This is a genomic window from Flavobacterium sp. 1355 (assembly GCF_017833415.1).
Lineage (GTDB): Bacteria > Bacteroidota > Bacteroidia > Flavobacteriales > Flavobacteriaceae > Flavobacterium.
Genome location: NZ_JAFICC010000024.1, coordinates 1 through 45568 on the forward strand (window position 1 = coordinate 1; position 45568 = coordinate 45568).

The window sequence follows — 45568 nt, forward strand, 5'->3', positions numbered from 1 at the left end:
TGCTAAAGTAAAAGCATTTAGAAGTCAATTTAGAGGAGTGCGTAAAGTAGATTTCTTCTTATTCAGATTATCTAATCTTTTTGCTTAATCCCCAAGCTTTGCACCTGATCCAAGCTTTGCACCTGATCCTTTTTAAATTCCAAATTCCAATCTTAGCGACAAATGTCAAAATTTTTTTAAAATTGGAATTTGGGATTTAGAATTAGTTTTAAAACAAAAAATCCTCAAACAATGTTTGAGGATTTTGAAGAGCGAAAGACGAGGCTCGAACTCGCGACAACCAGCTTGGAAGGCTGGAGCTCTACCAACTGAGCTACTTTCGCATTAACAGGGTGCAAATATAAACAATTAATTCTTTTTTAAAAACAAAAATCAAAAATTATTTAATTTTGACAAAAAAACCGAAACAATTAAATTCCGGTTTTTAGAGCGAAAGACGAGGCTCGAACTCGCGACAACCAGCTTGGAAGGCTGGAGCTCTACCAACTGAGCTACTTTCGCATTACTGGTGCAAATATAAAAAATAAGTTAAGTTCAAAACAAGCTTTTTTTCAAAAAAAATTTAATTAAAACAATATTTTTATATAACGCATTTAAAACTAAAAAGTTATATATTTATTTTTTTTCACATATTATGAATATCATTAAAGAAATACCCTCAAAAGAAACTTATATTGTCCGCCAGCCTGTTCTTAGAAAAGGAAAACCTATCGAAAGTTGCATTTTTGAAGGAGATGATCTAAAAGACACTTACCATTTTGGATTGTACAACTCAGGGGAATTAATAGGAATAATTTCATTATTTACAAAAATCAATTCTATATTTGCTGAAAAAAATCAGGCACAAATTCGCGGAATGGCGGTTTTGGAATCTCATCAAAAAAAAGGGTTTGGAGAGGCTTTGGTAAAACACTGCGAAAATTTCTGCATCGAAAAAGATATTAAACTAATATGGTTTAATGCCAGAACCGCAGCGGTTGGCTTTTACAAAAAACTCAATTACCAAACTGTTGGCAAACCTTTTGATATAAAAGATGTAGGCGAACATTATTTAATGTATAAAGAAATATAAAATGAAGAAACTTTACTTTTTATTAATAATAAGTATTTTAATCAGTTGCAAAAAAGAATCTCCAAAAGCTCCGGTAAAAACATTTAAAACCCCTGCAATTATACTTACAGATGAAAGAAAAGTACAAATTGACACTGCTACACTAAATGCTTTTAAAAGCGAAACTCTTAAGCAGTTTTATCAATCTTCTGAAAATAAAACGGTTTGGGGAAATCTTAAGAAAAGAACTTTTGTTTTGTCTTTATTAAAAAAATCAGACGAACTGGGCTTAAATCCGGATGATTATAAATCTTCGACGCTGGAAAAATTCGAAAAAAGAATTAGCAATTTAAAAGATTCTGAATTAGCTACTTACGACATTTTATTAACTTACAATTTCGAGTTATACTTAACTCATTTGTATAAAGGAAAACTGGATCCCAAAAAATTATATACGAATTGGGATTTGGAAGAGAAAACATTTGATGTAAACAATGTTCTTGTAAAAGCTTTTAATACCGACAAATTAGACAGTATTGCTGAACATTGCCAGTCAAAAGCTGAGCCCTACAAGCAATTATTAGAAGCTCTTAAAATTATCAATACTTTTCCTGATGATGCAGATATCGGGAAGATCCCATCTCCTGATAAAGTAAAAATAACTTTAAATGACACGAGCAGCTCTTTAATCAATATTAAAAAAAGACTTTTGTTCTGGAAGGATATGTCCGGAAAAAGCGATAGCCTCACAAAAAAATACGATCAAAAAACATTTGACGCCGTTAAAAGATTTCAGGAAAGACATGGCCTGGCTGCAGATGGAGTCATCGGAGCAGGAACAATAAGCGCTTTAAACTTTTCTAAACAAAAAAGAAAAGAACAAATTATTGCAAATCTGGAACGCTGGAGATGGTATAATAATGAACTCTCAGAAAGTTATTTTATTATCAATATTCCGGATTACAGCTTACATGTTGTTGAAAATCAAGATACAACTTTGGTGCGAAATGTAGTGGTAGGAACAAGCAAAAGAAGAACTCCTATTATCACCTCAAAGCTACGGTCTGTGGTATTTAACCCAACCTGGACGGTTCCTCCTACTATATTAAAGGAAGATGTTGTTCCGGCAATGAAACGCAATAGAAATTATCTGGCCAAGAAAAACATAACTATTTATGATTCTGCAGGAAAAGTTGTAGACCCAAAGGCATGGAACGAAAACAACCCCGGTAAATATCGTTATGTACAAAGTCCCGGTTACAATAATTCATTGGGATTAATGAAAATTATGTTTCCAAATCATCACAGTGTTTACCTGCATGATACCAATCACAGAAATTATTTTGGAAGAAATAACCGTTCCCTAAGTTCAGGATGTGTTCGAATAGAAAACCCATTAGAAGTTGCTGAGCATATTCTGGATGATTATGAGAACTACTCCAAAGATAAAATTGACACGATCATCGCTTCCAAAAAGACGACTTATATAAAAATCACCAAAAAGTATGCTTTGTATCAATGGTACTGGACAGCATGGAGCAAAAAAAATCAGCTCATTTTCAGAGCTGATATTTATAATCTTGATTCAGATTTGTATGCTAAACTAAGAGAATAGCTTTTGTTCCATCGTAAAGCTTCTTGACGGATGATAGATATACAAACACGATTTATTTTTAATCGTCTGAATTATTTCATTTGTTAATTCAACAGGAAGAGCTGGACAACCCTGGCTTCTTCCTAATCTTTTATGATTTCTGATAAAAGACTCAGACACATAATCTGCACCATGAACCACAACTCCTCTTTCGCGGGCATTGTCGTTAACTCCTCTTTCTAAACCATCTAAACGCAATGAAGCACCGTGTTTTCCCTGATAAATTTCGCCGGTAGCATAGAATCCTAGGCTGCTTTTGAAAGATGAATTTGAGTTTGAAAATGCTGATGCAAATTCTTCTCCCGTATTTCTTCCGTGTGCTACAAGAGACTGGAACAAGATAGTATTAGATGACAAATCAATTACCCAAAGACGTTTGGTATTGGATGACAAACTAAAATCAATTAAAGTCAAAATATCTTTTTGAACAGCACCTCTTTCTTTCAAAAGGTAAAAACCTTTTAAGGCTTCAGAAAAGATTTTAATTTCAGGTAATGCAAAATTGTTTGGTTTTAATGCATGATATGCATTTTCAATTTTAACGTCAATTGCAACTTTTTCTACTTTAGCAAAACTTTTTGTAGTTACAGTTTTTAATTCGATTGTGTTTTTTGAATCTTTACCAAAAGATAATAGCAAAAACACCACAAGTGGATAAATTTTGTAAATCATTGAATTCCTTTAGGTTAATAATAAATTTGGGCTTGACAAAAGTATAAAAAAAACATGGCTGACAAAATAAATCCTTGTAAATCAGTGCATTTTTGTTTAAACTTTAACAATTTGGAAGGAAAAAATTAGGATAAATTCATAATTTAACTAATTTTACTAAATATTTACTTACAAAAAATACAATCGATATGGAATGCTTATAACATAATATGGGAATAATATAAATCTGATATCTGAAATTTTATTATATTAAGCTGTAACAATTGAAAAAAAACGGTGTCTATTACACTGATATTACTTTTCGGAGAAAAGTATGTTTTTTAAAAATATGAAGAAAATAATTTTTTTTACTCTTTTATTATCCTCTTTGTGGACTCATGCCCAAAAGAAAACCTTGCAGGCTCAACCAATTTCTCAAAATATTTCTGTCGATGGAAAACTGGATGAACAGGCATGGGATACTGCAGCCATAGCTTCTGATTTTCTGATGTTTGAACCTGATAACGGAAAACCGATTCCGGAAGCCAGAAAAACAGAAATTAAGGTTTTATATAACAATGACGCTATTTACATTGGCGCTATGATGTATGATGATGAACCTACTAAAATTTTAAAAGAGATTTCTCAACGTGACAATTTTGGAACTGCCGATATTTTTGGTGTCTTTATAAATGGTTTTAATGACGGTCAGCAAAATTTTGAGTTTTTTGTCTCGGCTGCTGATGTGCAGGGTGATTGTATAATGACAGATGCAATTGGCGAAGATTATTCATGGGATGCTATATGGCTGAGCAAAGCGTCCTTAACTGATAAAGGATGGATTGTAGAAATGAAAATCCCGTATGCAGCATTACGTTTCTCTGAGGAAAATAAACAAACCTGGGGAATTAATTTTTTTAGGGAAATAAAACGCGAACGAAAAAAATATACCTGGAGTTTAATTGACACAAAAATCGGAACCTTTACACAACAAAATGGAGATTTGACAGGGATTGAAAACATTAAGCCCCCTACCCGATTGTTTTTTATGCCGTATGCTTCTTATTATTTAAATGCTGCCGACGGTCAAAAAACGTATGGCACTATGAAGGGCGGAATGGATATTAAATATGGCATTAATGATGCTTTTACACTTGATGCTATTTTGATTCCTGATTTTGGTCAGGCTAAATATGATGATCAGATTTTGAATCTTGGCCCTTTTGAACAGCAGTTTAATGAGAACAGGGCTTTTTTTACAGAGGGAACAGATTTGTTTAACAAAGGTAATATGTTTTATTCCCGAAGAATTGGCGGTACTCCTTCTGTTGAGCCTGATTTGAATGATAATGAAGAAATGATCGAAAGCCCGCAGAGTGTAAATCTTATAAATGCACTAAAAGTTTCGGGAAGAACAAAAAAAGGACTTGGTGTAGGGATTTTAAATGCTGTTACAGAAAAAACTTTTGGAACGATAAAAGACACTATAACAGGCGAAACGAGACGCGAAATTGTTGAACCTCTAACAAATTATAATGTTTTGGTTTTGGATCAGCGTTTTCGCAAAAATTCGTCAGTATCTTTTATAAATACAAATGTTACCCGAAACGGCCATTACAGGGATTCGAATGTTGCAGGTTTGGCATGGGATTTAAACACAAAAGCAAATACTTATAATTTATACGGAAATGCAAAGTTTAGTACTATTAATGATACCGAGGATAAAAGAGGTTTTTATTCTACTATTACTTTTGCAGAAACAAGCGGAAATTATCGTTACAGTGTAGGTTCAGATTTTGTAACCAAAGATTTTGATCCTAATGACCTTGGGATCAATTTCTATAAAAACTATTACAACTTTTACGGAAATGTCAATTACAGGATTCTAAACCCGACTAAACTTTTTAATACTTTCCGAATTAATTATAATATGTATAGTGAACACAATAAGGATTCAGGAAAAGTTCAGGAAGCTAATTTAAATGCAAATTTGAATCTTACTACTGTAAAAAATAATTATTACGGTATGGGTATTACTATTTTTCCGGTAGAAATGTATGATTATTATGAACCAAGAACAGATAATAGATATGTAATCATTCCAAGAAAATTTGATTTCTGGGGGAGCATATCTACCAATTACAATTACAAATTTGCTTTAGACCTAAACCCTACATTATCAGTAACTGATGAGACCGGAAGAGCCGCATATGGGGTTGATATCGGACCGAGGTATCGTTTTAATGACAAACTTTTACTGACTTACACTTTTAGTTTTCTTAGAAAAAATAATAACAAGGGCTATATTGATAGTTATGACAATGATGATAATGAAAATACTCCGGAAACAATTGTCTTTGCTAATCGAAATGTCATAACATATGCTAATACTCTTGCCGGAAAATATGCTATTAACAGTGCTATGACTCTTAATCTGTCTGTTCGCCAATACTGGTCTTCTGCAGAGAACAAAAACATACTGGAACTTGAACCAGACGGAAGCCTGCTGCCTTATACGGAGTATACTGAAAACAAAAACTCAAGTTTTTATTCCTGGAACGCAGATTTGTCCTATTCCTGGTGGTTTGCTCCCGGAAGCCAGCTTTCTGCTTTGTACAGAAATAATGCTTCTAATTTTGAACGTATTATCGACAAGGATTTTAAAAATAATGTAACCGGGCTGCTTACAAATGATGCCTTAAAACACATTTTTTCAATTAGCGTTAAATATTTTATAGATTATAATGCTGTCAGAAATAAGGCCAGAAAAAGAGCTTAGCGTGAATTAATTTTAAAAAATAAAGACTTAAATAATTAAATTATTATTTTTCAATACCGTTCAGTTTATTAAATATAAATGTAACATCGCTTACTTGCACATTTTATAAATGCTTTATCTTTGTAGAAAACAAAAAAATAATGAACAAGAAAGTAATCCTTATGATTTTAGACGGTTGGGGAAAATCTCCTGACCCTAAAGTATCTGCAATAGACAATGCAAATGTTCCTTTTATAAACAGTCTTTATCAAAAATATCCCAGTGCACAACTTAGAACTGATGGTTTAAACGTAGGTTTGCCAGAAGGCCAGATGGGAAATAGTGAAGTTGGTCACATGAACCTTGGTGCAGGTAGAATTGTATACCAGGATTTAGCCAAAATAAATTTAGCAGTAGCACACAAAACACTTGCTAAAGAACAAGTTCTTATAGACGCATTTACGTATGCAAAAGAAAACAACAAAAAGGTACACTTTTTAGGCCTGGTGTCAGATGGAGGAGTTCACTCACATACGTCACATTTACGCGGATTAATTGATGCTTCTCAGGAATATGGTTTAGAGAATGTTTTTGTTCATGCTTTTACAGACGGTCGTGATGTTGATCCTAAATCGGGAGCAAAATACATTCATGACCTTGAAGATTATATTAAAGATACTCCGGTAAAAATTGCTTCGATCATTGGACGTTATTATTCTATGGATCGTGACAGACGATGGGAAAGAGTAAAACTGGCTTATGATTTGCTTGTAAATGCAACAGGAACACCTTCTCATAATGCTGTGGCAAGTATTCTTACCAGTTATGAAAATCATATTACCGATGAATTTATCGAACCAATTGTAATGGTCGATGAAGAAGAAAAACCGTTGGCAACTATTATTGAAGGTGATGTTGTTATTTTCTTTAACTTTAGAACAGACAGAGGGCGTGAACTTACAGAAGCGCTTTCGCAACAGGATTTCCACGAGCAGAACATGCACAAGCTAAACCTGTATTATGTAACACTTACAAATTATGACGAAACGTATCAAAACGTAAAGGTTGTTTACAATAAAGATAATATTACCGAAACTCTTGGTGAAGTTTTGGAAAAAGCAGGAAAGAAACAAATTCGTATTGCTGAAACTGAAAAATACCCTCACGTAACGTTTTTCTTTTCAGGCGGAAGAGAAGTTCCTTTTGAAGGTGAATCAAGAATTTTAAGAAATTCTCCTAAAGTGGCTACTTACGATTTGCAGCCAGAAATGAGTGCTTATGAGCTAAAAGATGCTTTGATTCCTGAATTGAACAAAGGTGAAGTAGATTTCGTTTGCCTGAATTTCGCAAATGGTGACATGGTTGGCCATACGGGAATTATGAGCGCTGCAATCCTGGCTTGTGAAGCTGTTGATGCTTGTGTGAAAGGAGTTATAGAAGCTGCTCTTGCAAATGATTACACTACGATAGTAATTGCCGATCACGGAAATTGCGAAACCATGATTAATCCTGATGGAAGCCCAAATACAGCCCACACAACAAATCCGGTGCCTATTATTTTGGTTGATAAGGATTTAAAAAACATTAATGATGGTGTATTAGGAGATATTGCTCCTACTATTCTGGAACTAATGGGCGTTCAGCAGCCATCTGCAATGACTTGTCATTCATTATTATAAAAACCACTTTTTTTAAATAGAAAAAGAGACAAGTTTCAGGATTTGTCTCTTTTTTGTTTTAAACACAACCTAAATCACGGCTTTCTTGTCCTTTCGACGAAGGAGAAATGACAAAATTATATCTATCACATTATAAAATAATGGTATAATTGTTCTACACCATAAATTATAAGTCCGATTAGCCCTCCTACCAAAGTTCCGTTGATTCTTATATACTGAAGATCTTTTCCGATTTCGAGTTCTAATTTTTCAGAAACCTCTTTTCCATCCCAACTTTTTACTGTTGAAGATATTAAGTCCCCAATTACTTTTTTATTGTTTAAAAGTACAGACAGCAGGTCGTTTTTAATAAAATTATTGATTTTGTCAGCCATAATGGTGTCTTCCTTAAGACCGTTTCCAAAAAGCTGAATCAAATTCGATACGCTTTTTTTAATAGAAGATTCGTCACCTTTTTCCAGGTCATTTGTTATAGATAATTTTATTTCGTCCCAGATCCCGTTTATATAATCCTGAACTTCTTTTTTACCCACAAAATCAAGAATCATATTGTTGATTTTGATTCTCATTTCCTCAGAGTTTTTTACCTTATCAAGAAAATTAAAAATGTATTCATCTATTTTTATTCTTATTTCACTTTCAGGATTTTTGGCTTCATCCAGAAATTCCTGCAATCCGTTGAAAACCCCTTCTGAAATACTTTTATCAGCTAAACCAAAACTTAGAAAAGGCGTCGAAGCCTTTACTTTTTTACGAATCAAATCCTTATTATTACTCAATTCGCTACTCATAACTTCCAAAAGATTAGTCAGCAGCTGATCTTTTACAGTTCCTTTTTGCAAAGGTTCTAAAGCCAATGCTACCCAATTTCCAAAGTTTATTGATTCCAGTTTTTCTGCAAACTGAGCCTGGATGAATCGCTTTATGTCTTCGTCTCTTATTGTTTTTAAAATACCCGGAATGATGTTTACCGTAACCACACTGGCAATTTTATCTGCGTTTGTTTCTTCTGACAGCCAATCTGAAGCTTTGGAGGCAAAATTGAATTCTTCTAATTTGATTTCCAGTTTTTCACGGTTTAGAAATTCTTCTGAAACAAAACTTCCGAGGTTTTCACCAATTTCATTTTTTTTTGTCGGAATAATGGCGGTATGCCAGATCGGAATTCCTAACGGATGACGAAAAAGTGCCACAACAGCAAACCAATCGGCAATACCGCCAACCATCGCCGCCTCACTAAAAGCCTGCAGCATCGGAATTTTGAAATAAATAGCAATTATGAACAAAAGAACTGCAACACCCAAAAGTGACAAAGCATTTCTTTTCATTTTCCTTAAAGCCTTTACTTTGGACAAATCCTGTTCTGAAATAGTTTCCATAATAAATATGTTTTTACTACTAATTTACGTTTTTTCTGTCAATTAATAAATGTTAAGAGCATCGAGTTTTTGAGAAATCACTGAAAACTAAAAAGACTTGCTACGAATTACACTAATTTTTACTGATTTTTTTATTTCAACTTTAAAAAAAATCAATTCGGCAAATTCATTTTTTATATTAATATTCAATTAGTACTAATTCGTGAAATTCGTGACGAAAAATTTATATTAAAATTGTACTTTTGCGAACTGAAAATGGGAAAAATATGATTATCCAAAAAACGAGAGAAGAAATAGAATTAATGCGCGAAAGTGCTTTGATCGTATCCAAAACATTAGGAATGATAGCTTCTGAAATAAAAGAAGGAGTTACTACATTATATCTTGACAAATTAGCCGAAGAATTCATTCGTGATCATGGTGCAGTTCCAAGTTTTCTTGGATTGTACGATTTTCCGAATTCGCTTTGTATGAGTCCAAACGCTCAGGTAGTTCATGGTATTCCAAATAATGTTCCTCTTAAAAGCGGTGATGTTATATCGGTAGATTGTGGTGCTTTTAAAAACGGTTTTCACGGAGATCACGCTTATAGTTTTGAGATCGGAGAAGTTGCTCCGGAGGTTAAAAAACTTTTGCAGGTAACCAAAGAATCTCTGTATGCTGGAATCAGGGAGTTTAAAGCAGGAAATCGCGTTGAAGATGTTGGAAATGCGATTCAGAAATATACTGAATCTCACGGTTACGGTGTGGTTCGTGAACTGGTGGGACACGGTGTAGGACAAAAGATGCACGAAGAACCAGAAATGCCAAACTACGGAAAACGCGGACGTGGAAAACTTTTTGTTGAGGGAATGGTTGTGGCAATTGAGCCAATGATCAATATGGGAACAAGAAACATCAAACAATTGAAAGACGGCTGGACAATTTTGACCGCTGACGGAAAACCAAGTGCACATTTTGAGCATGATGTTGCTTTGGTTGACGGTAAACCAGAATTATTATCGACTTTTCAATACATCTACAAGGCTTTAGGAATTGAAAGCAATGAAGAAGATGAATTCAGACAAGTGCCGCTTGTATTATAACACGAATTTCACAAATTAACACGAATAAATATTTTGTTGAAATTTCACTAAAATGATGTATGATTGATTGAATTGAATGATGAGTGAATTATATTTAAGAGAAGAGTCCTATAAAATTATCGGAATCTGTATGGAAGTCCATAAAATCTTAGGCAAAGGACATAGTGAAAAAGTTTATGGTGATGCATTAGAATATGAGCTTCAAAAAAATGAAATCCCTTACAATCGGGAATTAAGATATAACATAGCTTACAAAGACATTGTCTTACCGAGCTATTATTTTGCAGACTTTGTTATTTACGATGAAATTATTTTAGAACTAAAAGCAATTACGGCATTGTCTACAAGTGAAATTAAACAAACATTAAATTATTTAGCTGCTTCGAAAAACAAATTAGGATTACTAATAAATTTTGGAGAAGACAGCTTGAAATACAAAAGAATAATACTTTAACCCAAATCAAGGTTCGTGAAATTTCACCACACTGTTAATCCGTGTAAATTTGTGAAATTCGTGTTCAAATCTATTTAACTGTGAAGAAACTTTTTAAACTTATTTTAAATACTATTCCAAGACCTTTATTAATTCGTTTGAGTTATGTGGCGCGTCCTATTTTAGCTCTTTCATTAAAAGGAGATAAATATACTGATCCAATCGACGGAAAAAGCTTCAGATCTTTTTTACCATACGGATACGGAAAACAACGTAATAATGTGCTTTCACCAAGTACACTTTCATTAGAGAGACATCGTTTACTTTGGCTGTATTTAAATGACCAGACTGATTTTTTTACAGCGCCAAAAAAAGTGCTTCATTTTGCTCCTGAACAAGCTTTTTATAAAAGATTCCGCAAGCAAAAAAATCTTGATTATACGACTACAGATCTTCTTTCTCCTTTGGCAGATGTAAAAGCAGATATCTGTAATTTACCATTTAAAGACAATGAATATGATGTGATTTTATGCAATCACGTTTTAGAACATATCCCGGATGATACAAAAGCAATGCAGGAATTATTTCGTGTTTTAAAACCGGGCGGAATGGCAATTCTTCAAATTCCGCAGGATTTATCCAGAGAAGTTACCTTTGCAGATGACTCGATTACAGATCAAAAAGAACGCGCTAAAATATTCGGGCAATACGACCACGTACGTGTTTATGGCCGTGATTATTTTGACAAGTTACGCAGCATTGGTTTTATTGTAATCGAAGAAGATTATACCAATAAAATTTCACCAGAACTGGTTGAAAAATATTGTTTGGCAAAAGGCGAAATTATTCCGCTTTGCTTCAAACAAGAAAACTAGATCAATTCATTTTTCATAGATATAAGTCATTTAAAAAGTTTTCAAATTGCATTATTTTGAAAACTTTTTATTTTTACAAAGCTTTCCCATTACAACCAAACCAAATCCCAAATCTTGGAACCTACAAATTCATTTCAGTTCTGTTTTGATATCAGTTTTGAAAAAAACCTGAATACCTACCTTCCAACAGCCTATATTGTTGAAGGAATCGATGAAATCAAATACTTAAACAAAAAAGCAACAAGAGATATACTTCAAAGTTTCGGAATTGTTTTTGAAAATTTAGATAACAATACAAAAAAGATACTTACAGCCTGCGAATCTTTAAAGCCTGAATTTATTTTCAAAAAATTCAGCACAAAAATCAAATCAGCAAAAACAATTGCTGACCTGCAAAAAGATTCCAAGATTGAGTTTGCGATTCGCCAGCATTTAAAAATAAATTTAAGTTCCTTTTACAGCCTAATTGTACAAGAACAATTTCCGTTATGTGTCAATATAGGGCCTGAAAAGGATTTTTACCGTTCTAAAGTCAATATTGAGCCACTCGATTTCGAACCTCAAATTCAATTTGATAAACACGCAGAAGGTGTTACTTATACCTTGTCCCTAAAAGAAAATGAAACTACTTTTTCGCCTATGGATAGTAGTATTGATATTCTTCTGGATGAACCGGGCTGGGTAATTATCAATAAAAAATTAGGCCAGCTAAAAGTGCTTAATTCTAAAAAGCTGATGCCTTTTTTAAAGAAAAAATCAATCGAAATTCCTTCAAAATTAGTTGATGATTATTTTAAGAATTTCATTCCCGAAATAGCCAAAAAAATTGACATTGAAGCAAACGGCTTTGAAATTGAGCTGCGTGATACCATTATTTCCTGTACAATTCAGCCTGTTTATGATTTCTTTAAAAACTGTTATTACCTTAACCTTTATTTTGATTATAACGGGTATTTGTTTGATGCCGGTAAAACTAAAAAAACACATTCGTTTGTTGACTTTAGCGCTGCCAATGAACCTAGAATAATTCAGTTTAAACGAAATTCTGAAGAAATTCTGTATACAGAAAAATTGCTTGAAATTGGTTTAATAAAAATTAAAAATGAATTGTTTGGACTGAATTCTGATGCAGAAAATACTGACCCTTACAGCAATATCCAGTTCATTATTGATCACAAAGAAAAACTGGAAAATTTAGGTTTTACCATTCAGAATTTAAAACTTGAAAGCAAAGAAATCATTGCAGCAAACCATACTGTATCTGCTTCAAAAGAAACACAAGGCGACTGGTTTGACATTAAAATAATTATTACCATTGGTACTTATACAATCAATTTCAGTGAAATAATTCCGAATATAAAAAATAAGGAAAGACTGTTTATGCTGCCAGACGGAAACTATTTTTTGATTCCGTTAGAATGGTTTAGTAAGTACGGTTCGCTGGCAAAATTAGCGAATACAGAAAATGGAGCCCTTCTTTTACGTAAAAGTAATTTTACTGCTTTAGATGCCATTACGGAAATTAAAAACGATGTCATTTCTCAGGCAGAATATACTGCTTCAGATTTACTAAAGGCAACTTTAAGGCCTTACCAAATCGAGGGAGTAAAATGGTTATTGGGTCATTTTAATTCGCAATTAGGCGCTTGTCTGGCTGATGATATGGGACTTGGAAAGACTTTACAGACTTTGGCTGTTTTGGTTTCAGTACAAGAACAATTAGGTTTTACAACCAAAACTACAAATTTTGATTTGTTTCAAAATGAAACAACAATAGAAAGAGAACCCCTAAAAACCCTTATAGTCCTGCCCTCATCATTGGTTTTTAACTGGTTCAATGAAGCAGGAAAATTTACGCCGCATTTTTCAAAAATGCAGTATGTTGGCAACGACAGAAAATTATTAGCCAACAGATTAGATTCAACAGATCTGATTTTTACGAGCTACAGCATTGTTCATCGTGATATTTCGATTCTGGAAAAATATAATTTCCGTTATTTAATTTTAGACGAAAGTCAATACATTAAAAATAAAAACTCTAAGATTTTTAAAGCTATAAATAAAATAAATACAGCTCATAAAATTGCGCTGAGCGGCACACCTATAGAAAACTCGCTTGACGATTTATGGTCCCAAATGCAGTTTATAAACCCGGATATTCTGGGCAGTTATGCATTTTTTACAGAGAATTTTAAAAATCCGATTGAGAAAAAACAGGATGAAGTTATTTTATCTGAATTAAAAAACCTCATCCAGCCTTATATTTTACGAAGAACCAAAGAACAGGTTTTAAAGGATTTACCAGAATTAACGGAACAGATTTATTATTGCGATATGGATCCTGAACAGGAAAAATTATATGAACAGGAAAAATCGAAAGCTCGTAATTTTTTACTTAAAACAGACGGATCAATTCCCGACAAAATCAGTATTATCAATACGCTGATGAAATTGAGACAGCTGAGTAATCATCCTAAAATGGTAGATCAGGAATCGGAAATTGATTCCGGTAAGTATATTGCAGTGACAAATTATCTGGAGAGTTTAGTAAAAGGAAAACAAAAAACAATCATTTTCAGCTCATTTGTTACCAATCTTCATTTTTACACAGATTGGTGCAAGGAAAACAAAATTGAGTTTTGTGAAATTACAGGTGAAACTCCTGCCGGCAAGAGAGAACAGCAGGTAAAAAGGTTTCAGGAAAACGAAAATCCTTTATTATTTTTCATTTCGCTAAAAGCAGGCGGAGTTGGTTTAAATATTACCAAAGCCTCTTATGTTTTATTCTTAGACCCATGGTGGAATCCTTTTGCGGAGAAACAAGGAGTTGGAAGGGCACATCGAATTGGACAGTTAAATAAAGTAAATGTTATTCGTTTTATTTCTAAAAATACAGTAGAAGAAAAAATTATCAAACTTCAGGAAAACAAAAAATTGTTATCCGATTCACTTTTAGAAGAAAGCTATATCAATGATGAAATTGAAGTGAATTTGGAATACATTTTGAGTTCTTAATTAATTATAACCCAATAAATCACTCCCTTATTGCGTTATAAAAATTGTTATATTTACAATCTTACAACATAATAAGATGCCAAAATTTTTATTTCAAAAGCTTCTTTTTTTCTTTGTCCTTACTTCAGCAGCAGCCCAGGAGGTGCAGACTGAAGTGGCTCCACCCTATAATATTAAAACAGTAACGTTTATTCAGAACGGAAACAACGTTGTCCCAATATTCGAATTGGGATCTGTATTTGAATTACAGTTTGATGATTTATTTGGCAATGAAGCTAATTATTATTTTGATGTAACCCATTGCGATTACAACTGGAAACCAACAGATATCCCGAAGACAGACTATATACGGGGTTTTGACAATCAAAGAATCACAGATTATTCTAATTCATTTAATACACTTCAGGTTTATTCGCATTACAGGCTGGCTTTTCCAAATCAATTTACAAATCAATTGAGAATTTCGGGTAATTATATCCTTAAAATCTTAAATGAAGATAAAGAAGTGGTTTTTTCAAGAAAGTTCATTTTGTATGAAGAACATTCGACTGTAGCTGCACAAGTAAAAAGAAGCAGAAACCTCAGCAATATTGATTACAAACAAAACCTTGATTTTTCTATAGTTTCGAATGATATTGTTTTTCAGACGCCATTACAAAACGTAAAAGTCCTTTTATTTCAAAATGGAGATTTTAGCACTAGTATTAAGAATATTGTTCCGCAATATACTTTAGGAAATCAGCTGGTGTATAAATATGATAAGGAAACACAGTTTTGGGGCGGAAATGAATTTTTATATTTTGAAAATAAAGATATTCGGGCAGCCAATAATAATGTAGGCAAAGTAGGTTCAAATAATGACATTTATAATTCTTACTTATATACAAATCAGGCAAGAGGCAATCAGATTTACACCTTGTATGAGGATATAAACGGTAACTTTGTTGTTAAAAATATAAACGCATCAAATAATGAAATTGAAGCAGATTATGCCTGGGTATATTTTACTCTTTCTGCTCCTGCTTTCAGATCCAATAATAAGGATATTTATATTACCGGAATGTTTAACAATTACAGCCTGACACCCGAATATAAAATGGATTACAATACCGATAAGGGAGTTTTTGAAAAAGCTGTTATGATCAAGCAGGGTTTTACAAATTTTCAATATAAAATTGCTGACAAAAAAGGAACCATTGATTATGAAAATGCTATTGACGGCAACTTTTATCAGACTGAAAATGAATACACAATTTTGGTTTATTACAAGCAAAGTTCTGATCGATATGAAAGAGTTATCGGAAAAGGAAATGCAAACTCTATTAATATAGTCAATTAAAAGATTGTTAAGGTTTTTAACCGAAGGTTTTTTTTCGTAGCTTTGCAGCTATAACGTACACATATATACTACTTTAGAATGGTTTCTCAAATTACAAGAGGCATAAAAATATCTGTTTTAACTAGTTTTGAAGGCACTTACTTCAAAAACTACAAGATTCACTTTGCTTTTAGTTATGTAATTACGATCGAAAACCACAGCAAAGATTCTGTACAGTTAACCTCACGCCACTGGGAAATTTTTGATTCTCTAAACGACCTTGAAGTTGTTGACGGAGAAGGCGTTATTGGAAAAAAACCAGTGTTAAAACCAGGAGAGAATCACACTTATAGTTCTGGCTGCTTATTATCATCTCCTTATGGCGCCATGAAAGGTCATTTTAATATGATTAATTTCACCACCACAAAAACATTCAAAGTTATTGTTCCTACTTTTAGAATGTGTGCTCCATTTGCATTAAATTAATTCTAAGTTAAAACTATAATTCTTATAGTTATCTTATTCATAAAATTACCAAATTATTAATTTATCCTTTGTACTTTTGTGCAGCGTTAGATTATTCGTAACAAATTAAATTTTCTGACCCTCAAATTTGTCTAATTCACTAATTTTAAATAACATGCTAAAAGGATTCTTTCATGTACCAAAAGCGGTAAACGAGCCAGTAAAAGGTTACGCACCGAATTCACCAGAAAAAGCAGCTGTTCAGGCGGCATATACTACAATGTGGAACTCTCAAATTGATGTTCCTTTATACATTGGTAGTGAAGAAATCAAAACTGGAAACACAAGAACAATATCAGCTCCACACGATCATAAACATATCGTAGGAACTTATCACTTAGCTGAAAAACAACATATTGAAAAAGCGATTGCAAATGCACTTGAATCAAGAAAAGCATGGGCAAACATGGCGTGGGAACAACGTGCAGCTATTTTCTTAAAAGCAGCAGAACTTATTGCTGGTCCATACAGAGCACGTATTAACGCTGCGACAATGATTGGACAATCTAAAAATATTCACCAGGCAGAAATTGATGCTTCTTGCGAATTAATTGACTTTTTACGTTACAACGTAGAATTCATGACTCAAATTTATAACGACCAGCCAAAATCTGATTCTACAGTTTGGAACCGTTTAGAATACAGACCTCTTGAAGGTTTTGTTTATGCCATTACTCCTTTTAACTTTACAGCTATTGCTGCAAATCTTCCTGCAAGTGCTGCAATGATGGGTAATGTTGTGGTTTGGAAACCAAGTGACAGCCAGGTATTTTCTGCAAAAATTATTATTGAAGTTTTCAAAGAAGCTGGTGTACCTGATGGTGTTATCAACGTTGTTTTTGGAGATGCTTTAATGATTACTGATACTGTTTTGGCAAGCCGCGATTTTGCAGGTGTACACTTTACAGGTTCAACTCATGTATTTAAAGATATCTGGGCAAAAATTGGAGCAAATATTCACCACTACAAAACATACCCAAGAATTGTTGGTGAAACCGGTGGTAAAGATTTTATCATTGCACACCCAAGCGCAAACGTAAAACAAGTGGCTACAGGTATTACCCGTGGAGCATTTGAATTTCAGGGACAAAAATGTTCTGCAGCTTCAAGAGCTTATATTCCGCAAAGTTTATGGCCAGCTGTAAAAGAACAATTAATTGCTGATGTAAAATCTATGAAAATGGGTTCTCCGGAAGATTTCGGAAACTTTATTACTGCAGTTATTCACGAAGGTTCTTTTGATAAATTGGCTAGTTATATTGACCAGGCGAAAAAAGATGCTGATGCAGAAATTATCATTGGTGGAAATTACGATAAATCTGTTGGATACTTCATTGAGCCAACGGTTATTGTAACTACAAATCCAAAATATACTACAATGGAAACCGAATTATTCGGACCGGTAATTACAATTTATGTTTACGAAGATGCAAAATGGGAAGAGACTTTAGAATTAGTTGATACTACTTCTGAATATGCTTTAACAGGAGCTGTATTTAGCCAGGATCGTTATGCTATTGAAGTAGCAACTACGAAATTGCAAAATGCTGCAGGTAACTTCTACATTAACGATAAACCAACAGGAGCTGTGGTAGGAATGCAGCCTTTTGGCGGAGCAAGAGCTTCAGGAACTAACGACAAAGCTGGTTCTGCATTAAACTTATTACGCTGGGCTTCTCCTAGAACTATTAAAGAAACATTTGTAACTCCAGAAGATTACAGATACCCTTTTTTAGGATAATATATTTTTTTTAAAACTATCACAAAAGCCGGATCTCACAATTCCGGCTTTTTCTTTAATTGTTTGTAAATGTTACTTTTATAATGAGATTAAACAAAATTGATAAAACATCTTTTTGTCTTACAGATAAGAATAGGTTTAAAAAATGTAATACTTTTCTTATATATTTGATTTTCAAATAGATACAACTCAAAAAAACCTATTCTGTCATTTTTAAAACTTTTCGTAGTATATCATTCGTTGTTCTTACTTCTAAATTTGCCTCATGAAAAATGAATAAAATTTGATCAATTAATATACTAAAAGACAAAATGAAAAATTTAAAAAGAACACCCGCAATTATTGTTGAATCTAAAAGCCTGGGACATAAAATTGATTTTAAATGGTCTGCAAAAAAAATGGACAGCCTTCTGGATCCACTGGAAGGAAATGAAGAGCTTGATAAAATATTAAATAATATTAGCCACAAAGCCTCAATTGGTCTTACAGCATCTTTACTCGAATGGGTATATTGGCGTTTTAAAGGTTATTCTGAAATAACTGATGATATTAAAAATCGTATTGAAGCACTTTGGTGCTCAGTCGAAAATCCGGAAAATACAAATCCTTTAGTTTTTGACTCTGAATTAAATGCTCCTGCGACAGGTTTTATAAATGGTCCTATATGGCTGGCGCTAATGAATGTAAGAATGATTGATACGCTTTATAAAAAAGGCTCTCCACTATTACAAAGCGAATTAGTTGGATTAGTATTAATTGCCAGACATGTTACTCCAAAGAGAAAAACTTTTGACAAATGGTTTGAAAATATTATTAAGAAGCTTCAGGAGCAATTTCCAAATCAAAATCAGGAAATTAACTATTCTGAAGAAACAGTATATGATTCCTCTTCTGAAGAAAAAATTTGTCATGAATTTTTCTTTAATCCAGATTTTCAGCATACCGAAAAATCTTCAAGTTTTGCCTTAACACAATTCATTTCAAATATCGATTATACAACTAATTCGTATTGCAATAAAATGAAAAAATTAGTAAATGCATAAATTTTAAATATAAAACTATTGACACGGATTATTTTTTAAGGGGTTAAATAAATTCATCCGTCAGAAACCACAAGTAATACTTGTGGTTTTTTATTTCAAAATCGGGATTTTTGAAAAACCCTTTCTCAAAAAAAATCCGGGTCTTAGACAGACCCGGATTTTTTATTCTTACACTTAAATCCCTGACACAAAAACTTAAGCTTTAAATTTCAAGGGTAAATGCACAACTTTCTTAGTTTCAAAAAACTCATCTTCAAAAATTGAAGACAAATCATATAAAGTTGCATTTGGAAAATCTTTTAACTCTTCTGTCAGGTCACCGCCTTTTAGATAAAGAATTCCATTTTTTAAAATATGTTTATGCTGTTTTTTTATTTTATCCTTAATCCAGGAAACAAAATCCGGCATATTGGTCACGGCACGGCTTACAATAAAATCGAAATCGCCTTTTACCAATTCAGCACGTTTTTGTTCGGCCTTTACATTTTTTAATTCTAAAGCATCTACAACGCCCTGAACTACTTTTATTTTCTTTGCAATAACATCTATCAGATAAAAACGTGTTTCTGGAAAAAGAATGGCCAACGGAATTCCTGGGAAACCTCCACCTGTTCCAACATCTAAAACTGTTGCTCCGGGTTCAAATTTCATGATTTTTGCAATTCCAAGTGAATGCAAAATATGTTTTGTATATAAGGCATCAATATCTTTTCTCGAAATGACGTTGATTTTTTCATTCCAATCATGATATAAAAAGTCTAACTTTTGAAATTGTTCTATTTGAATGTCGGTCAAATCAGGAAAATATTTCAATATCTCATCCATTGTAGTAAATTTTTAACAAAAGTACTACATTACGATTGAAATATTTAACTCAATTTTGCAAATTGAAAATTTATAATAATTACCTTTGAAAACTATTTAAATTAATTATGAATAACACCGCACCAACATTTGCAAGGCAAGATAATCTAAAGTTTTTCAGAACACTTAACTCTCGGGTAAACAATTACTTTAAGGAAAATAATTTACAGAAAACCGGAAATTGGAAACTGCATTTAAAAACCGTTATTCTTTTTGCCGTTTTTTTGACACCTTATTTTTTAATCCTTACTCTTGAAATGCCTTTTTGGGTAATGTTACTATTATCGATAGTAATGGGAATCGGAATGGCCGGAGTTGGAATGAATGTAATGCACGATGGAAACCATGGTTCTTACTCTGATAAAGGCTGGATTAACAAATTAATGGGGGGTACAATTTATGTTCTGGCAGGAAATGTTTACAACTGGCAGGTACAGCATAATGTATTACACCATACTTATACTAATATTCCCGGACATGATGAAGATCTTGATGCAGGAAGAATTATCCGTTTTACAAAACATGCAGAATGGCATAGTTTTCACCGTTTTCAACATTATTATTCGGTTTTTCTATACGGTTTGCTGACATTTAACTGGGCTATCACTACCGATTTTAAACAAATGCGTAATTATCTTAAGAGAAAATTATCTTACGGAGAACAAAAAAGCCCAAAAATCCTTTGGACAACCTTAATCATTACAAAAATCATTTATGCCGCAATCTGGATTGTTTTACCAATTGTTATTGGAATTACATGGTGGAAAGTATTGCTTGGGTTTTTTGTAATGCATTATACAACAGGTCTAATTTTAAGTATTGTATTTCAATTAGCGCATGTTGTGGATCATACTACAAATCCGGAGCCAAATGAATTAGGCGAAATGGACAATACGTGGGCCATTCACCAATTGTTTACTACAACTAATTTTGCTCCAAAAAATGCAATTGTAAATTGGTACACTGGCGGGTTAAACCATCAGATAGAACACCATATTTTCCCAAATATCAGCCACATTCATTATGGTAAAATTGCAAAAATCGTAAAAGAAACTGCAAAGGAGTGCAACTTACCTTATTATGAATACAAAACAATGCGTAGTGCTATTATTGCTCACTTTAAGCATTTGCGTGAACTTGGTATGAAACCTGAATTATCTGTTTAAACTAACAAAAAATCTATTAATAATTAACCTTCCTTAATTAGGCGCAGCAAATTAAGGACATTCAAAATTTTTATAATGAATCATATTCTTTCGGACAGAATCAACAACCTTGCGACTTCGCAAACATTAGCAATGGCCGCTTTGGCACGCGAATTAAAAGCACAAGGAAAAGACATTATCAGTTTAAGTTTAGGTGAGCCAGACTTCAATACACCAGATTTTATAAAAGAAGCCGCAAAAAAAGCAATAGACGAAAATTACAGCACATATTCTCCGGTAGACGGATACCAGGAATTAAAAGAAGCTATCTGCAGAAAATTCAAAAGAGATAACGGATTAGAGTACAAACCAACTCAGATCGTAGTATCTACAGGAGCAAAACAATCTTTATACAACATTGCACAAGTAATGTTAAATGATGGTGACGAGGTAATTTTACCAGCACCTTACTGGGTTTCTTATTTTGAAATCGTAAAACTTTCCGGCGGAGTTCCTGTTGAAGTTCCAACTTCTGTAGAAACAGATTTCAAAATTACACCAGAACAATTGGAAGCTGCTATCACACCAAAAACAAAAATGATGTGGTTCTCTTCTCCTTGTAATCCTTCTGGTTCTGTTTACAGCAGAGAAGAATTGACAGCACTTGCCAAAGTATTAGAAAAACACCCAAATATATATGTAGTTGCCGATGAAATTTATGAGCACATCAATTTCTCAGGAACTTTCTGCAGTATCGGTTCTATACCGGGAATGTTAGAAAAAACAATTACTGTAAACGGAGTTGCAAAAGCATTTGCCATGACAGGATACAGAATTGGTTATATAGGAGCGCCTGAATTCATCGCAAAAGCGTGTACAAAAATTCAGGGACAAGTAACATCAGGCGCAAATTCTGTGGCGCAACGCGCTACAATTACTGCAGTAGATGCTGATCCAAGTGTATTAAACGAAATGGTTCAGGCATTCCATGGCCGTAGAGACTTAGTTGTTGGATTATTAAAAGAAATCCCGGGAGTTAAAATCAACGTTCCTGAAGGTGCATTTTATGTATTCCCAGACGTTTCGTCTTTCTTCGGAAAAACATTAAAAGGAACTGAAATTAAAGATGCAAACGATGTTTCGATGTATCTTTTAGCAGAAGCAAATGTTGCAACTGTAACAGGAGACGCTTTCGGAAACCCGAATTGTATTCGTTTCTCTTACGCAACAAGTAACGACATATTAAAAGAAGCTTTACGCAGAATCAAAGAAGCTTTGGCTGTGTAAGATCTATATTAATTCTACAAAAAGGGTGCTTTAAAAGCACCCTTTTTTATTACCATTATTGCAATACTAAAGCAGCAATATCTCTCGTAAGCGCAGTTGGCGAATTACAATCGCAATTGCTCAATCCTATTACATAAACCTGTTCATTTGGTTCATAAACTCCCATTGATTTAAAACCGAAAATACTGCCTCCGTGCTCACGCACCAATTTTCCGTTTAAATCTTTTATATGCCAGCCATATCCATAATCAATTTTACTTCCATCGTTTAACGTATGATTTGTAAACACTTTTTCGGCAATTTTCGAACTAATTAATTTATTCGAATCAATTGCATTTTGCCACTTTAGCATATCATCTACATTAGATATAATGGAACCTGAAGCATATGGTATCGAAAAACTAATATAATTTGCATTCACAAGTCCGTCCTTGTTACGATAACCGGAAACCCTATTTTTTATTATTTTATCATGACTTGCATAGTAACTGTTGTTCATTCCGATTTTTTCGAAAATATGCTCCCGTATAAAATCTTCATAAGTCTGACCAGACACAATTTCAAGAATATATCCTAAAACAACATATCCGGAATTACAATACTTAAACTGTTCTCCGGGTTTAAAATCTATAGGCTCATTTTTAAAAAAATCAACTAATTCTTTTGGAGACAAATCCTCTCTGGCAATATTTTTTATAGCTTTCATACTCGTAAAATCTTTAATTCCAGAAGTATGTGTCAATAAATGATGTATCGTAATAACATTTCCGTTGGTTAGATAGTCCGGAATAAATTTCGTGATATCATCATTCAGCTTAATCTTGCCTTGTTCTACCAGCATTAGGATTGAAATAGCCGTGAATTGTTTGGTCATAGATCCAATTTCAAAAACAAACTCAGGCTGCATTTTAATATTCATTTCTAAATTTGCCTTTCCAACAGCTTTCCTGTAAACCACTTTTCCTTTTTTAGACACTAAAAAAACTGCTCCCGGGCCGTCTGCTTTAAATTTCTCATTTACCAGCTTATCTACTTTAGATTCTAAATTTTGACTAAAAGCAGCCGAATAGAATATTAGAAAAAATACCATGTACACTTTAAAAATTGATTTCATTTTTACTATAATTAATGATTGATTTACTTTTGACGACATCATGATCAGCTAGGTTACAAAAACAAATTACACTTAAATATTTTGGGCGTGTCCCTCCGGGTCGGGCTATTCGCTGCAAGTCCTCGCACTTCCTTCGTCAGGCTGTGGGCTTTCCGCGGCTATCCCTTACGCCAAACAGTAATAACCAATTTCGTTTTAAAAAATAAAATTATCGGCCTAATCTGCTAAATCTGCGTGAGAAGTAAATTTTCCTTTCAAAATTCCCATTCCACAATCTTATAAACACACATTGTAATTCTATAAGAATTAAGGCGTTATAAAATCCCAACTTTGTATTATACATTAATTTAAAAATTAAAGTCATGATACATACAGATGAAACCACAAAAGAAGCAGTTAAAACTTTAGAAGGATTAATTTCAATTCTTGAAGACGGAAAACTAGGATATACAAATGCTGCAGAACATGTAGAAAATTCGGCAATGAAAAGTGATTTTCTTGATTATGCGCGAGAAAGAGCCTTATTTATTGTAGAATTACAAGACGAAATCAACAAATTAGGAAAATCAACAGATACATCTGGTGGCGGACCACTTGGAGCGCTGCACAGAACCTGGATCGATATTAAATCTTCTTTTACAGGTGGAGATACAGAAGCGATTATTAATGCTTGTGTTACCGGAGAAGAAGCAGCCATCGAAAAATACAAAATGGCTTTGGAAGAAAACCATCTTGATTACAGTCAGGTTTCAGTTGTTTCAAAACAATTGAACAGTATTCAAAATACCTTATCACAAATTAAAATGAGAGTGAATTAATAGAATTTAAACTTTTTCATTTTTAGAAAAAACTACTTAGTTGCCTCAACAGCTAAGTAGTTTTTTTGTTTTTGCTAAAATGAAAATAAAATCCTACATTCGCCGCTGTCATTAAAAAAGTCAAACTTTATGAAATTAACTTTACACTGCATTTTTATCAGTATCGCTCTTATTTCCTTATTTCCAAATTTAACAAATGCGCAAACAGAAGGCAATTTTATAAAAGCCTCAATAGGTTTTGGATCAAGCACTTCAAATTACGAAGAAGAAAATCCGGAAATTATAGATGGTTTTGGTTTTTATGCAGAAGGAGAATATGTAATGGGTGTAACCAAATGGTTTAGTATAAGACCATATGCCGGAGTAATTTTAACATCATCCGATGATGATAAGTTAAAGAATCCTCAAGGTTACAAAGTTGAAACAAAAGCCTTTTTTCTGGGAGGAAAAGTTCGGCTTTGTGCTCCAATACCTTGGGTTGCTCCGTTTATAGAAGCTGGTATAGGTACATCTTTAGGCTCTTTTGAAACTTACACAGAAGTTATTAATGTAAAAAAGAATGGAGCGCAATTTCATATCCCTATAGGTCTTGGACTTGCTGTTGGACGTAAAAACAATATCGAAATTGGTATCTCTTTTTACGCACATCCATCTGCAGAACAATCTTTCGGAGGATTCACAGCGGGATATTCATTTCCTTTAGATTAAAAATATCATTATCATCATTCCATATTAAGTTAACAATTTCAAAAAAAATCACTTCAGTATTAGCAAACCCGAATTATTTATAAGAACTTTGCACACTTTTTTCCGTGAATACCACAAAAGCCTAAAGTTCTAAAAATGAAGAAGAAAATTGAAATATTAGCTCCTGCTAAAGATTTAATTGGAGGAATGGCCGCCATAAACAGTGGTGCCGATGCCGTTTATATTGGTGCACCGCAATTTGGTGCACGTTCTAATGCCAACAATTCTATTGAAGATGTTGCCGCTTTGGTACAATATGCGCATTTATTTAATGCTCAGGTTTTTGTTGTTATGAATACCATTTTGTATGATAACGAACTAGAAACGTGTCGTCAAATGATCTGGGAATTATACGAAATTGGTGTTGATGCCCTGATTATTCAGGATATGGCGATTATGGAAATGGAGCTTCCTCCGATCGTACTTCACGCCAGTACACAAGCCAATAACCGTGATGCCGACAAAATCAAATTCCTTAAAGATGCCGGAATTAAACGTGTGGTTTTAGCCCGCGAATTAAACCTGCATCAAATTAAACAAATCTACGACCATGCTGATGTTGAATTAGAATTTTTCGTTACAGGAGCTTTATGTGTTTCTTTTAGCGGAAATTGTTATATGAGTGTGGCCAACGGAGAACGCAGCGCCAATCGTGGTTCTTGTGCTCAAAACTGCCGTTTACCTTATAACTTAATCGACGGAAACGGAGAGACTTTAATCAAAAACAGTCACTTGCTTTCAATCAAAGATTTAGATATTTCAGATCAGATCCCAAATCTGATTGAAGCCGGAATTGTCTCTTTTAAAATCGAAGGACGATTGAAAGATGTTGTGTATGTAAAAAATAACGTTTCGTACTTACGTCAAAAACTGGACAGCTTTTTAGAAGGTGAAGGAAGCGACAAATACATGAAAGCTTCATCTGGAACTTGTACCTATACTTTTGATTCGTCTTTAAACAGAACTTTCAACCGCGGCTATACCGACTATTTTGTAAACGAGAGACACAGTTCGATTGGTTCCTGGGAAAGCCCAAAATCAAAAGGGCAATATATTGGTAAATTAATCAGAACTGTTGGAAACGCTTACGAAATCGAAAACGGTGAATTATTAAACAACGGTGACGGACTTTGCTTCATTAACGAAAATAACGAAGCCGACGGAATCTACGTAAACAAAGCCGAAAATGGCAAAATTTACCCTAACGTTTTAAAAGAAGTAAAAGACGGAACTTTTATTTACAGAAATAACGACGCTGCTTTTATAAAAATTGTAGAAAGAGAAGATAGTGCGGTTCGAAAAATCAGCACGACTTTATTGCTTACAGAAAATGAAAGTGGTTTTGAGTTAATCGCAACTGATGAAGACGGAAATATAAGCATCGTAAATTTAGAACACGCAAAAGAGCAGACCAAAACCGGAGAATCAATCGAAGAAAACATCAAAACACAATTGGCAAAAACAGGCTTCACACCTTATACTGCTAATGAAATCAATATTATGTTTTCTCAAAACTGGTTCCTTCCTATTTCAAAAATCAACGAAATGCGAAGAACGGTTTACGATCAGTTAACCGAAATTCGTTTGAAAAACTACAAACGCGAAGAACACCAATTGGTAAAAACGTCACACCCATATCCTGAAACCAAATTGGATTTCATGTACAATGTTTCGAACAAAATCGCTCGTAAGTTCTACGAACGTCACGGTGTTACCGAAATAGAAAAAGCATTCGAATTACAATGGGATCCGGGAAAATCTCGTGTAATGACAACCAAATATTGCATCAAATACGAATTGAAAAAATGTCCGATACACCAAAAAGATATTGTAGGTGTCAAGGTAAAGGAACCTTTGGTTTTAAAACAAGGCGAACTCGAATACAAACTAAAATTCAACTGTAAACCTTGTGAAATGGAAATTTGGGAAAAAGACGCCGAATTCGAAATTGAAGAAGATCATTTTCATTAAAAAAGTTTAACCGCAAAGTTCGCAAAGAGATTACGCAAGGTTCGCAAAGATTATTAAATCTTTGCGAACCTTTTTGCTTTTACTTCAAAATAAAGCTTTGCGTTCTACGCGTAATTCTTTGCGAACTTTGCGGTTAAAAACATTTTTCGCTACTTTTACTACTCCATTATTTACAACACTCCAAAATGAAAATACTACTCCTCGGTTCAGGCGAATTAGGCAAAGAATTTGCCATTGCCGCACAGCGAATCGGACAAACCATAATTGCTGTTGACAGTTACGAAAATGCCCCGGCAATGCAAGTTGCTCATGGTTTTGAAGTGATCAATATGCTCGATGGCGAAGCTCTAGACCGAATCGTAGCCAAACACAAACCTGATTTTATTGTTCCCGAAATAGAAGCTATTCGCACCGAACGTTTTTACGATTACGAAAAACAGGGAATCACTGTTGTTCCTTCGGCGAAAGCAGCCAATTTTACTATGAATCGTAAAGCTATTCGTGATTTAGCTTCAAAAGAATTAGGTTTAAAAACAGCTAAATATCAATATGCAACTTCGGCAGAGAAATTACAAAAAGCCGTTCAGGAAGTTGGAATTCCGTGTGTGGTAAAACCTTTAATGTCTTCTTCAGGAAAAGGGCAATCTACTATAAAAACAGAAAGCGATATCGAAAAAGCGTGGCAATATGCCGTTGCCGGTTCCCGTGGCGATGTTATCGAAGTAATTGTAGAAGCCTTTGTTGATTTCCATTCAGAAATTACGCTATTAACCATTACGCAGAATAATAACCCAACTTTATTTTGTGCGCCAATTGGCCACAGACAAGAACGTGGCGATTATCAGGAAAGCTGGCAACCGGCCTTAGTTTCAGAAAAAGATTTGTACGAAGCGCAGGACATGGCTGAAAAAATCACGGAAGCTCTTGGCGGCGCAGGACTCTTTGGTGTTGAATTTTTCTTAACCAGCGAAGGCGTTTATTTTTCTGAATTATCTCCACGCCCACACGATACCGGAATGGTAACTTTGGCAGGAACTCAAAATTTCAATGAATTCGAATTGCATTTAAGAGCGATTTTAAGCCTTCCGATTTTTGAAATTACTTTAGAAAAAGCCGGGGCAAGTGCTGTAATTTTAGCATCCGAAGATTCAACAAATCCAACATTTACAGGAATTGAAAAAGTGGCCTCCTTACCAAAAACCGATTTCAGGATTTTTGGCAAACCAACTTCAAGGCCGTATCGCCGAATGGGTGTTGTCTTAAGTCATGATGTTTTATCAACTCCAATCGAAAAAGTAATAGAACGCGCCAAAGAAACGGCAAAATTAATAACTGTAAATTCTTAAGTATGAAAAACATATTATTAGCAACATTCCTTTTTATTGGAATTGCAGTGCAGGCTCAAAACACCAAAAAATTTGATAAACCCACAATCGTTGAAGCTTCCTGCGGAGAATGCCAATTCGGAATGAAAGGTAAAAGCTGTGATTTGGCTGTTCGCATCGACGGAAAAAGCTATTTTGTTGACGGGACAACCATTCACGATCACGGAGACGCTCACTCATATAAAGGTTTTTGCAACGCTATCAGAAAAGCTTCTGTAACGGGAGAAATTGTTGGTAATAGATTTAAAGCAACTTCATTCACCTTAATAGAGGACACAAAATAATGGCTTTAATTCTTGAAAATATTGCTAAACATGTTTCTTTGACACCAGAAGAACAGGCGCTTTTTTTATCTAAGCTAGAAACGAATACTTACAAAGCCAAAACAATTTTATTAAATGCCGGCGAAGTCTGCAAACACACATACTTTGTAAACTCTGGAATTTTAAGAAGTTTCAATATCAATGATAATATTGTGGAACATGTTTTATCCTTTGCCTGCGAAGGCTGGTGGATGAGCGATATGTACAGTTACTTTTCACAAAAACCAGGACAGCTTTTTATTGAAGTTCTGGAAGAAGCCGAAGTGGTTTCTTTATCCAAAGAAGACCATGAACAGTTGTATCTTGAGATCCCAAAACTGGAACGTTTTTTTAGAATTTTAATTGAGAATTCATTAGTTGCTAATCAGCAAAGGTTAATGGACAACTTAAGCTTGCCGGCAGAAGAAAGATTTGAGAAATTCTGTGCCAAATACGGAACACTAGTCCATAAAGTTCCTCAAAAACAAATTGCTTCTTTCATTGGTGTAACGCCTGAATTTTTCAGCAAAATGAAAGCAAGGCTTTTAAAGGGTTAATAATATTTTACCATTAAGATATTAAGAAAATTAAGTAGCCTGCTGAATATGTAAATGAAGAACTTTTACAATCAATTAATTATCAACTTTTTTCAAGAAGTGAAACTATTTATAAAATCATTAAGCTTTTAAGTTCATTAAGAGCAAAGCTTAATCTTCTTACTTAAGACAAAAACTTAATTCTCTTAATATCTTAATGGTAAAAAAATAAAAACCAGTCCAAAATGAACTGGTTTTTATTTTGAATTAAAATTGCTCAACCTCCGTAGAATGTTTCATTGCTGTTATTGTTGATTTTCCAATCATTACGGTATTTTGAACCGCATCAAAGTAAGAAGTTCCCACAAAAGCCTGATGTTTTACCGCTCTGAATCCGTTTTTCTGTAAAGCAAATTCACGTTCCTGCAGTTCAGAATACCCCGCCATTCCGCGTTCTTTATATGCTTTAGACAATTCGAACATACTCGTATTCAAAGCATGGAAACCCGCCAAAGTAATGAACTGGAATTTATACCCCATAGCCGCTAAATCTTCTCTAAAGGTTTCCATTTCGGCAACAGAAAGTTTAGCTGCCCAATTGAATGATGGTGAACAATTGTATGCCAGCATTTTATCCGGAAATTCTTTTTTCATCGCCGTTGCAAACTTTCTTGCATAATCTAAATCCGGATTACTGGTTTCCATCCAAATTAAATCTGCATACGGTGCGTAACTCAAACCTCTTGCAATTCCCTGATCGATTCCGTTTTTTACGTAAAAGAAACCTTCTGCAGTTTTTTCGCCGGTTAAAAATTTTCTGTCTCTTGGGTCGGCATCGCTGGTTAATAAATTGGCAGCATCGGCATCTGTCCTGGCAACTATTAAAGTTGAAACTCCCATAACATCCGCAGCCAAACGAGCGGCAATCAATTTATTAATTGCCTCTTGTGTTGGAACCAAAACCTTCCCTCCTAAATGTCCGCATTTTTTGGCAGAACTTAACTGATCTTCAAAATGAACTCCTGATGCTCCGGCTTCAATCATTGACTTCATTAGTTCAAAAGCATTTAGATTTCCTCCAAAACCCGCTTCGGCATCAGCCACAATAGGTACCAAATAATCTTTTTTATCTTCAACTTCATTTACGGTTTGAATTTGATCTGCGCGTAATAAAGCATTATTTATTTTTTTAACTACCATTGGCACACTATTTACCGGATAAAGCGATTGATCAGGATACATTTCACCTGCCAGATTTGCATCGGCCGCAACTTGCCAGCCACTCAAATAAATCGCTTCTAAACCAGCATCGACTTCCTGAATCGCCTGATTTCCTGTCAATGCGCCCAAACCGGCAACATAATCCTGACTTTTTAACTTTCTCCATAATTTTTGCGCTCCCATTTTGGCAATAGAATGCTCAATTTGATACGAACCCTGAAGCGTCACTACTTCACTTGCTGTATAAGGACGCTCAACACCTTTCCATCTCGGGTTAGTAATCCAATCGTTAATCAATTCCTGAATTCTGTCTTCTGTTGTTTTCATAAATAATATAGTTAAGTTGGTTAGTAAGTAAAGTTTGCAGTCGCAGTTTTAAGTTTGATCTGCGAATATTTTTTGTTTTCATTTTATCTGCCTGATCTGCAAAATCTGCGAGAAAAATTTTTAGCTCGCAGATTACGCAGATTGAGCAGATTTTATTTAGAATTATATTCTATGCGTCAAAAAAGATCATAGGTATTTATAGCAAGGAATAGTCAAAAAGTCAACAAAGTCAGTATTAACTACCAATCTTTCCAATACTTTTTCTGCTAAAGGGAATTGATGTTTTTCGTAGTTCTCCTCCCCTAATTCCGATTTTATTTTTTGGTATTCGTCTAAAGCCAGTTCATGATAATAAGCCAAATCTAATTTTCGTCCATTATCTAAAACCACTTTATTCTGAAGCCATTGCCACAATTGCGATCTTGAAATTTCGGCCGTTGCAGCATCTTCCATCAAATTATGCAACGCCGCAGCGCCCTGTCCGTTAAGCCATGAAGCGAGATACAAAACACCTACATTTATATTCTTGCGAACACCGTTTTCTGTAATGATTCCGATTGGTGGTTCAATCAGATCTTCTTCAGTGATTTTTCGGTGTTCTCTTTTAATATGAATTTGATTGGGAGTTGGCATTCCTTTATCAAAAACTTCTTTTGCCAGTAAAACCAAATCCGGATGCGCTACCCAGGTTCCGTCATGGCCGTTTCGAACTTCGCGCTCTTTATCGGTTTTTACTTTCGCAAAAGCGATTGTATTCGCTTCTTCATTATTTTTAATCGGAATTTGTGCTGCCATTCCGCCAATCGCATGAATCCCTCTTTTATGGCATCTCTGAATTACCAAATTTGAATAGGCATTCATAAAAGGCGAAGTCATGTTTACCTGATCCCGATCGGGAACAATAAATTTTGGATTCTTTCTAAACTTTTTGATATAAGAAAAAATGTAATCCCAACGACCGCAATTCAATCCAACAATATGTTCTTTCAATTCGTAGATAATTTCATCAAGCTGAAAACTTGCTGTTATCGTTTCAATTAAAACCGTCACTTTTATCGTTCCGCGTTCTAATTTCAAATAATCTTCGGTAAAATCAATTACATTATTCCACCAACGCGCTTCCAGATAATGTTCTAATTTCGGAATATAGAAATACGGCCCGGAATTGTTTTTTAATAATTGTTTGTGATTATGAAAAACATACAATCCAAAATCTACCAAAGAACCAGACACTTCTTTTCCGTCAATTAAAAGATTTTTTTCAGGTAAATGCAATCCTCTTGGACGAACAATTAATGTTGCAGTCCTTTCATTCAATTGATACGATTTGTTTTTAGCCAAATCTGTATATGAAATTGTTTTGTTAACAGCGTCAATCAAATTCATTTGTCCTTCCATCAAGTTTTTCCAGGTTGGAGACGTACTGTCTTCGAAATCGGCCATAAACGTTTTGGCTCCCGAATTCAATGCGTTGATAATCATTTTTCTATCAACTGGTCCGGTAATCTCCACTCTCCTATCTAATAGGTCCTTTGGGATTTCTCCAGCGGTCCAATTACTTTCTCTGACGGTTTTGGTTCCTGAAGGAAAAGATGGCATGACGCCCTGATCAAAAGTTACTTGCTTTTCGTCGCGTTGCAACAGCAGTAATTTTCGCTGTGATTCGAATTTTCGATGCAAATCAGTTACAAAAGCAATTGCTTCTTCTGTCCAAATGTTTGGATAAGAAAGGTTCTTTTCGGCTAAAAATTCCATTGCCGTCTCGGTAATCTCTAATTGGTTTTTCATAGCTGTGGATTTATTTTCATTAGAATAATTTTCTCGTTATATCAACTTATATCTATTTTCAGGATAATTACAATCATAACATTTTGATTTATAATAATTTCTACACCACAATATTAGAAAAAAGTTTTTTACAAAACAAGCGAACGTTCGCTAAATATTAAAAATAATTTTTTGGCGAGTATTTTTTAAATAGCTATATTTGAATTATGGATATTGAAAAAGACTACATAAAGCTGATATTTGGGCTAAAACTGAAGCAGGTTCGAACTCAAAAAAATCTTTCCCTTTTTGGTTTAGCCAAATTGACTAATCTCTCAAAATCGTATTTAAACGAAATTGAAAAGGGAAAAAAATATCCAAAAACAGATAAAATCTTACTGCTTTGCAAACATTTGGATGTTTCTTACGACCAAATGATTTCCTTAAAACTCGATAATAACCTCGCTCCGATTGGCGAAATATTAAAATCCGGAATTTTGAAAGAGATTCCGCTTGACCTTTTTGGCATTCAGGAAGCCGATTTAATCGATATTATTGCCAATGCTCCTGCGAAAGTCAATGCCTTTATCAGTACGATTATTGAAATTGCACAGCATTATAACCTAAGCCGTGAAAGTTTCTTTCTGGCCGCATTGCGATCGTATCAGGAAGCTCACAGTAATTATTTTGAAGATCTGGAAGATAAAGTAATTGAGTTTTCGAAGTCCTTTCAGATTAATCTGGATTCTAAAATCGGCATTGAAGAATTAGAAGCCATTTTAAAAGAAGAATACGAATACACAATAAAGGAAATCGCTTTTACCGATCAGGAAGCTTTGGGCGATTTGCGTTCGATTTATGTTCCGAAAAGCAAAACGTTATTGCTTTCAACAGAGCTCGATGCGCCTCAGAGAGCTTTTATTTTAGCTAAAGAAATAGCTTATAATTACTTGAAAATATCAGATCGTCTATTGACTTTCAGCTGGATCAAATTTGAAAATTTCGACCAGGTTTTGCATAATTTTTACGCTTCTTATTTTGCCGGTGCATTATTATTGCCGAGACAATTGGTTCTGGGCAAAATCAATGATTTTTTAAACAATGAAAAACCAAATCCGGAAGAATTTGTTGCCTTAATAGAAAGCTTTGAAGTTTCGCCGGAATCTTTTTATCAGAGATTAACCAATTTATTGCCCAAAGATTTTCATCTGAAAAACTTATTCTTTTTAAGAATGTCCCATAAATTTGGTTCTGATGTTTATCAGATCAAAAAAGAATTACATATTACCAATCAGCAGGAACCGCACGCTAACGAAACCAACGAGCATTATTGCAGAAGATGGGTTTCGGTAAAAACCATAGACGAGGCCATCAGACAAAATAAACCTCATTTTTTTGATGCTCAAATTTCGAGTTACGTTCATAGCGGCAATGAATATCTGGTTTTTTCATCGGCCACAAAAGATCCTTTTTTGCATGATACCATTCGAAGTATTTCTGTCGGAATTTTAATTAACCCGGCCATGAAAAAGAAATTTAAATTCATTGAAGGAAAACCGCTTGTAAAAAGAATTGTTGGAGTTACATGTGAAACTTGCGATGTAAAGAATTGTCTTGAAAGAGCTGCACCGCCAATTGCTTTAGAACAGAAAAAACGTCATGAGAATACAGATTTAGTTGTGCAGCAGTTTATTAATCAATATAGTTAGAAATGTTATGAAATATTTTACCTTAATAATAATTCTGGTTTGTGTTAATTTAGAACAGAAAACAGATAAGCTTAATGGCCGCTACAATTATTTGATAGAAGAGAACAATTCTTATATCCAAAAAGATAAAATCACTTTTAATGATAGTGTTTTTGTTTTTGATAACAAGTATGTGCCAAAAGGAAAAATTTCTTATGGCAATGTAATACTATTGGATAATTTTATAAATACTGATTTAATTATAAGCATTTCGAAAGATCAAATCAAAAAAGATACTATTCCATTTTACATGCATGATAAGAAAAGTTCTTCTGCGAATTATCTTGACGAAGTAGTTGGAAAAGGAAGATTAATCAAAATAAAATAATACAAACTGTATTATACTTTGCAATCTTGTCATCCTGAGGAACGAAGGATCACATAAGTAATTCGACAAAGATTGGAAAATTACTGTGAGGAGTTTCTTGTGTGATCCTTCGTTCCTCAGGATGACAAACTGGAACCTTCTATCTTGTATGGTTTACATCGATACAACTTTTAAAAACAAAAACTTCTCATTTAGCCCTGATAGAAGGCGGTATCCTTTTGTGGTCCCGAGGCTTCGGGAGCCACAAAAGATATAGCGGATAGCAGGACGGGATATCTTTTGAAACAGAAAATTTCTGCTCCTAAAAAACCTTAGAACCTCAGCATCTTAGAACCTCAGAACCTTAGAAAAAACCTTTCTTAATCTACATTAAGTGCTTTTCCCTGACCTTGATGGTATCTTTGTACTATAAAAATAACAAAACATATAAATCATGGAAAATATAGTATTGCACAAAGCAGAAACAAGAGGAAATGCAAATCACGGATGGCTTAATGCTTATCATAGTTTTAGTTTTGCAAGCTGGTACAACCCTGAAAGAATTCAGTTTGGAGCACTTCGTGTTTTGAACGATGACACGATTGCGGGCGGTATGGGTTTTGGAACACATCCTCACGATAATATGGAAATTATTACCATTCCGTTAGAAGGCGATTTAGCGCATAAAGACAGCATGGGGAACACTGAAATCATCAAAAATGGCGATATTCAGGTTATGAGTGCGGGAACCGGAGTTCAACATAGTGAGTTTAACCCGAATGCAGATCAGCAAACTAAATTGCTGCAAATTTGGTTGTTTCCTAACAAAAGAAATGTAGAGCCACGTTATCAGCAAATTACTTTGAATGTTGCGGACAGACGTAATAAATTAGCTCAAATTTTGTCTCCAAATGCAGATGATGAGGGTGTTTGGATTCACCAGGATGCCTGGTTTAATATGGGGAATTTTGATGCCGGGATTGCAACAGAATATAAAATTAAAAAAGAAGGAAACGGAGTTTACGCTTTCATTTTAAAAGGAAATGTAACGATCAACGGTCAGGAATTAAATTCTCGTGATGCGGTTGGAATTTCAGGAACTGATATTTTAAATATAAAAGCAAATACGGATGCGGAATTGTTATTGATGGACATTCCGATGAATTATTAATTCATACAACACAAGTAATACTTTTCCCGATAAACGTTAATAAATCTGAATTTCAGATTGTTAACGTTTATTTTTTTTAGTAATTTTAAGTGTAGAGACCTAACAGGTTTTGAAAACCTGTTAGGTTTTACGAACTGCAAAAGATATTTGTTACATAAAGCTTTTTTTGCTACAGATAAAGGATTATTTGGATTTTTTCTTTTTTGGATTAATAATCAGTGGAAATCTTTTAATCTCTAAAACTTAACGCATTTTTATTTCTTAATCTAGGTTAAGTGGGTTTCGAATACTACGGGCTTAACTTTGTCCTATCAAAATGAAAATTAATTATTTAAAAATAAAAATTATGGCAACTACAAAATGGTCAATTGACCCAACTCACTCAGAAATTGGTTTTAAAGTTAAACACATGATGTTTACAAATGTTTCAGGAAAATTTGGAACTTACGATGCAACGATTACTACAGAAGGTACTGATTTCGAAAATGCAGCAATCGAATTCTCTGGCGATATTGCTTCTATAGACACTGCAAACGCCGACAGAGATGGTCACTTAAGAAGTGGCGATTTTTTTGATGCTGAGAATCATCCAAAATTAACTTTCAAGGGTTCGTCTTTCAAAAAAACAGGAGAAGGTGAATATGAATTAATCGGAGATTTAAATATTAAAGGTGTTTCAAAAGAAGTTAAACTTCCTGTAGAATTTAGCGGAATTATGACTGATCCTTGGGGAAATACAAAAGTAGGTTTAAGCATTGAAGGAAAAATTAATCGTAAAGATTGGGGTTTAAACTGGAACTCTGCTCTTGAAACCGGTGGTGTTTTAGTTGGAGAAGAAGTAAAATTAAACATTGAATTACAATTTGTAAAACAAGCTTAATACTTTATAATAGGTTTTAATTTGGTTGGTTAAAAACCCTGTACTTTTTAGGAAGTGCAGGGTTTTTTTTTGAAACGAGGGCTTCGACTTCGCTCAGCCTGACATACGATATCTTTAAGAATACGATTGTCAGGCTGAGCGAAGTCGAAGCCTTTTTTTACTTTATATTTCTAAATTCTGTGGGAGACATTCCGGTTTGTTTTTTAAAGAATCTGGAGAAATACGAGTAATCTTCGTAGCCTACTTTAAACGCTACTTCGTTTACGGCTAATTGTTTATCAATCAGCATTCTTTTTATTTCCAGAATGACACGATCTGTAATAACTTCTGTTGCCGTTTTTTGCAGAATTTCATTGCAGATTCTGTTTAAATGTTTTAAAGTTATATTGAGCTTTTCTGCATAAAAAGAAGGTAGTTTTTCTTGTCTGAAATATTGTTCCAGAAGCGATTCAAATTTGTTGATTTTGATATTGTACGAATGTGCTTGATGAGAATACGTTTCGCTATATTTTCTCGAGATTTCTATATGAATACAATCTAATAAATTCAACATCTTATCCAATTGTAATTTGTTATTTTGATTATTCTCCTGAATGAGTAAATCAAAATAAGGCAGGATTTTCAGCATTTCATTGTCTTCAAAAACCATTTCCGGGCGATTATGAATGGAATGGTAAAAATTATACTCGTTGATTTTTTTCTGCCCGAAGTATAAATTATACAGTTCCTGCGAAAAGATAATTACAAAGCCTTCGATAGCAGTAGACAAACTCCAATGGTGCATTTGCCCTGGCTGTAAAACAAATAAACTTCCTCTTTTTATTTCAAATTGATCAAAATCGACTTCATGTAAACCGGAGCCATTTGTAAAAAACACCATTAAATACGAATCATGACGATGTGGTTCTTCGACAAAACTGTGGCTTTTTAAATGCTCTGCAAAAGTATTAACATAGAAATCACGATGTACATCATTGCAGCTAAAATTCTGCACGCTGTAAACTGGATATTTTTTCATACTAAATGTCTTTATTGTGCTACAAGTAGCGAAGATATAAAAAAGACTTTTATAGTACTCTGAATTACCTTTGTATAAATAAAAAACATCAAGATCATGTCACATGCATTAACTCATATTTTAAGCAACGAATGTCCTGTTTGTCATAAAGGAAAAGTTTTTAAAGACAAAAATATATTTCTGAATTTCAGTTTACCAAAAATGAACGAATATTGCAGTCATTGCAATTATAAATTTCAAAAAGAGCCCGGATATTTCTTTGGCGCTATGTACGTAAACTACGGATTAACAGTCGCTCAGGGAATTGCTACTTATTGTATTGCGCAGTATTTCTTTGATAAAAATTTCGATTTAAGAATCATTCCGATTATTGCTATTGTCATTACATTACTGACTTCTTTTAATCTCCGATTTTCAAGATTAGTATGGATTTATATGTTTAAGGATTATACGAGCTAAAAAAATGTTATTTTTGCCTTTCAATTGAAGCTAATTTTCAATTCCAAAAAAATAAAAAAACAAATTAGACAAATGAAAGCATACGTATTTCCGGGTCAGGGCGCACAATTTACAGGAATGGGCAAAGACTTATATGAATCATCGGCTTTGGCCGCAGCATTATTCGAAAAAGCAAATGAAATTTTAGGTTTTAGAATTACAGATATTATGTTTGAAGGCACTGCCGAAGAACTAAAAGAAACTAAAGTAACTCAGCCGGCTGTATTTTTACATTCTGTTATTTTAGCCAAAACTTTAGGTGATGATTTTAAACCGGAAATGGTTGCAGGACATTCCTTAGGCGAATTTTCGGCCTTGGTTGCCAACGGAACTTTATCTTTTGAAGATGGTCTTAAATTAGTTTCTCAACGTGCTTTGGCCATGCAAAAAGCCTGCGAAATTACACCCTCTACAATGGCTGCAGTTTTAGGTTTAGCTGATAATGTTGTTGAAGAAGTTTGTGCTTCTATCGACGGAATTGTAGTAGCTGCAAACTATAACTGTCCTGGACAATTGGTAATTTCAGGAGAAACTTCTGCTGTTGAAAAAGCTTGCGAGGCAATGAAAGCTGCCGGAGCAAAACGTGCTTTAATTTTACCTGTTGGAGGAGCATTTCACTCGCCAATGATGGAGCCTGCGAGAGAAGAATTAGCAGCTGCAATTGAAGCTACTACTTTCTCAACTCCTATTTGTCCGGTTTATCAAAATGTAACTGCAAATGCTGTTTCTGATGCAAACGAAATCAAAAAGAACTTAATTATACAATTGACTGCTCCGGTAAAATGGACGCAATCTGTTCAGCAAATGATTGCTGATGGTGCTACTTTGCTTACTGAAGTAGGTCCTGGAAAAGTGTTGGCTGGCTTGATTAATAAAATTGACAAAGAAGCGGTTACTGCGAATGCTTAAATCTTAGTATTCAGTTTTCAGTTAGAGTTTATTTACAGATAAAAAAATCCTCATAACTTAATGTTATGAGGATTTTGTTTTTATAGCTCACTTACTTCTGAACTATTATTATTTATAATTGTTGTTATCAAATAATTCTGATCTCTTTTTTCAAAAAAGATATACCATGTTGTTCTGGCATTTGCTTTGTAAAAAACATAGTTTAAACCTAAATATTGAATTGATGCTGGTGTTTTCTTATGAGGAAAAGTTGAAATATTCGAAATAATAAAACCAACTATTTTATCAATATAATTCTTAGCTGACTCAGGAAAACCAAAGTATTCATCTTCAAAAAGTGCAAAAACCAAATTATCAAAATATTCCAGAACAGAATTTTCAAAGATTATTTTTTCCAAGGGTATGCTTTTATTCTTTTAACCATTTCAGCTTTAAATTCCTCTGGCGTTAGTCCCTTCGCGAACTCAGCATCAAAATCAAAAGTTTCTCGATCTATTCCTTTAAATTTTGGTTTCTGAACTTCATATTCTACTCTGGGCTCTTCAACCTTACTGTTTTTTTTATTTTCTTTATCCAAATCCATATTCCTACATTTCTATTCTTACAAATATATAAAATAAACTTTTGTTTATTACTACATTTTCTTTTCCTTCTTTTTATAATTCACAATAAAGACACCAAGAATAATAAGTGCCGTAGCAATGATAAAATCAATCGTTATTATTTCATCTAAAAGAAGCCATCCTAAAAAGACAGCAATTATAGTATTTATATAGGACAAAATAGAAACCTGCACCGCCGTAACATGTTTTAAGGCATAATTATAACAGAAAAAAGCAATCACTGAACCAAAAACGGATAAATATAAAGCCGCAAAAATGCTTCTTGAACTCCATGAGCTTATATCCGGATTTGGAGAAAAAACAAATGCTAAAACCAACTGAATAGCAGAAGCCATTGTAAATTGATAAAACAAATTGAGTATAATATTACTTGATTTAATAGTATGTGTTTTGGTATAAATAGTTCCGGCGGCCCATGCTAAAATTGCAAATCCCATAAACACCATTCCGGTTTTATAATTTGGATCCAAAAAAGACTCTAGACCATCTTTAAATATGAACACTACTCCTGAGAATCCAATAATTACCCCCACTAAACCCCTTAAGCTTATTTTTTGTAATCCGAACAAAATACTACCCAGAAAAATAAGTATGGGAGATAAGGCACTTATTACCGATGCTAATCCGCTGGGCAAAGTCTGCTCTGCAATTGTTGTAAAGCCATTTGCAATTACAATCATTAATACTGAAGGAACAAGCTGCTGTTTTAAATTCTCCCAGCCAATCCATTTTAGTTCTTTTTTAAACAATAAGATAGTCATCATTATCAATCCTGCCAATCCCTGACGAATAGAAGTTACAAACCAAGGCGGAATCGTTTCAACCGCAACCCTGATTCCTAAAAATGTAGTTCCCCAAATAACTCCAACCGCCGTTAAGGCAAAAATCAATTTATAATCTAAACTTTGTTTCATAACAGTAAAGTTCCATTTAAAAAAAAGCCCAAACTATAGTTACTATAATTTGGGACTTTAAAATTTATAATTTTAATTTAAGGAATTATTTGTTCCTTACTTTTTGTTCCCATTTCCAGGCGCTCGCCATTGCTTCGTCTAAACTTAGTTCTGCTTTCCATCCTAAGACATTATTTGCCTTATCTGTATTAGCATATGCTTCAGTAATGTCACCTTCGCGTCGAGGCATCATTTTATACGGCAGCTTTTTATCGCTTACTTTTTCAAAACTATTAATGACTTCCAAAACAGAACTTCCTTTTCCTGTTCCTAAATTAAAAGTCTCTACTTTCGATATGTTCTTTTTGTTCAACAAACGCTGTAATGCGATAACGTGGGCTTTTGCCAAATCTACAACATGAATGTAATCGCGAACAGCTGTCCCGTCCGGTGTTGGATAATCATTTCCAAAAACTGATAGTTCCTGACGTAATCCTACTCCGGTTTGCGTGATAAAAGGAACCAGGTTTTGAGGAACTCCTAAAGGTAATTCGCCAATTTCTGTGCTTGGATGCGCACCAATAGGGTTAAAATAGCGTAATAAAATGGCACTAATATTAGTTACTTTTGCAGTATCTGTAATGATTTCTTCACCAATTTGTTTTGTATTCCCGTACGGTGACATGGCTGTCTGAACTGGTGCATCTTCTGTAATTGGCATTTTTTCGGCCTGACCGTAAACTGTGCAGGACGAACTAAAAATAAAACTGGCCTCTGGTTTTTGTTGTAATTGCTGTAACAAATAAACCAAAGTGCTAATGTTGTTTTCGTAATACAATAACGGATTTTCAACGCTTTCGCCTACTGCTTTTGAGGCTGCAAAATGAATAACTCCTGTAACATCCGAATATTTTTTAAAGAAATCCTGAACAGTAGATTTTTCCCGTAAATCTATTTTTTCAAATAGCGGAAGTTTCCCTGTAATTTTCTCAATTCCTTTTAAAACATCTTCTGAGGAATTAGAAAGATCATCAATTATCACAACTTCAAAGCCTTCGTTTTGCAATTCGACTACCGTATGCGAACCGATAAATCCTAATCCTCCTGTTACTAATACTTTCATTTTTTGGTTGTTTATGGCTAATACTATAGTTTTTCTTATTTTAGGAATTCAATTACACTGTCTGTAATAAATTTAATTTGCTCATCATCAAGTTCTGTATGCATTGGCAAAGCAATAACTTCTTTCACCAATTGGTTTGTTACAGGAAATTGCTCTTCCTTATAACGAACATCAATATATGCTTTTTGTGAATGCAACGGAATTGGGTAATAAATGGCGCAAGGAATTCCTTTATCCAACAAATACTGCATTAAGGCATTACGGTCTGCGTCGATAATTCTTAAAACATATTGATGAAAAACATGGTCGTTTTCATTTGCATCAAATTCTGGTGTAATGATGTTTTTATTACCAGCAAAAGCTGCATTGTATTTTGAAGCTGCACGACGACGTGCTTTATTGTATTCATCTAACAATGGCAATTTTGCATTTAACACTCCTGCCTGAATACTGTCTAAACGTGAGTTTACACCAACAACATCGTGGTGATAACGCTCGTACATTCCGTGATTTACAATTCCGCGGATAATGTGAGCCAGTTTATCATCATTTGTAAAGATAGCTCCTCCGTCTCCGTAACAGCCTAAATTTTTTGAAGGAAAAAATGAAGTTGCCGCAACATGTCCAATTACTCCAACTTTTGTTTTTGCACCCGATTTAGAAACATAATCAGCACCAATTGCCTGAGCATTATCTTCAATTACATATAGGTTATGTTCTGCTGCAATTTCCATAATGGCATCCATATTGGCTGCCCTGCCAAATAAATGTACAGGAACAATTGCTTTTGTTTTTGGGGTAATCGCTTTTTTAATTGCCTCAATATCAATATTCATATTCGTAATATCAACATCAACCAAAACCGGGGTCAATTGCAATAAAGCGATAACCTCAACAGTTGCTGCAAAAGTAAAATCGGCCGTAATTACCTCATCACCTGGCTTTAAATCCAATCCCATCATAGCAATCTGCAAAGCATCAGTTCCGTTTGCACACGGAATAACATGTTTTGCTCCTAAATAATCCTCAAGGTTTTTTTGAAACTGGTGAACCAAAGGTCCGTTTATATAAGTATTGGTATCTAAAACTTCCTGGATCGAAGCATCAACAGTATCTTTTATTTTCTCGTATTGACTCTTTAAGTCAACCATTTGAATTTTTTTCATTTATCTTTCTTTATTTAAAACTTAAGATTGTTCCTTAGAATTGAATCTTCAAAACGAAGAACAAAAATAGTTATTTAATACCTTCAAACAATGAAAATAATCGAAAGAAACGTATTTTAGCACCAAAATTACACACATGCTTTTTCTATACAATTTAGTCATTTATATCGCTTCATTTTTTCTAAAAATTATTGCGTTGTTCAGCCCTAAAATCAAGCTTTTTACTGAGGGAAGAAAAAATGTTTTTGCTATTCTTGAGGAAAAAATAAAACCAGAAGACAAAACCATTTGGTTTCATTCTGCCTCTCTTGGCGAATATGAGCAAGGACTTCCGGTAATTGAAAAAATAAAAGAAAAATATCCTTCACATAAAATCATTGTTACCTTTTTTTCTCCTTCGGGATACGAAGTGCGTAAAAATAACACAGTTGCAGATGTTACAATTTATCTGCCACTAGATACCAAAAGAAATGCTAAAAAGTTTTTAAAATTGGCCCATCCAGAATTGGCTTTCTTTATTAAGTATGAGTTTTGGCTAAATTATTTAAGCGAGCTGGAAAAAAGCAAAACTCCAACTTATTTAATTTCCGGAATTTTCAGGGACAGTCAGATGTTTTTTAAATGGTACGGTGGTTTTTACAGAAAAGCATTAAAAGCATTTACCTATTTTTTTGTGCAGAATGAAAGTTCGAAACAAAAAATTGAAGCCATTGGATTTCATAATGTAATGGTTTCTGGAGATACCCGTTTTGATCGCGTTAATGCTATTCTAGAACGTGACAATACACTTGATTTTATAGAAAACTTTAAAAATAATCAAACTACAATTATTATCGGAAGTTCGTGGCCAAAAGACGAATCTTTAGTAGCTGAATATATTAATGGAGCTCCCGAAAATGTAAAGTTTATTATTGCCCCACATAATATCAAGGAAGAACAAATTGCAAATCTAAAATCTCAAATCACAAAATCTGTTATTTTATTTTCAGAAAAGGAAAATGCTGATTTATCAATGTACAATGTTTTTATTATTGATACAATTGGATTATTAACCAAAATTTATAGTTACGGAACGATAGCGTATGTGGGAGGCGGATTTGGAAATCCCGGCATCCATAATATTTTGGAACCCGCTACATTTGGACTCCCGATTGTGATTGGTCCGAATTACTCAAACTTTGCAGAAGCTGTACAGCTAGTCGCACTTGGTGGCTGTTTAGTTATTTCTAGTCAGGAAGAACTGAGACAAAATCTTGATCGGTTGATTAAAGACAAAAATTTCTTAAATGAAAAAGGTCAAATCTGCAGGTCTTTTATCCAGGAGAACAAAGGAGCTACCGATAGCATTATGACTGTGGTTTCTTAAGAACTTTAAACAAGTACATTTTTTAGCGTTAAATTCACAACAAGCCTCAAAAATACGCTCATTTTATTTTTTCTAACATTACAGATAATTGCCAAAAACTAAAACAAAAACTCTTTAAACAAGTTAAAAAAGCCAAAATATTTATTGAATATTCAATAAAAAATTATTTACATAAAAAATACAATAATATAATATATTTTTTGTATTTTGGCATATTCTTTGATGAATAAGATAATCGTGAGTAAGGAAAATATTTTAAAAAAAAAGTGAAAAAATATTTTACATATTAAAAAATTTATATCTTTGCCACGAATTAATAATTAACCTTTTATAATAAAGTAAGATGAAAAAAGTATTTTTAAGTTTAGCTGTTGTTGCTGTTTTAACTGTTGTATCTTGTAAAAAAGCTGACGCTGCAGCTCCTGAAGCTGTAGATTCTACTGCTGTTGCTGTTGATTCTGCTGCTGCTGTAGTTGATTCTGCTGCTGTAACTGTTGATTCTGCTGCTGCAAAAGTTGATTCTGCTGCTGCAAAAGTTGAAGAAGCTGCTCCTGCTAAAAAGTAATTCTAAATTACTCAAAAAATTAAAAAGCTATCTTTTAAAAGATAGCTTTTTTTATGCCCCAAAATTAAAGAATAAAAAAAGCGTTTTGAAAATCAAAACGCTTTTTTTTATTCCATCATTTCATCACCTACAAGTTCCTCCTCCTCATCTTCAAAAATCATTTCATTTGATGAGAAGTCCAAAATCTCCGCTTTTGAAGCATAAGATACTATCTCCTTTACTCCTTTTTGCAAAAGCAATTCCGTCGTGTATTTTCGGCTTGTAGCAAAATGAACCTCACCCAACATCAGTTTAAAAAAATACTTTCCCCCTGAGCCTTTAAATTTTAAAAATTTAGCCTGTTCAATATTTACTTTAAAGTTTTCAATATCTTCTTCACATTCAAACTTCAGCTCATAACTTAAACTTGTAAAAATCACCTTCCCTTTCCTGGAAGTAAACACAAATTTATATTCATCATTAAACCGCCTGCTAATTACAAAAGCACCCATTCTTATAATTTTAGATTGTGGATTTTAGATTCTTAGATTCTTAGATTCTTAGATTCTTAGATTCTTAGATTCTTAGATTCTTAGATTCTTAGATTCTTAGATTCTTAGATTCTTAGATT

Annotated in this window: 41 protein-coding genes and 2 tRNA genes; 28 read left to right on the plus strand and 15 right to left on the minus strand. The window is 33.8% G+C overall.

Annotated elements, in window-relative coordinates; all coding sequences use genetic code 11:
- Positions 1–250 precede the first annotated feature (250 nt).
- Positions 251–323: transfer RNA gene (locus JOD96_RS21925), tRNA-Gly, on the minus strand.
- 105 nt (positions 324–428) lie between these two features.
- A tRNA-Gly gene (locus tag JOD96_RS21930) sits at positions 429–501 on the minus strand.
- A 133-nt stretch (positions 502–634) separates the two neighbouring features.
- Between JOD96_RS21930 and JOD96_RS21935 the strand changes: the two genes are divergently transcribed.
- Together JOD96_RS21935 and JOD96_RS21940 are read left to right on the plus strand one after the other, a co-directional pair.
- Complete coding sequence (locus tag JOD96_RS21935) at positions 635–1072, plus strand: GNAT family N-acetyltransferase (RefSeq protein WP_209566375.1); 438 nt, start codon at positions 635–637, stop codon at positions 1070–1072.
- A gap of 1 nt (position 1073) precedes the next feature.
- On the plus strand, positions 1074–2666 hold the full coding sequence (locus tag JOD96_RS21940; RefSeq protein WP_209566376.1) for a murein L,D-transpeptidase: 1593 nt from the start codon (positions 1074–1076) through the stop codon (positions 2664–2666).
- Here the strand turns inward: JOD96_RS21940 and JOD96_RS21945 are convergent.
- Positions 2655–3377, minus strand: a complete 723-nt coding sequence (locus JOD96_RS21945; protein ID WP_209566377.1) for a murein L,D-transpeptidase catalytic domain family protein — start codon at positions 3375–3377, stop codon at positions 2655–2657. The two genes, JOD96_RS21940 and JOD96_RS21945, sit on opposite strands and share 12 nt — an antisense overlap.
- A 328-nt stretch (positions 3378–3705) precedes the next feature.
- Between JOD96_RS21945 and JOD96_RS21950 the strand changes: the two genes are divergently transcribed.
- Together JOD96_RS21950 and gpmI are read left to right on the plus strand one after the other, a co-directional pair.
- On the plus strand, positions 3706–6135 hold the full coding sequence (locus tag JOD96_RS21950; RefSeq protein ID WP_209566378.1) for a DUF5916 domain-containing protein: 2430 nt from the start codon (positions 3706–3708) through the stop codon (positions 6133–6135).
- A 140-nt stretch (positions 6136–6275) separates the two neighbouring features.
- A complete protein-coding gene (gene gpmI / locus JOD96_RS21955; RefSeq protein WP_209566379.1) occupies positions 6276–7793 on the plus strand; it encodes a 2,3-bisphosphoglycerate-independent phosphoglycerate mutase in 1518 nt (505 codons plus the stop codon).
- Positions 7794–7918: 125 nt separating this feature from the next.
- Here the strand turns inward: gpmI and JOD96_RS21960 are convergent, their stop codons facing one another.
- Positions 7919–9172, minus strand: a complete 1254-nt coding sequence (locus JOD96_RS21960) for a DUF445 domain-containing protein (RefSeq protein WP_209566380.1) — start codon at positions 9170–9172, stop codon at positions 7919–7921.
- Between the two features lie 266 nt (positions 9173–9438).
- On the opposite strand from JOD96_RS21960, the gene map reads away from it, so the two are divergent.
- From map to JOD96_RS22000, 8 genes are all read left to right on the plus strand, one after another.
- A complete protein-coding gene (gene map / locus JOD96_RS21965; protein WP_209566381.1) occupies positions 9439–10257 on the plus strand; it encodes a type I methionyl aminopeptidase in 819 nt (272 codons plus the stop codon).
- Between the two features lie 79 nt (positions 10258–10336).
- Positions 10337–10711, plus strand: coding sequence for a GxxExxY protein (locus JOD96_RS21970; RefSeq protein WP_209566414.1), 375 nt, complete (start codon positions 10337–10339; stop codon positions 10709–10711).
- Positions 10712–10791: 80 nt separating this feature from the next.
- Positions 10792–11565 (plus strand): class I SAM-dependent methyltransferase, encoded by a 774-nt coding sequence (locus tag JOD96_RS21975; RefSeq protein WP_209566382.1) that lies wholly within the window; start codon positions 10792–10794, stop codon positions 11563–11565.
- A 114-nt stretch (positions 11566–11679) separates the two neighbouring features.
- Positions 11680–14580, plus strand: coding sequence for a DEAD/DEAH box helicase (locus JOD96_RS21980; RefSeq protein ID WP_209566383.1), 2901 nt, complete (start codon positions 11680–11682; stop codon positions 14578–14580).
- 76 nt (positions 14581–14656) lie between these two features.
- On the plus strand, positions 14657–15919 hold the full coding sequence (locus JOD96_RS21985) for a DUF5103 domain-containing protein (protein ID WP_209566384.1): 1263 nt from the start codon (positions 14657–14659) through the stop codon (positions 15917–15919).
- A 78-nt stretch (positions 15920–15997) separates the two neighbouring features.
- Complete coding sequence (apaG, locus tag JOD96_RS21990; RefSeq protein WP_042563756.1) at positions 15998–16384, plus strand: Co2+/Mg2+ efflux protein ApaG; 387 nt, start codon at positions 15998–16000, stop codon at positions 16382–16384.
- Positions 16385–16538: 154 nt separating this feature from the next.
- Positions 16539–18164 carry an L-glutamate gamma-semialdehyde dehydrogenase gene (pruA, locus tag JOD96_RS21995; RefSeq protein WP_209566385.1) on the plus strand — a complete coding sequence of 542 codons (1626 nt, stop codon included), beginning with the start codon at positions 16539–16541 and terminating at the stop codon, positions 18162–18164.
- A 311-nt stretch (positions 18165–18475) separates the two neighbouring features.
- Positions 18476–19207 (plus strand): hypothetical protein, encoded by a 732-nt coding sequence (locus tag JOD96_RS22000; protein ID WP_209566386.1) that lies wholly within the window; start codon positions 18476–18478, stop codon positions 19205–19207.
- 195 nt (positions 19208–19402) lie between these two features.
- Here JOD96_RS22000 and rsmG read toward each other — a convergent pair whose 3' ends face one another.
- Positions 19403–20032, minus strand: coding sequence for a 16S rRNA (guanine(527)-N(7))-methyltransferase RsmG (gene rsmG, locus JOD96_RS22005; RefSeq protein ID WP_209566387.1), 630 nt, complete (start codon positions 20030–20032; stop codon positions 19403–19405).
- 107 nt (positions 20033–20139) lie between these two features.
- Here rsmG and JOD96_RS22010 point away from each other — a divergent pair, with 107 nt between their 5' ends.
- Positions 20140–21237 (plus strand): fatty acid desaturase family protein, encoded by a 1098-nt coding sequence (locus JOD96_RS22010; protein ID WP_209566388.1) that lies wholly within the window; start codon positions 20140–20142, stop codon positions 21235–21237.
- 75 nt (positions 21238–21312) lie between these two features.
- Positions 21313–22503, plus strand: coding sequence for a pyridoxal phosphate-dependent aminotransferase (locus tag JOD96_RS22015; protein ID WP_209566389.1), 1191 nt, complete (start codon positions 21313–21315; stop codon positions 22501–22503).
- Between the two features lie 55 nt (positions 22504–22558).
- On the opposite strand, the gene JOD96_RS22020 is transcribed toward JOD96_RS22015, so the two are convergent.
- On the minus strand, positions 22559–23617 hold the full coding sequence (locus JOD96_RS22020) for a serine hydrolase domain-containing protein (protein WP_209566390.1): 1059 nt from the start codon (positions 23615–23617) through the stop codon (positions 22559–22561).
- A 362-nt stretch (positions 23618–23979) separates the two neighbouring features.
- Between JOD96_RS22020 and JOD96_RS22025 the strand changes: the two genes are divergently transcribed.
- The 6 genes from JOD96_RS22025 (at position 23980) to JOD96_RS22050 (ending at position 29397) form a co-directional block, all read left to right on the plus strand.
- Positions 23980–24435, plus strand: coding sequence for a ferritin-like domain-containing protein (locus tag JOD96_RS22025; RefSeq protein ID WP_209566391.1), 456 nt, complete (start codon positions 23980–23982; stop codon positions 24433–24435).
- 129 nt (positions 24436–24564) lie between these two features.
- Positions 24565–25143 carry an autotransporter outer membrane beta-barrel domain-containing protein gene (locus JOD96_RS22030; protein WP_209566392.1) on the plus strand — a complete coding sequence of 193 codons (579 nt, stop codon included), beginning with the start codon at positions 24565–24567 and terminating at the stop codon, positions 25141–25143.
- Between the two features lie 135 nt (positions 25144–25278).
- Positions 25279–27153, plus strand: a complete 1875-nt coding sequence (locus JOD96_RS22035; RefSeq protein WP_209566393.1) for a peptidase U32 family protein — start codon at positions 25279–25281, stop codon at positions 27151–27153.
- A gap of 185 nt (positions 27154–27338) precedes the next feature.
- Complete coding sequence (purT, locus tag JOD96_RS22040) at positions 27339–28499, plus strand: formate-dependent phosphoribosylglycinamide formyltransferase (RefSeq protein WP_209566394.1); 1161 nt, start codon at positions 27339–27341, stop codon at positions 28497–28499.
- A 2-nt stretch (positions 28500–28501) separates the two neighbouring features.
- Positions 28502–28822: a DUF6370 family protein gene (locus JOD96_RS22045; protein ID WP_209566395.1), complete on the plus strand. Its 321-nt coding sequence runs from the start codon at positions 28502–28504 to the stop codon at positions 28820–28822.
- Positions 28822–29397 (plus strand): Crp/Fnr family transcriptional regulator, encoded by a 576-nt coding sequence (locus JOD96_RS22050; protein WP_209566396.1) that lies wholly within the window; start codon positions 28822–28824, stop codon positions 29395–29397. Before JOD96_RS22045 ends, JOD96_RS22050 begins: the two co-directional genes overlap by 1 nt.
- Before the next feature lie 246 nt (positions 29398–29643).
- On the opposite strand, the gene aceA is transcribed toward JOD96_RS22050, so the two are convergent.
- Together aceA and aceB are read right to left on the minus strand one after the other, a co-directional pair.
- Positions 29644–30924, minus strand: coding sequence for an isocitrate lyase (gene aceA / locus JOD96_RS22055; protein WP_209566397.1), 1281 nt, complete (start codon positions 30922–30924; stop codon positions 29644–29646).
- A gap of 186 nt (positions 30925–31110) precedes the next feature.
- A complete protein-coding gene (aceB, locus tag JOD96_RS22060) occupies positions 31111–32712 on the minus strand; it encodes a malate synthase A (RefSeq protein WP_209566398.1) in 1602 nt (533 codons plus the stop codon).
- Positions 32713–32918: 206 nt separating this feature from the next.
- Here aceB and JOD96_RS22065 point away from each other — a divergent pair, with 206 nt between their 5' ends.
- The 4 genes from JOD96_RS22065 (at position 32919) to JOD96_RS22080 (ending at position 36797) form a co-directional block, all read left to right on the plus strand.
- Positions 32919–34400: a helix-turn-helix domain-containing protein gene (locus JOD96_RS22065; RefSeq protein WP_209566399.1), complete on the plus strand. Its 1482-nt coding sequence runs from the start codon at positions 32919–32921 to the stop codon at positions 34398–34400.
- Positions 34401–34407: 7 nt separating this feature from the next.
- The gene (locus JOD96_RS22070; protein WP_209566400.1) at positions 34408–34767 is read left to right on the plus strand and encodes a hypothetical protein; all 360 of its coding nucleotides are present in this window, start codon (positions 34408–34410) and stop codon (positions 34765–34767) included.
- 433 nt (positions 34768–35200) lie between these two features.
- Positions 35201–35917 (plus strand): pirin family protein, encoded by a 717-nt coding sequence (locus tag JOD96_RS22075; RefSeq protein ID WP_209566401.1) that lies wholly within the window; start codon positions 35201–35203, stop codon positions 35915–35917.
- 346 nt (positions 35918–36263) lie between these two features.
- A complete protein-coding gene (locus tag JOD96_RS22080; protein WP_209566402.1) occupies positions 36264–36797 on the plus strand; it encodes a YceI family protein in 534 nt (177 codons plus the stop codon).
- Positions 36798–36954: 157 nt separating this feature from the next.
- On the opposite strand, the gene JOD96_RS22085 is transcribed toward JOD96_RS22080, so the two are convergent.
- Positions 36955–37815, minus strand: coding sequence for a helix-turn-helix domain-containing protein (locus JOD96_RS22085; RefSeq protein ID WP_209566403.1), 861 nt, complete (start codon positions 37813–37815; stop codon positions 36955–36957).
- Between the two features lie 96 nt (positions 37816–37911).
- Between JOD96_RS22085 and JOD96_RS22090 the strand changes: the two genes are divergently transcribed.
- Entirely contained in the window at positions 37912–38274 is a 363-nt protein-coding gene (locus JOD96_RS22090; protein WP_209566404.1) for a DUF983 domain-containing protein, read from the plus strand.
- Between the two features lie 72 nt (positions 38275–38346).
- Positions 38347–39222, plus strand: coding sequence for an ACP S-malonyltransferase (fabD, locus tag JOD96_RS22095; protein WP_209566405.1), 876 nt, complete (start codon positions 38347–38349; stop codon positions 39220–39222).
- Positions 39223–39302: 80 nt separating this feature from the next.
- Here fabD and JOD96_RS22100 read toward each other — a convergent pair whose 3' ends face one another.
- The 5 genes from JOD96_RS22100 to JOD96_RS22120 form a co-directional block, all read right to left on the minus strand.
- On the minus strand, positions 39303–39620 hold the full coding sequence (locus JOD96_RS22100; RefSeq protein ID WP_209566406.1) for a hypothetical protein: 318 nt from the start codon (positions 39618–39620) through the stop codon (positions 39303–39305).
- Positions 39608–39805, minus strand: coding sequence for a hypothetical protein (locus tag JOD96_RS22105; protein ID WP_209566407.1), 198 nt, complete (start codon positions 39803–39805; stop codon positions 39608–39610). The genes JOD96_RS22100 and JOD96_RS22105 overlap by 13 nt, the downstream gene beginning before the upstream one ends.
- A 51-nt stretch (positions 39806–39856) precedes the next feature.
- Positions 39857–40759: a DMT family transporter gene (locus tag JOD96_RS22110; RefSeq protein ID WP_209566408.1), complete on the minus strand. Its 903-nt coding sequence runs from the start codon at positions 40757–40759 to the stop codon at positions 39857–39859.
- An 85-nt stretch (positions 40760–40844) separates the two neighbouring features.
- Positions 40845–41861, minus strand: coding sequence for a UDP-glucose 4-epimerase GalE (gene galE, locus JOD96_RS22115; protein ID WP_209566409.1), 1017 nt, complete (start codon positions 41859–41861; stop codon positions 40845–40847).
- A 35-nt stretch (positions 41862–41896) separates the two neighbouring features.
- Entirely contained in the window at positions 41897–43027 is a 1131-nt protein-coding gene (locus JOD96_RS22120; RefSeq protein WP_209566410.1) for a DegT/DnrJ/EryC1/StrS family aminotransferase, read from the minus strand.
- 136 nt (positions 43028–43163) lie between these two features.
- Here JOD96_RS22120 and JOD96_RS22125 point away from each other — a divergent pair, with 136 nt between their 5' ends.
- Both JOD96_RS22125 and JOD96_RS22130 read left to right on the plus strand, forming a co-directional pair.
- A complete protein-coding gene (locus tag JOD96_RS22125; RefSeq protein ID WP_209566411.1) occupies positions 43164–44393 on the plus strand; it encodes a 3-deoxy-D-manno-octulosonic acid transferase in 1230 nt (409 codons plus the stop codon).
- 343 nt (positions 44394–44736) lie between these two features.
- Positions 44737–44958, plus strand: coding sequence for a hypothetical protein (locus JOD96_RS22130; RefSeq protein WP_209566412.1), 222 nt, complete (start codon positions 44737–44739; stop codon positions 44956–44958).
- 107 nt (positions 44959–45065) lie between these two features.
- On the opposite strand, the gene JOD96_RS22135 is transcribed toward JOD96_RS22130, so the two are convergent.
- Positions 45066–45449: a DUF1508 domain-containing protein gene (locus tag JOD96_RS22135; RefSeq protein ID WP_209566413.1), complete on the minus strand. Its 384-nt coding sequence runs from the start codon at positions 45447–45449 to the stop codon at positions 45066–45068.
- Positions 45450–45568: the final 119 nt, after the last annotated feature.

Bases quoted from the DNA above. Each gene is read 5' to 3' on its own strand.
- JOD96_RS21935 (WP_209566375.1), top strand. From the start codon at position 635: ATGAATATCATTAAAGAAATACCCTCAAAAGAAACTTATATTGTCCGC.
- JOD96_RS21940 (WP_209566376.1), top strand. From the start codon at position 1,074: ATGAAGAAACTTTACTTTTTATTAATAATAAGTATTTTAATCAGTTGC.
- JOD96_RS21945 (WP_209566377.1), bottom strand. From the start codon at position 3,377: ATGATTTACAAAATTTATCCACTTGTGGTGTTTTTGCTATTATCTTTT.
- JOD96_RS21950 (WP_209566378.1), top strand. From the start codon at position 3,706: ATGAAGAAAATAATTTTTTTTACTCTTTTATTATCCTCTTTGTGGACT.
- gpmI (WP_209566379.1), top strand. From the start codon at position 6,276: ATGAACAAGAAAGTAATCCTTATGATTTTAGACGGTTGGGGAAAATCT.
- JOD96_RS21960 (WP_209566380.1), bottom strand. From the start codon at position 9,172: ATGGAAACTATTTCAGAACAGGATTTGTCCAAAGTAAAGGCTTTAAGG.
- map (WP_209566381.1), top strand. From the start codon at position 9,439: ATGATTATCCAAAAAACGAGAGAAGAAATAGAATTAATGCGCGAAAGT.
- JOD96_RS21970 (WP_209566414.1), top strand. From the start codon at position 10,337: ATGAGTGAATTATATTTAAGAGAAGAGTCCTATAAAATTATCGGAATC.
- JOD96_RS21985 (WP_209566384.1), top strand. From the start codon at position 14,657: ATGCCAAAATTTTTATTTCAAAAGCTTCTTTTTTTCTTTGTCCTTACT.
- apaG (WP_042563756.1), top strand. From the start codon at position 15,998: ATGGTTTCTCAAATTACAAGAGGCATAAAAATATCTGTTTTAACTAGT.
- pruA (WP_209566385.1), top strand. From the start codon at position 16,539: ATGCTAAAAGGATTCTTTCATGTACCAAAAGCGGTAAACGAGCCAGTA.
- JOD96_RS22000 (WP_209566386.1), top strand. From the start codon at position 18,476: ATGAAAAATTTAAAAAGAACACCCGCAATTATTGTTGAATCTAAAAGC.
- rsmG (WP_209566387.1), bottom strand. From the start codon at position 20,032: ATGGATGAGATATTGAAATATTTTCCTGATTTGACCGACATTCAAATA.
- JOD96_RS22010 (WP_209566388.1), top strand. From the start codon at position 20,140: ATGAATAACACCGCACCAACATTTGCAAGGCAAGATAATCTAAAGTTT.
- JOD96_RS22015 (WP_209566389.1), top strand. From the start codon at position 21,313: ATGAATCATATTCTTTCGGACAGAATCAACAACCTTGCGACTTCGCAA.
- JOD96_RS22020 (WP_209566390.1), bottom strand. From the start codon at position 23,617: ATGAAATCAATTTTTAAAGTGTACATGGTATTTTTTCTAATATTCTAT.
- JOD96_RS22025 (WP_209566391.1), top strand. From the start codon at position 23,980: ATGATACATACAGATGAAACCACAAAAGAAGCAGTTAAAACTTTAGAA.
- JOD96_RS22030 (WP_209566392.1), top strand. From the start codon at position 24,565: ATGAAATTAACTTTACACTGCATTTTTATCAGTATCGCTCTTATTTCC.
- JOD96_RS22035 (WP_209566393.1), top strand. From the start codon at position 25,279: ATGAAGAAGAAAATTGAAATATTAGCTCCTGCTAAAGATTTAATTGGA.
- purT (WP_209566394.1), top strand. From the start codon at position 27,339: ATGAAAATACTACTCCTCGGTTCAGGCGAATTAGGCAAAGAATTTGCC.
- JOD96_RS22045 (WP_209566395.1), top strand. From the start codon at position 28,502: ATGAAAAACATATTATTAGCAACATTCCTTTTTATTGGAATTGCAGTG.
- JOD96_RS22050 (WP_209566396.1), top strand. From the start codon at position 28,822: ATGGCTTTAATTCTTGAAAATATTGCTAAACATGTTTCTTTGACACCA.
- aceA (WP_209566397.1), bottom strand. From the start codon at position 30,924: ATGAAAACAACAGAAGACAGAATTCAGGAATTGATTAACGATTGGATT.
- aceB (WP_209566398.1), bottom strand. From the start codon at position 32,712: ATGAAAAACCAATTAGAGATTACCGAGACGGCAATGGAATTTTTAGCC.
- JOD96_RS22065 (WP_209566399.1), top strand. From the start codon at position 32,919: ATGGATATTGAAAAAGACTACATAAAGCTGATATTTGGGCTAAAACTG.
- JOD96_RS22070 (WP_209566400.1), top strand. From the start codon at position 34,408: ATGAAATATTTTACCTTAATAATAATTCTGGTTTGTGTTAATTTAGAA.
- JOD96_RS22075 (WP_209566401.1), top strand. From the start codon at position 35,201: ATGGAAAATATAGTATTGCACAAAGCAGAAACAAGAGGAAATGCAAAT.
- JOD96_RS22080 (WP_209566402.1), top strand. From the start codon at position 36,264: ATGGCAACTACAAAATGGTCAATTGACCCAACTCACTCAGAAATTGGT.
- JOD96_RS22085 (WP_209566403.1), bottom strand. From the start codon at position 37,815: ATGAAAAAATATCCAGTTTACAGCGTGCAGAATTTTAGCTGCAATGAT.
- JOD96_RS22090 (WP_209566404.1), top strand. From the start codon at position 37,912: ATGTCACATGCATTAACTCATATTTTAAGCAACGAATGTCCTGTTTGT.
- fabD (WP_209566405.1), top strand. From the start codon at position 38,347: ATGAAAGCATACGTATTTCCGGGTCAGGGCGCACAATTTACAGGAATG.
- JOD96_RS22105 (WP_209566407.1), bottom strand. From the start codon at position 39,805: ATGGATTTGGATAAAGAAAATAAAAAAAACAGTAAGGTTGAAGAGCCC.
- JOD96_RS22110 (WP_209566408.1), bottom strand. From the start codon at position 40,759: ATGAAACAAAGTTTAGATTATAAATTGATTTTTGCCTTAACGGCGGTT.
- galE (WP_209566409.1), bottom strand. From the start codon at position 41,861: ATGAAAGTATTAGTAACAGGAGGATTAGGATTTATCGGTTCGCATACG.
- JOD96_RS22120 (WP_209566410.1), bottom strand. From the start codon at position 43,027: ATGAAAAAAATTCAAATGGTTGACTTAAAGAGTCAATACGAGAAAATA.
- JOD96_RS22125 (WP_209566411.1), top strand. From the start codon at position 43,164: ATGCTTTTTCTATACAATTTAGTCATTTATATCGCTTCATTTTTTCTA.
- JOD96_RS22130 (WP_209566412.1), top strand. From the start codon at position 44,737: ATGAAAAAAGTATTTTTAAGTTTAGCTGTTGTTGCTGTTTTAACTGTT.
- JOD96_RS22135 (WP_209566413.1), bottom strand. From the start codon at position 45,449: ATGGGTGCTTTTGTAATTAGCAGGCGGTTTAATGATGAATATAAATTT.